The sequence below is a fragment of the Mesorhizobium sp. M0051 genome (assembly GCF_040323235.1).
In the GTDB taxonomy this organism is placed as follows: domain Bacteria; phylum Pseudomonadota; class Alphaproteobacteria; order Rhizobiales; family Rhizobiaceae; genus Mesorhizobium.
The window spans coordinates 1-52,765 of record NZ_JAMYUT010000039.1; the positions used below are offsets into that span (position 1 = coordinate 1).

Below are 52,765 nucleotides of genomic sequence, written 5' to 3' on the forward strand. Positions count from 1 at the left end.
TCACCAGCGTGCCATGGCCGCTTTCGCCTCAGCGCGACGACCGTTCTCTCTCCAAAACTTTTTGCAGAACCTTCAGGACACTATCGTTTTGGCCTCAGCCGAAGAGGCAAGGATTACAGCGCAAAGCACGGCCAGGAAACGTCGCATGCAAACCTCCCTTTGGGTGGAAAAGGTCCACATGCGCCGTCTCTGGTCAAGCTCTCCGTGCCGCTTTTTGTGCGACACCCAAAGCTGGCGGCCGCAGCCTACTGATTGATCTCGGGTTCGACGAGCTTTGCCAGGTTCCTGAGCGATTCCTGCCAGCCGAGATAGCAGGCCTCGACCGGAATCGCATCCGGAATGCCGGCCTGGGTGATGTCGATCTCGGTGCCGACCGACACTTTTTTCAAGATTACGGTCACCTGGATCTCGCCGGGCAGGTTGGGGTCGTCGAATCGGTCGGTATAGCGCAGGCGTTCTCCTGGAACGAGTTCGAGATACTCGCCGCCGAAGGAATGGCTGCCGCCGGTCGTGAAGTTGCGGAAGGCCATCTTGAACGTCCCGCCGACCTTCGCCTCAAGGTGATCGACCGTGCAGGTGAAGCCGTTCGGCGGAAGCCATTTCGCCAGCGCATCCGCCTCGGTGAAGGCGCGATAGACCTTCTGCGGGCTGGTCGTCAGAACGCGGTGCAGACGTACGGTGCCGGGCATATTCCAGATCCTTTCGTGATTGTTTGTTCAATGGCCAAAGGACGAACGAGAGGCGGCCAGTCCGACATAGCTCCCGGATTTCTTTTTTAAAGGCCTCGCTGCCTGTTCGACTGCGCACGCATGGCGTGCGCTTGTTCAACCCTGCGCCCCCCCGGCCAATGGTCGGCTATTCGATCTAATTTCTTTGCAAACCGTTAATGCGGCCATGCTGTTAATAAGCATTTGCTAATCAAGCGATCCGCCTGGAGTAGCCATGACCAAGAATCTCGGCAACGCGCGTTATATGCCGCCAAAGGACGCCAGGATCTCCGTGTTCAGCAAGGCCGCACCGGCACTGTTCCCGCTGGTCGTGGCGGCGCTGGGCTACATGATCGGCAAGCACTTCTTCGGCTTCTAGGCTCGAATGCCGTCTTCCGGCGGAGTGTAGATCAAGCGCCAACCTCGGTAACCTCCTTTCTGGCCTCCGCGGAGCGGATGCGTTCGCTGGCCAGAAGCACCACCGGGCAGGTGACGGCGGCAAGCACCGCCGTCGCGGTATCGCCGAAGAACAGCTCTTCGCCCGGCCTTTGCGTTACACCCATCACCACCAGGGCAGCCCCCTTGGCGACCTCCCTGGCGATCGCCTTGTCAGGGGTGGCGCGGGTGCGGATTGCGGTGTCGACCTGTACGCCATACCGAACGGCCAGATCGGCAATATCCTTCAGCATGGCTTCTTCGCGCCGGTGCGAGACGGACGTGATCCTCCCGCCTTGCCGCGCCGCCTTCGAGACGTAGAGAACCTTCACGCGCGCCCGATTCGGGCGTGCCAGCGCCAGGGCCAGATCGGCGGCGCGGCGCGACACTTCGGTGCCGTTGACGGGAACCAGTATGGTGGTTCCGGTCCGCAATACCGGCATCTTGCCGGTGGATCCGGCGCCTTTCAGCACCAGGCATAGCGGGCCGTCGAACCCTTCGGTGATGTCGTTCAGCGCCGGTGTGAACGACCCCTTCACCGTGAAAGCGTCTTCCAGGCCGAGCAGCAGCAGGCCGTAGCCTTTGCGGGCCTCCTCGGCGATCGTCGCGGCTGTCGCCCCGGATTCAGTGCGGGTGGTCAGATGGACTTTCGCGACCAAGGTGTCCTCGGCCTTGCTGACGGCCTTTGCGCTCTTCCGCGCACCCTTCTTCACTTCCTTGACTGACTGTTCCGGGCCCTTGTCGCGGGTCGGGCCGGCGAGCTTGCCATCCTTGAGATGGAGCAAAGTGGTCGGCATGCCGCTGCCGCCGCCAACCAGTCCGGCGAGGTAGGCGGTGAACTTGCCGATCGGGCTGTCGTCGACCAGCAGCAGCAACCGCTCAAGCTTCGAGATGAAGCCGCGCTCGTCGAGCAATTCGCGGTCGACGCGCTGCTTCTCGACATCGTCGACAGGCAAGCGGCCGAGCGCCCAGCGCAACATTGGTGGCATGGCGAGCGTGGTGAGGGCGGCCATGGTGACGATCATGGTGAAGAGGTTGTGGGAGAGGATGTTCATCGACAGGCCGATGCTGGCGACGATAACCTCGGTCGAGCCGCGTGCGTTCATGGCGCTGCCGACGGCGATTGCCTCCTTCAGCGACATGCCGGCAATCCTGCCGCCGAGGAAGGCGCCGCCGAACTTGCCGATACTGGCAATGACCAGCAGCGCCAGCGTCAGCAGCGCCAGCGTCGGGTCGGCAAGCACGGTGAGGTCGGCTGACAGGCCGGCCATGCCGAAGAAGATTGGCATGAACAGCGCTGTGATGACGCCGCGCAATTGGCCCTCGATGTGGGCGGACAGGATCGGCGATTCGCCAACAAGGATGCCCGCGACGAAGGCACCGAGGACGGTGTGCACACCGATCAGATTGGTGATCAGCGCCATCACGCCCATGATGAGGAGGATGACGGTGATGACGGCGTATTCGCTGCGGAAAGAGTCGTTGCTCCAGCGGATCAGCATGAACACCAGCCGGCGGCCTATGGTGAAGGAGAACACCATGAACAGCGCCACCTCGGCGACCGTGGTGAGCAGCGGCAGCAGCTGCAGGCTGCCGTTGGTGGCGATGCCGAAGGTGACGGCGATGATGAGCCAGCCGATCGTATCCTCGATGATCGCCGATGAGATGATGACCTGGCCGAGATTGCGGCGCATGAAGTTCATTTCGCGCACCACCATGGCGACGATCTTGACTGAGGAGATCGATAGCGCCGTGCCCAGGAACAGCCCGGCGACGACGCGCTGCGTCGGGTTGGGCAGCAATGTGTCGGGCAGGAACTGCGCCAGTGCGAAACCGCAGACGAAGGGCACGATGACGCCGGTGATCGAGATCGAAAAGCAGGCCGCGCCCACCCGACGCACGAGGCGCAGGTCTGTCTCCATGCCGGTCAAGAGCAGAAGCAGCAGAATGCCGAGCTGCGAGACCGCGTCGATCATGCTTTTCTGCGCCGGATCGGTCGAGAAGATCAGGTGCTGCGCGTCGGGCCACAGCCAGCCGAACAATGAGGGCCCGAGCAGGATGCCGCCGATGAGCTGGCCCATGACCGCCGGCTGACCGTGGCGCTGGAAGATCTCTCCGACACCCCGGCCGACCAGAAGCAGCAAGACGATCTCGGCGACGAACACCCCCTCCGCCGAGCCACCCATGCCCGAAGCGTGGCCTGCCGGCTGCGCGGCGAAGGTCGTGCCTGCCGACGCCAAACCGAATACGGCCAGCAAAAGGGCCGGCGCAATGCTGCGTGACGTCGTTGCCGATCGACAGGTCATGAATTCCCTCAAAACGCCTCGGCAGACTGACCATCACAACGCGCAGGCCATCATTTGCGTTGCAGCCGCGTGTCGCCAGACATCGACGTCAAACATGGACGTCGCCGAAGGAAAGTTCGCCGTCGTCGCCGGCCACGAAAAAGACGATGGCGAACAGCCCGGCATAGAATGCCGCCACAACGACCACGATCGCCACACCGGGAATGGGGCCAAGGGCGGCGCTGTCGACGGCCTCGCGAAGCGAACCGACAAACCCGGTCCTGAGGCCCACGGCCTGAAGACTGGGGGTCGATATCTTGACCATCCAGGCCAGCAGTAGGATCAGGAACAGGTAGATGTAGTTTCGCCGCAGGCGGCGCGCCAGCGCAGCGCGCTGCGACAGCAGAAACTTCGGCGCGCGCAGGCCTTCGCCGACGATGAGCAGCCAATCAGAGGCAAAGTCGGGTTGCGGGGAGAAGATCTGCGCGAAATAGTGACGCTCGAACTGGCGCACGCGAGCCCGATAGAAATCGAAGAAGCGATAGCGGCGCGCCTCGATCCACAGCAGCAGGAGGATCAGCAGCATGGCGAACAGCAGCACGCCGTGATGCGCACTGGCCGTGGACAGCGACACCGAAAGCAGCGCCGCCACCACCGTGATCGCCCAGTTCGTCGTCCGGTCGAGCCGATCTCGCCACCCCGCCATGCGCGCGATCTCAGCGCGATGAAAATGCGATAGCGTGTTGACCCGTTCGGCCGATGTAAGCACCGGCCCGATGGGCTTCGCCGACGCATCGTTCATAACGCCCTCCAACTGAGTAAAACGCCTCAGACTTGGTCTCGTTCCGCGGTGTCCGGATTTCGCACCGGCCGGCGGCCTCCGCCGTGACCGCCACGCGCGCCGGCGCCACCGCAGTTCTACGATCACATTGCATTATCGGATCTTGACCCCACCGCGGCAAACCCCAAATCAATCATACCGGTGCCGACGCGGGCGCCGGCTTCATGGCGGCGCCGCGGAGAGTGGTGGTTTTGTGGCCGTCAAACTCGGGCACCAGGTAGCCGGAGGCGATGAAGGCCCGCGAGACCTGGTCCAGGGTGTTTCCCAGGTGGAGCGGATCGGAACAGAAGGGAGCGAAAAACAGAAAGCGCAAATGGGGTGTGGGTCGGACGGCACATTGTCCCCCGGAGCATGGCATGTAAACGAACAAAAACCAGGATCAAGAAAGGAGCAATGCAATGACCATTCGTGATCTAATGCCATGGAGCCGCGACGCCAACCAGGCTTCTACCCTGTTTCGCGACCGCGACCAGGACCCGTTCATGAGCCTGCATCGCGAGATGAGCCGCCTTGTCGACGACATGTTTCGCGGCTTCGGCTCACGGCTTCCGTCCATGTTGTCTTCGGCCGGCGGTAGCTGGCCCAGCGTGGAAATCTCCGAAACGGACAAGGAGATCCGTGTGACGGCCGAGATACCCGGCATGGAGGATAAGGACATCGAGGTGTTGCTCGATGACGGCGTCCTGACGTTGCGCGGTGAAAAACAGGCCGAAACCGACGACAAGGAACGTCAGTTCTCCGAGCGGTTCTACGGCCGCTTCGAACGTCGCATTCCGATCGGTTTCGAAGTCGAAGAGGACAAGGTAGCGGCCGATTTCCGCAATGGCGTGCTGTTCGTCACTTTGCCGAAGTCCGAGAAGGCGCAGAGCAGGACAAAGCGCATTCCCATCGGCGGCAAGAGCACCAAACACTAGAATAGACCAGCAGCCGGGCGAGCAAATCGCGCACGCCCGGCATCAGTCACCGGATTTCGCGCCGGTCACATGGACCTTGAGTATCCCTCTGCCTTGGGCAAACATGGCGGAGAGGGCCGGGGGCGCGAAAATGAACAAGCCGATTTCTGCCGTATCGCCGCGCAAGGCGCCGATGGCGCTGACCGAGGAGCTCGTCGCCCGCACCATGCGCGCGGTCGAGGATGCCGGGCCGACGCCGGGCATGGTCTACATGACCGACGCCGACTATGCGCGCGTCCGCGACGAGGTGCTGGCTTCGGCCCCGGTGGGGCCCACAAGGCTGTTCGCCTATGGTTCACTGTTGTGGAATCCGGTTGGCGAATTGCGTGGCGGCGAAAGGGCGGTGGCAACGGGCTGGCATCGGTCCTTCTGTTTCACCGTCAAGCGTTTTCGCGGCACGGTCGAGCGGCCCGGCCTGATGATGGCGCTCGATCGTGGCGGCCAGTGCCAGGGCATGGTGTTCGAGATCGCCGAACCGGTGGCGGCCAATCTCGAAGCGCTGCTGCGCCGCGAGATGACCGTTCTGCCCGCCGTCAACGTGCCGCGCTGGCTGCGGGTCAGGACAGGTGACGGCCTATGCCGCGCGCTTGGCTTCGTCGTCGATCCCGCCAATCCGCGTTATGCCGGCAAGCTCGACAAGCAGGTGATCGCGGCAACGCTGGCCACGGCCGTCGGTCATTGGGGCTCGGGCGCTGAATATCTGTTCGCGACCATCCGTCACCTCGAAACCTGCGGTATCCGCGACCGTAATCTTTGGCGATTGCAGGAACTGGTGGCCGAGGAGATAGGCCGCTTCACCCATCTCTGAGCCAAACCAGCATTTCGCCAGGCTCGCGGTTGTCCCAGGCGAAGTAGGGAATGGCGGTCAGGCGCGTCTCTGTCGTGGCCGGCGGTTCGGGCCTGTAGAGCCCGCTTTGCCATCCGTCTGCGGCATCGGCAAGTGCTGTAGCCGACAGCGTCACCACGCCGCCGAGAAGCTCGGGCCGGTGCTGCGCTTCGAGGCTGGCCGTCCTTGGCAGCGTCAGCCGATGCAGCTGGCTGTCATTGTCGGTCGCCTCGACGCAGTAGATCAGCGGCCCGCGCGACAGCGCGACGCGGCCGGCATCCTGGCGCACCTGCGGGTTGGCGTAAAGCCGCTCGATCGGCATTTCGAGATCGAGCCGCACCTGGTCGCCCTTCTTCCATGTCCGCCGGATCGCCGCGTAGCCGTCGCTGGTGACATCCGCCAACTTGACCGCCTCACCATTGACCTTGAGCGCAGCGTCGGTGCTCCACGCCGGGATGCGCAGGTGCAATGTGAACGCAACCGGCGCCTGCGGCTCGATCGTGATCTCGACGGCACCGTCCCAGGGATAGCGGCTTGCCTGCGTCAGGCTCACCGGCACGCCTGATATATCGAAGCGGGCGGTCGAGTCGCCATAGAGATGGACGGCCAGCGCGTCGTCGGCCAGGCTGTAGAAATAGCTGCCGATCGAGGCGACCATGCGCCCGATATTGGGCGGGCAGCAGGGGCAGCGGTGCCATTTCCACCTATTGTGCTTGCCTCGGCTTTCCAGCGGGTTTTCATAGAAGAACAGCGAGCCGTCGAGCGACAGGCCCGAGATCGAGCCATTGTAGAGGGCGCGTTCCATCATGTCGGCATAGCGGGCATTCGGCCCCATGCCGAGCATGCGGTTCGCCCAGAACACCAGTCCGACCGCGGCACAGGTCTCGGCATAGGCGCTTTCGTTGGGCAGATCGTAGTCGCTGGTGAAACCTTCATTGTGAGCCGACGGCCCGAGCCCGCCGGTGATGTAGAGGCTCTTGGTGGTGAGATCGTCCCACAGATGGTCGAGTGCCACTCGCAAGCTGTCGTCGCCATATTCGGTGGCGATGTCGGCCATGCCCGAATAGAGGTACATCGCCCTGACCGCATGGCCGACCACCTTGTCCTGCTCGCGCACTGGAATGTGCGACTGGCTGTATTCATAGGTCTTGAAATGGTAGGCCTTCGGGTCGGCGCCGCGGGCGCGGGCCTCCTCGTCGAAATAATGCGGCTGCTGGCCGCGCTGGTCGATGAAGTATTTGGCGAGATCCATGTATTTTCGCTCGCCGGTCACCCGCGCCAGCTTGACCAGCGCCAGCTCGATCTCCTCGTGGCCGCAATAGCCCTTCTTCTTGCCGGGTTCGGGGCCGAGCACCGACGCGATATGGTCGGCATAGCGGCACATGATGTCGAGCAGCTTGCGTTTTCCCGTCGCCTGGTAATAGGCGACCGCACCCTCGATGAGGTGGCCGGCGCAATAGAGTTCATGGCAGTCGCGCAGATTGGTCCAGCGCTTGCCGGGCTGGATGCGCTGGTACCAGCTCGAGAGATAGCCGTCCTCCTGCTGCAGTTTGCCGTACATGTCGATGACGGCATCGATCTTCTTCTCCAGTTCTGGATTCTTGCGCCGGTAGAGCGAATAGGCCGCGGTCTCGATCGTCTTGCCGAGATCGGAATCCCAGAACATCTGCGTGGTCACCGTCGACCCGGTGAATTCCGCGCCCTGGCGGTCGGCTTCGTCGGGCGAGGGCGAGTGGAAAGGAATGACGACGCCGGGCGAGGGCCGGTCCGGGTCGATCTGCTCCAGCATGCGGGCCTCGACGCAGCGGTCGTAGAGGATATCGGCGGTGCGTGTGGCTACCGCGTCGGCGCGGTCGCCCCAGAAGCCGTGCACGTCGACCTGCGGCACCGGCAGCGGGCGGAAGGCGAGCTTTGGTTTTCCGGTTTTTGCGGATGGCGATGCGGTCATGTACTCACTCCATTCGGTCTGTCTATTTGATGGCCCCGGCCATCAGGCCGCGGATGTAGAAGCGCTGCAGGACCAGGAACAGGATGAGGCAAGGCACCATCATGACTGTGACGCCCGCCTGCACCGCACCCCAGTCGATGGCGCCGAAGCGGCCCGACTGCAGTGCGGTCATCATCACCGGCAGCGTGAACTTGGACTGGTCGGTCATCAGCACGAGGGCTGCGAGGAATTCGTTCCAGGCGCCGAGGAAGGCAAATAGCGCGATGGTGACGACGCCCGGCCAGACCAGCGGCAGCATCACCTTCAAAAGCATGGTGAGATTGCCGGCACCGTCCATGCGGGCGGCTTCCTCGATCTCGCGCGGCACCGCGTCGAATGCATTGCGCATCATGAAGATGGAGAACGGCAGCTGCAGCGTCACATAGACGCCGACCAGGCCGGTCAGCGTGTTGTGCAGGCCAAGCTTGGTCAGCACCAGGAAGATGGGCGTCAGGATCGACTGGAACGGGATCATGATCGTCGATAGGATGAGGATGAAGAACAGGTCCTTGAACGGAAACCGGAATCGCGAAAAACCGTAACCGGCCAGCACGCTGACGGCGACAGATAGCAGCACGGTCATCACCGAGACGTAGATGCTGTTTTGCGCCGAGACCCAGAGCCCGTCGCCGAAGCTGTTGAGCGTGGCATAGTTCTCCAGCGAAAAGCCTGATGTCGGCCAGGGCGGCAGCGGCGGCAGGCGTGCCTCGGCCGCTGGCTTGAACGCCGACAGCACCGCCCACACGATCGGCGCCGCAAACAGCACCGAGGCGATGATGCCGGTCGAATGCTCGCCGATGCTAGCGAGGAGCCGGCGGTTGGGGGAAGCGGCCTGCGCCATCAGTCGAGCCCCTCCGGCTTGCGCAGCAGCCACAGCTGGACGAGGCTGAGCGCCACCAGGACGACGAGCAGGACCATCGAGAGCGCGGCCCCGTAACCGAGCTTGAACGAGACGAAAGACTGGTTGAAGATCCAGTAGACGGCCGTCAGCGTCTGGTTGCGCGGACCGCCACGCAGGATGATGTAGAACTGGTCGAAAGCGAGGATCGAGCCGGCGACCGACAGGATCAGCGCGAGCGCCAGTGTGCGGCGCATCAGCGGCAGGGTGATCGCGCGGAACCTGGCGAACGGCCCGGCGCCGTCAATGACTGCGGCCTCCTGCAGGTCCTGCGGGATCGACTGCAGGCCGGCCATCAGGATGATCATGGTGAAGCCGGCGACCTTCCAGACGACCATGGCGATGATCGACCAGAAGGCCGGCTGGAAGGTGGCCAGCAGGTTGAATTTCTTGTCGATCAGGCCGAGATCGTAGGCGGCCGGGCTGAACAGGCCGGAATCGACATTCAAGAGCCATGACCAGAGCAGGCTGGCCGAGGCGAAACCGACCACCGCCGGCATGAAGAACATGGTCCGGTAGAGATTGGTCAGGGGCCGTGGGCGTTCGACGAACAGCGCCAGCGGGAACGCCACCACGAAGATCGCGATGGTGACGATCACGGTGTAGTAGGCGGTGAAGCGCAGCGCGTTCCAGAACCTTGTGTCGCGCAGGATAGCGACATAGTTGCCGAGGCCGACATAGCTGTGCTCGCCCATCAAGGGCCAGTTGTGCAGCGACATCCATGCCGTCATGCCGAGCGGGATGAGAAAGAAGACGACGACCAGCGCGATGGCCGGCGCTACATAGAGCAGGCCGATCCATTGCCGTCCGGCGCCGACGAGTCTTCGGGCGCGGGGCGGCGCGGTGATGGTTGCGAGGGAGGTCATGGCTGCTCTGCTCTTGCTTTCCGTTCCCCTTGTGAGGAGGGAATTCCAGCTTGGGTTCCTCGCCCCCGCCAGAGGCGGGGGAGAGGTGGCCGCGAAGCGGCCGGAGAGGGGGCCTTCGTAGGGCGCAGTCCCCCTCTCTGTCTCGGCTTCGCCGAGCCACCTCTCCCCCACTCACGTGGGGGTGAGGAACCCAAGCTGGATAGGCCGAGCGGATGTCTCAAAGCTTCCATGTCGAATAGCCTGCATTGACGGATGCGATGTCATCCTCCCCTCAAGGGGGAGCTGGGGCGGCCACCCGCCCAGGGAGACGAGCGGGCGGCCGGCAGACGCCGCTATTTCTGCGGCGCCTGGTCGATGATCGACTGCATCGTCTCCTGCGCATTGGCGATCGCGCCGTCGACGTCGTCGCCGAAGAAGACCTCGTTGATCATCTGCGTCCACGGCCCGTTGGCGGAGTTGATCAGGTCGTTGAACACCACCGAATAGGGCGTGCGGCCCTTGGCCATGGCCTCGGCGGCGATCTGGTAGCGCGGATCGAGATCCTTCAGCGCTTCCTTGGCGATGTCGCCGCGCACCGGCAGGCTGCCGTATTTGGCGAGGATGGTCTGGCCCTCGAGCGAATAGGCGAAATCGAGGAATTCCTTCACCACGGGCAGTTTCGTGGTGCCCTTGGTGACGACGAAATTGTCGCCGCCGGCAAAGGACGACCAGCCGCTATCCTTGCCCGGCAGGAAGGTGACGCCGTAGTCGATATCGGGATACTGGGTGTTGAGCGCGCCGATGGCGAAGGCGCCGGAGGGTGAGATACCGATATTGCCGGCGGCGAAGGCGGCGAAGAAGTTGGCGCCGGTGTCGGTCTGCGCGCCTGCCGGCACCAGGTCCTTCTTGACCATCGAGCGGTAGAGATCGATGGCGCCGCGCAATTGCGGGCTATCCAGCGTCGCCTTGGACCCGTCCTCCGAGAGGATGTCGCCGCCAGACGCCCAGATCAGCGGCGTGAAGGTGAAGATGTTGCAGCCGCCGCAATTGCCCGAGAAGTAAAAGCCCTTGATGTTGCCGCCGAGTGCGTTGACCTTCTCGGCGTCGGCCGCGATCTCGGCCCAGTTGGTCGGCCCCTTCTCAGGGTCGAGGCCGGCCTGCTTGAACAGCTTCTTGTTCCAGATCAGCACCGAGGCGTCGGCGGAGAACGGCAGGCCGTAAATGTGGTCCTTGTAGGTGCCGGTCTTCACATGCGCCGGCGACAGGCTGGCGAAATAGGGCAGCGACTTGGCCCAGTCGGTGATATCCTCCAACTGGCCGGCAGCGGCGAAGGACGGCGTGTAGATCAGGTCGAGCGACAGCGCGTCGGGCGCCGTGCCGCCGGCGGCCGCTGCACCATATTTCGGGATGATCTCGGCATTGGGGATGATGTCCAGCTTGACCTGGTTGGTGTGCGCCTTGTTGTAGGCGTCGACGATCCTCGGCATGAAATTCGAGCCGTCGGCGCGCACCCAGATGTTGGCCGTCTCGGCGGCGGCAGTGCCGAGACCGCTACCCAGAACGGCAGCAGCCAGGGCCAGTTTGGCAATCAGGTTCCTCATGTTCTCCTCCTCCAGGTTTGACCGCGCTCCGCGGCTTGGCGCCGATTGCGCGGCGCTTGGTTTTCAGCCATCCAGCGGATGGCCGCATGACTGCCGCACCACCAGCCGGCACGGCAGTTTTCGAATGCCCGGCGCGGCGGGCTTGCCGCCGACCAGCGAAAGCAGGGTCAGCCCGGCCTCGCGCCCGAGTGCGACCAGGTTCATGTCGATGGAGGTCAGCGGCGGGCGCGTTGCCTCGGCCACGATCTCCCAATTGTCGAAACCGATGACGCCGACATCGCGCGGAACGTTCAGGCCGCGCTCGCGCAAGGCATCGATAACGCCGCGCGCGATCTGGTCGTTGCCGCAGAAGACGGCGTCCGGCCTCTCGCTCTTGCCGTCGAATAGCTGCGCCACCGCCGCGTGGCCCCAGGCTTCCGACCAGGAGCCGAGCAGCGGCTCGGTGACCGGCAGGCCGTTTTCGATCAGCACGTCGCGGTAAGCCTGGGCGCGGGCGTGCACCACGGCAAAGCTCGCTGGGCCGGTGACATGGGCGATGCGCTTCCAGCCCAGCCGGCAAAGGTGCTCGACAGCAAGCCGGGCGCCGTCGGAATCGTCCGAAACGAAGGCGATGGCGTCGGGATCGGGCTGCGTGAAGGCATAGATCACCGGGACGCGCAGATTGCTGAGGTCGACGGGCAGATGGCGGTCGATGCGCTTGCCGGTGGCGATGATGCCGTCGACGCGCTTGTCGAGCATGGCATCGACATGCATCTGACCCAGCCGCGGATCCTCCTCGACATTGCACAGGAACACCGACACGCCATTGTCGACCAGCGCGTCCGAGATGCCCGACATCAGCGGCAGCGAGAAGCGGCCATAGGTATCATTGGTGAGCAGGCCGACAGTGAAGCTGCGCCGCCGGAGCAGGCTCTGCGCCAGGCTGTTGGGCCGGAAGCCGAGGCGCCGCGCCGTCTCGCGGATGCGTTCGCGCGTTTCGCCGGTCATTCGCCCCTGGTTGTTGAGCGCCTTCGAGGCGGTAGCGACGCTGACACCGGCCTGCGCGGCCACGTCACGCAAGGTGACTGGCTTGGAAAAGACCGGAACAGGCAGATCGTCCGATGGCATCGCGCCGAGAATCCTTAGCTGGGAAAAGGTTTTCTCTTACTGGTCCGAGCGAGGCCCGGCACATGGCCAAGCCCGATCGGAAATGTTTGGAAAAACCTTTTCTCAAACCAAGGCTAAGCCAGATCTGATGGTCGTTCAAGCGGAAAAATGGTTCTGGACAGGGCAATGACTTCAGGTTTGGAATGGTCGAGGAGATGGATCTCGGCTGATCGGCCGGAACCGGCTGCCGTCAGGCCGCACCATTGAGTCCGCGACCTCATCGCCTGAGTTGCCGTTGAGCGCGAGCCAGATGATCCAGGGAATTGAACCACGATGGAACCGGCACTGCTTTCGACAACAGCGTTCGCCAAGCGACCGCCGCGGTCATACAGGCTGATTCGGCCTGGACCAGTTTTCATTGACATCGCGAGGATAAGTGTGTATTCATACACACATGAAGAGCGCCGATATGATTGCAAGATTGGTTGGCGATGGATGGTTCGAAGTTGCTCGAAAAGGCAGTCATGCTCAGTTCAAGCATAACGACAAACCGGGACGGGTCACTGTTCCGCACCCCAAGCGAGACATACCCATCGGCACCCTGCGCAGTATCGAAAAGCAGTCCGGATTGAGACTGAGGTGAGAGACATGAAGCAGTATATTGGGCTTATCCATAAGGATGGCGAAAGCGACTTCGGCGTGTCTTTTCCTGATTTTCCTGGCGTGATTACGGCAGGAAAGGACTTGGATGACGCGCGAGTTATGGCCGAAGAGGCCCTTGCCTTTCATGTGGAAGGGCTTGTCGAAGATGGGGAGGCTATTCCAGAACCCTCGTCTCTAACCGAGGTTATGGCGTCGTCTGTCAACCGCGATGGTGTCGCCATTCTAGTTGGCCTGAAAACCGAAGCAAAAAAGGCGGTGCGGGTAAACGTCACTCTACCAGATGACGTTCTTCAGCGAATAGATGCCTTCGCCGAGGCTCATGGTTACACCCGTTCTGGATTTCTCGCCAAAGCGGCAGTGAAGGTAATGGAACTCGAGGCTACCTAACCCACCTTTCGTGACGAAAGGTGGGCGGAACGAGGCCAGCAGCGCTTTCACTTGGAAGCGTCTTGGCCTCGACGATCATGACCCTGCGTTGCGTGACCATCGATACCCAAGACTGCGGTGTGGAGCCGTGAGCGCCACGGACCCGGCGTTAGGACGCGCGGAGGGCAGGGCGGAGGCCCTGATCGCCGTCGCCGCCATTCGGTCCTCAGCCGAAATCGGCTGCCGTCAGCACATACATGCTCCTGTGGGTGCGGTCGTAAGCCCTCGACGCCACTTCGCGGATGGCGCTGCCCTCGGTGTCGAATGTGGCGAGGTAACCGGCCTCATTGGCTGCGGCTGCTGGCTGCATCTTCGCCATCGCGTCGGCGGCGACCGAAAAGGAGATCTGGAACATGCCATCATAGCCGACGAAACGGATGCGCTGGCCGGCCTCGTCATAGCTGCGGCTACGGTTGGGGAAGGTGAGACTCATGTCTTGGCCTCCGTGGCTTTCTTGGTCACCCGCTTCTTCTTCGGCGTAGGATTGAGAGCCTCGGCGACGCGGTCAGCCTCTTCCTTGGCCAGCCGCAGTTCCCTGAGCCTTGCCGTCTTGATCTCCCGGGCCCTCGCTTCGGACATATATTCGGCGGTTGCCTTGTTTTTCTCCGCTGTCTTCTTCTGCTTGTCGACAAAGCGGGCTTCAGCTTTTTCCATGATCGTCTGATTGCCTTCGGCCATCGAAGAAATCTCCCTTGTACCTGAAATCGTGAAAGTGAACTCGTCCGACAAATAGGCACTCGATCGGCAAAATTCAATCTTTTGAATTATTTGACGATCTGCGGATATCACGAAACCGGCCGCCGAAATAATACTTTTGAATATTTAATTCGGGCGCGAATAATTTTTGGCACTCCTATCTATCGAGTGCCAATGCGTCTATAGAAAGGGGGCGTGGCCGCCTGTGCCGGCCCCAGAAAGAATGTTCCCATGAAATTTCGGCCACTCCACGACCGCGTCGTCATTCGTCGCGCCGAAGGCGATATCAAATCCAAGGGCGGTATCATCATCCCGGACAATGCCAAGGAAAAGCCCGCGGAAGGCGAAGTCATCGCCGTTGGGCCTGGCGCCCGTGACGAAAACGGCGCGCTTGTTCCACTCGAAGTCAAGGCAGGCGACTTCATCCTGTTCGGCAAATGGTCGGGCACCGAGGTCAAGATCGATGGCGAGGACCTTCTGATCATGAAGGAAGCTGACATCATGGGCGTCATCGACAAGAGCGAGACTGGCGTGATCGACAAGAGCGAGACGGGCGTCATCGACAAGAGCGCGGCCGCCAAGAAAGCTGCCTGATCTCATTTTCTCCGACCAAACTGGATAAAAATCATGTCTGCCAAGGAAATCAAATTCTCCACCGATGCGCGCGACCGCATGCTGCGCGGCGTCGAGATCCTCAACAATGCTGTGAAGGTCACGCTCGGTCCCAAGGGCCGCAACGTCATCCTCGACAAGGCCTATGGCGCTCCGCGCATCACCAAGGACGGCGTCACCGTCGCCAAGGAAATCGAGCTTGCCGACAAGTTCGAGAACATGGGCGCGCAGATGGTGCGCGAAGTCGCCTCGAAGACCAACGATCTGGCCGGTGACGGCACCACCACCGCTACGGTGCTGGCCGCCTCGATCCTGCGCGAAGGCGCCAAGCTGGTCGCCGCCGGCATGAACCCGATGGATCTCAAGCGCGGCATCGACCAGGCAGTTTCCGCCGTGGTCAAGGAAATCCAGGCCCGCGCCAAGAAGGTCAAGTCGTCGGCCGAAATCGCCCAGGTCGGCACCATCGCCGCCAATGGCGATGCCAGCGTCGGCGAGATGATCGCCAAGGCGATGGACAAGGTCGGCAATGACGGCGTCATCACCGTCGAGGAGGCCAAGACCGCCGACACCGAGCTCGACGTCGTCGAAGGCATGCAGTTCGACCGCGGTTACCTCTCGCCCTACTTCGTCACCAATGCCGACAAGATGCGAGCCGAGCTGGAAGACCCCTACATCCTCATCCACGAGAAGAAGCTCGGCAATCTGCAGGCGATGCTGCCGATCCTCGAAGCGGTGGTGCAAAGCGGCAAACCGCTGCTGATCATCTCCGAGGACGTCGAAGGCGAGGCACTCGCCACGCTTGTCGTCAACAAATTGCGCGGTGGCCTGAAGGTCGCGGCCGTCAAGGCGCCGGGTTTCGGCGACCGCCGCAAGGCGATGCTGGAAGACATCGCCGTGCTGACATCGGGCCAGATGATCTCCGAGGATCTCGGCATCAAGCTCGAAAACGTCACTGTCGAGATGCTGGGCCGTGCCAAGCGCGTGCTGATCGAGAAGGACACCACCACGATCATCGACGGCGCCGGCACCAAGGCGACCATCCAGGCGCGCGTCGCCCAGATCAAGGGCCAGATCGAGGAGACGACCTCCGACTACGATAAGGAAAAGCTGCAGGAGCGGCTGGCCAAACTCTCCGGCGGTGTTGCCGTCATCCGCGTCGGCGGCGCCACCGAGTCGGAAGTCAAGGAAAAGAAGGACCGCATCGACGATGCTCTGAACGCAACGCGCGCCGCGGTTGAAGAAGGCATCGTGCCCGGCGGAGGCGTGGCACTCCTGCGTGCCAGGTCGGCACTGGCCGGCTTGAATGGCGCCAATGCCGATGTCACCGCGGGCATCTCGATCGTGCTTCGGGCGCTCGAAGCGCCGATCCGCCAGATCGCCGAGAATTCCGGCGTCGAAGGCTCGATCGTCGTCGGCAAGCTGATCGACAGCAAGGACCACAATCAGGGCTTCGACGCCCAGAACGAGGTCTATGTCGACATGATCAAGGCGGGCATCGTCGACCCGGCGAAAGTGGTGCGCACCGCGCTGCAGGATGCCGGCTCGATCGCAGCCCTTCTGATCACCGCCGAAGCGATGATCACCGACATTCCGGCCAAGGATGCCGCACCTGCGGGTGGCGGTGGCGGCGGCATGGGCGGCTACTAAGATTCGGCCGGCCTGCGAAAGGTGATTTCATAAAAGCCACCTTTCAGACCTGTCCTGAATTCAGCCACCCCGGCTCTTCAATGGAGCCTGGATAACTACCGCCGGGGGTATTTTCTCCCGGCGTGCAGGCCTCTAGCCCAGGAGACGGATCCATGATCACGTTCGTGCGGAAGCCAGAGACGGTCGTGACGACCGAAAAAACCGAGGAAAGCCGCTTCGACCGCATCCGCAGGATTGCCGCCGACAAGCACAAGAAATCCGATTTCAACACGCCGAAGCCATCAAAGAGCGAACCCAAACGCCCGATGTGAATCTGCGGCGCCGCCGCCACTTTTCGGCCCGAGCTCGATGCCATTGGCCGAGCCGAGATCCAGCCAGATCACTTCCGCAATCCGGTGGCTGCTAACGGCCTGTCTGGTATTGTCATTATATTAGCCAAGGCGCATATTTCTCAGGCAGCGGGCCCTCGGCCGCCAACGCGTCCAAGGGCGCCTGCGATTGTTACCGAAAAATCACTCCGTGCCGCTCGAATTATGGAGCAGCCACGAGACAGTGACATTTGGAGGAAATACCCATGAAAGTGACTATTTTGGCAAACTATGCGCCTCATGCCGCCAAAGGATTGATGCAAGGCTCGGACAGGCAAGCTGCGGTCAAGGCGCTTTTTGAAAGCGTTGGCGGCAAGATGACCAGCATGATGTTCACGCGCGGCATCTATGACGTCGTCGTCAATGGCGAGGTGCCGGACCAGTCAGCGGGGATTGGCATGTCCCTTGCGGTGCGAGCGAGCGGCTCGCTGACCGAGATGGTTGTTCTGGAAGAACTCGACATGAAGGCAGTGCTCGCAGCCGCCAAAAAGGCAGCCGGCGCGTACAAACCCGCCGGCTGATGGACTTGCCTTCTTGATCAAGGCAGCACGGTTCGATGGACGTGCCGTGCTGCCGAGTGTCGGACAGGCATCTTCTTCCGACTTTCGCTGCGACTGGAGTTCAAGCTAGTATCGTCCGGTGGTCGTTTGGTGCAGAGAGCTTGCGGAAACGCAACCGCGATTCTGACTACGGAGACAAGCCATGCTTGCGGCCAAAGCCATCGACACCTCAGACAAGGCCGCGTTCTATCGCGACCTCGCCACGCAACTGAAGGCGCTGCTCGACGGCGAGCGCGATTCGATCGCCAACGCCGCCAACACCGCGGCGCTGATCTTCCAGATGGTGCCGGATCTCAACTGGGCGGGGTTCTATTTCCTGCAATCGGACGAGGAAATGGTGCTCGGGCCGTTCCAGGGCAAGCCGGCTTGCGTGCGCATCGCCGTCGGCAAGGGTGTGTGCGGAACGGCGGTCGAACTCGGCACCTCGATGCTGATCACGGACGTGCATGATTTCCCAGGCCACATCGCCTGCGACGCCGATTCGCGTTCAGAACTGGTGGTGCTGCTGGAGGACGATGAGGGCGTCTTCGGCGTGCTCGACCTCGACAGCCCGCTGCCGGCCCGCTTCGACAAGGCCGACCAGGCCGGCATAGAGACGCTGGCGGCGATCTACGCCGCGGCGAGTTCGTTCGAGGATTAGGGCATGCTGATATTCAGGTGAGGCCGGGCTGCGAACGGCGGCTTCCTGCGCTTCCGGTGCTCACGTACTTAAGTACGCTCCGCTCCGGTTCTCGGAAGCCATCGTTCTCGCTCCGGCCTGACCTGAATCTCAACATGCCCTGGCCGGGTCTGGACTAGGCGAACTTCACCAGCATCAGGCTGAAGCAGCCGATGAACAGGAAGGCCGAGAAGGCGAGCGCCAGCGGGCGCAGGCCGCGCGAGCGCAGCTGCGAAATGTCTGCCTGCAGGCCCATGGCGGCCAGCCCCATGGTCAGCATGATGGTGGTGGCGAGCGCCATTGCCGACTTCATCTCGGCCGGCACGGTGACCAAGCTGTTCAGCGCGACGACGGCGACAAAGGCGGCGACGAACCAAGGCATGGGCGGCTGTGCGGCCGACTGACCGCTGCTTTTGCGGCGGGCCATCAGGCCGAGCGTGATGACCATCGGCGCCAGCATGGCGACGCGGGTCAGCTTGGCGACGGTGGCGATCTCGCCGGACTGGGTGCCGTTCTGGAAGCCGGCGCCGATGACTTGCGCCACCTCATGGATCGAAGCGCCGGCCCACAGGCCGAAAGCGTGCTGGTCGAGGCCGAGCATAGGCGCCATGAGCGGGAAGCCGAGCATGGCGACGGTGCCGAACAACGTGATCGAGGCGACGGCGTAGGTGACGTCCTCGTCGCGCGCATCGGTGACGATGTTGGTGGCGACGATGGCCGAGGCGCCGCAGACCGAAGTGCCGGCGGCGATCAGCTGCGCCAGCTTGGCGTCGACGCCGATCAGCCGGCCGAGCGTGATGGTGAAGACGAAGGTGGCGCCGAGCGTAGCCGCCACGATCCCGACACCGCTGGCGCCGATCGACACCATCTGGCCAAGCGTCAGCTGAAAGCCGAGCAGCACGATGGCAAAGCGCAGCAGCCGGCGCTGCGAAAACGCGATGCCGGCCTTGGCGTGGGCGGGCGTGCCGAGCACGTTGGAATAGATCATGCCGGCGACGACGGCGGTTATCATCGGGCTGAACAAAGCGAAGCCGGAGACATTGCGGGCCGAGAAGGCGACCCCGGTGATCATCGCGACCAAGACGATGCCTGGCACGATGCCGCTCCATTTGAGAGATTTTTGTCCCCGGGGAAGATCGGCAGAAATCAGGCTTTTCGGAATATCGTTCGCAATGTGGGTAAAGGAAGACAATGCAATGCTCCGGGCTGGTATCGCCGAGGAATGCCATTCCAGAACCAATCTTTCCAACGAATTATTTTCGTTAGAACGATCGATTTTTACGAACGATTGTCAGACTAAAGCTGCGCTTCGATGGCCGCCTTGTCGATCACCGACCAGACGTGCCTGATCCTGTCGTCGAGAAATTCGTAGAAGACGTTCTCGCTGAAGGAGACCTTCCTGCCGTTGACGGGCAGGCCGAGGAAGTCTCCGATCGGCGTGCAGTTGAATTGGAGCCGGCTGGCTATGAAGGGCGTATCCGAAATCAGCAGCTGGATGTCGAAATAGAGGTCCGGAATCTCGGATAAATCCCGCTCCAGCTTTTTGCGGTAACCCGCCAGCCCGACCCGGTCGCCATTATAGTGCACCTCGTCATGGACGAACCGATGCAGGTTGCGCCAATCCTGATTGTTGAGGCAAGCGATGTAGCCTCGATAGATATCGGCAAGATCGGTATCGGTCACAGCGATTGCTCCGGTGCTGGTGCCAGGTCTCGAACCTTCGGTTCGCGCGAACAGGAAGATAGAACGACCGAGGATTCAATCCAGATGGATTGCGCTCTATCGGCAGCAACCACAGGGGGCGGCCGGCAGTCGCCAGCCGCCCCCTGTGCGTGACGCCTTCCTAGAACACGCCGCGATCGTTGCTCCGCTGGTCGTCTTCCACCAGGTGCGGTTGGTAGATTCCCGTCCGCGCCGTTCGCCGCCAGGGCCGGGCCGGGTCTCCCGGATTGTTGTCGATATTGACGACGGCAATCGCGGGGGTTCCATCGGCAGGGCATTGCGCGGCCCAGCGGCCACCGGGCGCAACGATTCCCGAAGGCGCGGTCAGGCTGTGTTGCGCGGGGATGGAGAAACTCGCCCAGTAATTGTTGCTTGCCGCGTGTCCCTGCATCTCGACGGCGAAAACTGGGCCATCGGCGGCAGTGATTGTCGAGAACAGGACGCAGTCGACGTCGAGCCTCTCATAGTCGATGAAAATCTCGGAAAAGTGCGCTTCCATGCCGAGCGTGCAGCCGAAGCGGAGCCCGTCGACCTCGAATGTCACCGGCATCGAGCCCGGCGTGTACATGAAGGAGATCTTGGTGTTCGACAGCATGCGCTCGTCATAGCGCGTCACCAGCTTGCCGCGATCGGAGACGACATAGAGGCTGTTGTGCGGCCGGCGCGGCTGGCTGAGCCGATGCACCGAACCGAAGACCGTCCACAGGCCAAGCTCGCGCGCAAGCATCCGCGTCGCCTCCAGTTCGTCGCGCAGGACCGCCCATTCGAACCGGCTCCAATCGGCCGGCCCGATTGTTTCGCGACCGCTGGCCGACATGATGCGCTTGTTGGGGGAGCAGGTCGCGCCTTCGGGAAAGTGCAGCAGTCTTGCGCCTGCTTGCCGCGCCTCTCGCATCAAGCATCGCATCTCCAACCCGCTGTCGCGCAGCGCGCCGATGTCGCGAGGGTCGTCATGGACGGTGCTTTGCGCGACTGCCAATCGCATCGATCTGGTTTCGGGCGCCGGATCGTCCGGCGGGCGGCGGTAAAAATGCCTGAGAGCGGCTGTGTAGGACTCACCTGTCTTGGCAGCGCGAGCCCGCACACGACGTTTGAAATTTGCGTTTTGGGTCATTGTCATGGCCTTTCACGTTCCGGATGAAGTTCCCCAGCAACCACACTCGAAACGATCGGACCAAGACAGCGGCCTGAGACTGGAAAGCCCCTTTGCCTCCGTTCAAGACCGTGCTGGGGGGGACGATCCCTGGAGGTTCGGCGCAGGCCACGCCGTGGAGAATGATGCCGATGCCGTCCTGCTTCGTCAATCAGGCAGGCAACAGATTCTGCCCGTCGAGCTCATCTTGTCCTTGTAGCGCAAGGTATTGACCAGGTGCGAGAAGGCTGGCGTGGCTTGCCGGCGGCGGGGTAGTAGTGTGGTAGCCGGGGATGGGCACCAGTTGGCGAGCGCCCGCACCAGCCTGCTGTCCGCCGCATGGGCCGTCACCTGATCCTGCGGCGGTAGGCAAGACCGAGGCCCGCCTCATGACATGAGACTTTACCGATTGAGCAGCCGTCTTGACAGCGCCACGCTTCATGCCCCGGCGTGACGGCATGTTCGTCTTTTCGCCCATCAACACCAAGCGACGCCGCCCCTGCGCAGTGCGGAGCGGCAAGCTGATTGCGCGACGACGAAGGCCGGTACGATAGCCCGGTTCGTTCGTTTCCAGCCCCGTTCGCCTCAAGCAGGCCGACGGGGTTTTCATATTCTGGAGCATTTTCATGACCATCGTCTCTTCCATCCGGCTTCGGCCGGCCGTGCCGGCGGACGCCGCCGCGATCAGGGATATCGTTCGGGCCGCCTATGCCAAATGGGTGCCGGTGATCGGCCGCGAGCCGCTGCCGATGCGCACCGACTACGACAAGGCCGTTGCCGAGCATTCGTTCGATCTTGCCGTCGAGGGTGGCCGTATCGTCGGGATAATCGAAACCATCCTGGCCGACGATCATCTCTGGATCGAGAACGTCTGCGTCGCACCGGATGCGCAGGACAGGGGGATCGGCCGGTTGTTGCTGGAGCGGGTCGAGCAAAAGGCGATCGAAGCGGGTCGCCTCGAGCTTCGCCTGCTGACCAATGGCGCCTTCGAGGCCAATGTGTCGCTCTACAGGAGGCACGGCTATGTCGTGGACCGGGAAGAGCCGTTCATGAATGGCGTGACGGTCTATATGAGCAAGAGACTGACGGGCTGATATGGGCGGCCGGGTAACATCCTGGGCCGTTGCGCCTTTTCGGTACGAAGTGGCGGAATAGATCCGGCCCGACGAGCGCCGTCTTGCCAATTGGCAGATGTGTGCTATATATCTGCCAATAGCGAGGAGCAAAATGCAGCTTCAGTCCATAGTCACCACACCGGCCGCAGCGGGAAGTGTCATATCAGACGACGAGGCGGGCGCGCTCGCGCGCACCACGGTCAATTTGTTCAAGGCCTGGAATCTGACCGACCTGGAGGCCTGCATCCTGCTCGGTGGCATATCGGCGCGCACTTGGGCACGTTGGAAGGAAGGCGGCATCGGCAGGATCGACCGTGACCTGCGCACCCGCATGGCGCATCTGATGGGCATCCACAAGGGCCTGCGCTACCTGTTCACGGAGCCGGCACGCGGCTATGCCTGGATCCGCAAGCCCAATGCCGCCTTCGGCGGCCAGTCGGCTCTCGACCTTATGCTGCGTGGCGAAATTTCCGATCTTGCCGCGATGCGCGAATGGCTCGACGCGGAGCGTGGTGCATGGTGAGTGGACTTGCGGTCCGTCGCCGTGTCCACTGGCGGCAGACCTTCCGCATCATCCGCTCCATCCATCCGCCGACCGACCTCTTCGAGGACATTGCCGATCCGCGCGACTGGGAGGCGCTGGCCTCGGTCGAGGCGAAGACCAACCCGCGCATAAGGTTCGAGATCGGCGATCTCGGCAAGGTGGCTGCCGCAAGGCGGGTTTCCGGACCCGGCTCCAGCTTCGTGATGGCGCCCTTCGTGCACTGCTCGACGCTGCGGCCGGGGCGCTTCTCGGATGGCAGCTATGGCATCTACTATGCCGGCGACAGCGAGGAGGTGGCGCTGGCCGAGACCGTCCACCACCACCAGAAATTTATGCGCGCCACCAACGAGGATCCGGGCTGGACTGCGGATTTCCGCGTGCTGATCGGCAGCGTCGACCGCGATCTCGATGACGTCAACGCGGTGCCCGGCGTGCTCGACCCGGACGACTATTCCGCCTCGCAGGCGGAAGGGCGTGCGCTGCGGGCGGCAGGCAGCGACGGGCTGGTGTGGAACAGCGTGCGCATGCCGGGCGGCGGCTGCATCGGCATCTTCTGGCCAGACGTCATCACCATTCCGGTGCAGGGCCGACATTACAGCTATCACTGGGACGGTGCCCGCGTGGACTTCGTGCGCCAGCACGATACAGGAAAGGTGCTGGCGGTCACCTGACGGCGTGCAAACACGCTTTACAGATCGCGGCGAACCCGATATCCGGAAGTCCATAAATCCAAGGATTCGGATATATGGATAAGAAAGGCACTTTGAACGCGCTGGCCGCACTTGGCCAGGAGACGCGGCTGGATGTCTTCCGGCTGCTCGTGCCCGCCGGGCCGCAAGGCATTCCGGCGGGCGAGATCGCGGCAAGGCTGGACACGGTCCAGAACACCATGTCGGCGCACCTGAAGGTGCTCGCCCATGCCGGGCTGATCCGTCCCGAACGCAACGGCCGGATCGTGCGCTACGTCGCCGACATGACCGGCTTGCGCGACCTTCTGGCCTATCTGATGGAAGATTGCTGCAACGGCGCGCCGGAACTCTGTCGACCTGTCATCAATGCCGTGACCTGTGACTGCTAGGGGGCAACCACCGATGAGCGATCCAGAAGCGCGTGGACGAGTTCGGCCGCAACCTGCCGAAGGTGACTTGCCACGCCGCATCGTCGCGGAAGCCTTGGGAACCGCGCTGCTCGTCGCGACTGTGGTCGGCTCCGGCATCATGGCCGCCCGGCTGACCCACGACGTCGCCGTTTCACTGCTGGGCAACACCTTGCCGACGGGAGCGATCCTCGTCGTGCTGATCACGATACTGGGACCGATCTCGGGGGCGCACTTCAATCCCGTCGTCACGCTGGTATTCGCGCTTCGCCGCGAGATCGAGGCGAACGCAGCGCTTGCCTATATCATCGCCCAGGTCGCGGGCGGCATCGCCGGGACGTTTCTGGCCCACGCCATGTTCGAACTGCCGATCCTGCAGGCCTCGGCTACGGTGCGGACCGGAACCGGGCAATGGCTCGCGGAGGCAGTCGCCGCCTTCGGCCTTGTCTTCACCATCCTGGCAGGCCTGCGCTTCCGCTCCGACGCGATCCCCTGGCTGGTCGGGCTCTACATAACGGCTGCCTACTGGTTCACCGCTTCGACCTCCTTCGCCAACCCGGCCGTCGCTATCGCCCGCGCTTTTTCCGATACTTTTTCTGGCATCCGTCCGGTCGACCTACCAGGCTTCATAGCCGCCGAATTGCTGGGGGCGCTGCTGGCCATGACCCTGGCGGGCTGGCTGCTCGCCGAACCGAAACCGATCAAACAGATGAAGGCCGCGCAATGACCGTCACCATCTATCACAATCCCGATTGCGGGACGTCGCGCAACACGCTGGCCATCATCCGGCAGTCGGGCGAGAAGCCGGAGGTGATCGACTATCTGAAGACGCCGCCGTCGCGTGAAAGGCTGGTCGAAATGATCGCCGCGATGGGCATGACAGTGCGCGACCTGCTGCGCGAGAAAGACACGCCCTATGCCGAACTCGGCCTTGCCGACCCGAAATGGACCGACGAGGAGATCCTCGATCTCATGCTCGAGCATCCGATCCTGATCAACCGGCCGATCGTGGTCAGCCCGCTCGGCGTCGTCCTGGCGCGGCCGTCGGAAAAGGTGCTGGACATCCTGCCCAACCCGGAGATCGGCGCGTTCACCAAGGAGGACGGCGAGGTGGTCATCGACGCCTTGGGCAAGCGTGTCGTCTGACGTTATTTCCATATTTTTCGAAATTTGATTGACGTCGCGAAAAGTGTCGCATAGCTTATTTCCATGAAACTCGAAAAAGCAGCCGCGCAGCTCGAAGCGCTCGGCAACCCGACGCGGCTTCAGCTCTATCGCATCCTGATGCGCGCCGGAGAGGAGGGGCTTGCCGTCGGCGCCGTCCAGGGCAAGCTCGACATTCCGTCCTCGACGCTGTCGCACCACCTCAAGCGGCTGGTCGACACAGGCCTTGTCACGCAGGAGCGGCAGGCGACGACGCTGATCTGCCGCGCCAACTATCCCGGCATGAACGCACTGATCGGCTATCTCGCCGACGAGTGCTGCGCCGACGCCACCTGCGCGCCTGCCGCCAGCAAAGCGCCGGCCTGATTTTTTTGGACGTATAATTCGAAGATACCGGAAGGATCGAACCGATGGACATGATGGCAGATCTTCCCGTCGCGGTGATCGGCGCCGGCCCGGTCGGCCTCGCTGCCGCGGCGCACCTGGTCGAGCGCGGCATCCGCCCGCTGATCCTGGAGCTCGGCGAGAGTGTCGGTGCTGCACTGCTCGAATGGGGTCACGTGCGGGTTTTTTCGCCGTGGAAATACAACATCGACGCGGCGGCGCGGGCGCTGCTCGACCGCTCCGGCTGGACGGCGCCGGACAGCCAAGGCCTGCCGACCGGCGGCGAGATCGTGCGCGATTATCTGGCGCCGCTTGGCCGGCTTCCCGCGATCGCCGCCAATCTGAAGCTCGGCGCCGAGGTCACCGCGATCACCCGCCAGGGACATGACAAGGTCGCCAATGAAGGCCGCAAGCAAGCTCCCTTCGTCATCCGCTACCGCGATGCCCGCGGCGAGCACCGCGCCCACGCGCGCGCCGTCATCGACGCGTCCGGAACCTGGTGGCGGCCGAACCCGATCGGTGTCGACGGGCTGCCGGTTCCCGGCGAGGGCGAGGCTCGCGGGCGCATCGCCTATGGCATTCCCGACGTGGTCGGCAAAGTGAGGAGCAGCTATGCGGGCAAGCGCGTCCTCGTCATCGGTGGCGGGCACTCGGCCATCAACGTCGCCCTGGCGCTGATGGAGTTGCAGGACGCTGCACCCGGCACCGAGATTTTCTGGGCGCTGCGCCACGCCAGCGTCGAAAGATTGCTCGGCGGCGGGCTGAACGACCAGTTGCCGGAACGCGGCGCACTCGGTCTGGCCGCCAAGCAGGCGATGGCGGATGGCCGGCTGAACATGCTGGCGCCTTTCGCCGTCAACCGCATCGAGGTGCAAGGCGAGGGGCTCGTCATCGACGCCAGCCTGGCCGGCAAGCCGTTCAATCTGGCAGTCGACCGCATCATCGTCACCACCGGCTTCCGGCCCGATCTGTCGTTCCTTAGTGAGATTCGAATCGCACTCGATCCCGCCGTCGAGGCGCCGCCGGCGCTGGCGCCGCTGATCGATCCGAATTTCCACTCATGCGGCACGGTTCCCGCGCATGGCATCAGGGAACTCGCGCATCCCGAACCGGGCTTCACCATCGTCGGCTCGAAATCCTATGGCCGCGCGCCGACCTTCCTGATGGCGACCGGCTACGAACAGGTCCGCTCGGTGGTCGCCGATATTGCCGGCGACTATGCCGCGGCTCGCGAGGTGCGGCTGGTGCTGCCGGAAACCGGCGTGTGCAGCGCCGTCGGCGTCGTGACGGTGTCGGAGAGTGCTGGCTGCTGCGGCGGACCCGCGCCCGCCAATGTCGATGCCTGCTGCGTCAGGGATGCGGACGCCAAGGCAAACGGCGCGTCGGGCTGCGGCTGTGCAACCACGCCGGCCGGCATCGAGGCGCGAGAGACGATGGCAGCCAGCGATGCCTGACCGATCTGTCCTGCGCAAGGCGATCTGGGCGCTCGGGCTGACCCAGATCATCGGTTACGGCACGCTCTACTACAGCTTCTCGATCCTGGCGCCGGCAATCGCCAGCGAGTTCAGCCTCAGCGAAGGCTGGGTGTTCGGCGCGCTATCCGCCTCGTTGTTCGCCGGCAGCCTGTTCGCGCCGACGGCCGGGCGCTGGGCCGACCGCTTCGGCGCTGGGCGCATCATGACCATGGGCTCGGTCGCGGCAGCCTTGGCGCTGGCGCTGTGCGCCGTCTCGCCCGGCCGCGTGAGTTTCGTTCTGGCGCTGCTGGCGATGGAGCTGGCCTCCAGCTTCGTCCTCTATAGCGCCGCCTTCGTGGCGATCGTGCAGATCGGGGTTCCGAGTCCGCAACGCAGCATAACCCACCTCACGCTGATCGCCGGGTTCGCTTCGACGCTGTTCTGGCCGCTGACCTCGGCGCTGCATGCGCAACTGACCTGGCGCGAGGTCTATCTTTTGTTCGCGGCACTCAATCTCGGGCTCTGCCTGCCGATCCACGCCTGGCTGATGCGCCTGTCGCGCCATCACGCGACGGCCGCGAGCCAAGAGCGCGGGCCGACCCCGGAAGCGGGCGCGCCGCTCGATTCGCGGCGCGGCCGGGCTGCGTTTCTGTTGATGCTGGCGGGCTTCGCGACCGAAGGGTTCGTGCTGTCGGCGATCCTGATCCACATGGTGCCGCTGACAGCGGCTCTTGGGCTCGGCACCGCCGGCCTCTTCGTCTCGACCCTGTTCGGCCCGTCACAGGTCGCCAGCCGGCTGATCAACATGCTGTTTGGCGGGCGATTGCCGCAAACGCACCTTGCCGTCATCGCAGCTTCGCTGCTCACGGCCGGGCTGTGCGCGTTGCTGTTGACCACACCGTGGCTGCCCGGCGCCTTCCTGTTCGTGTTCCTGTTTGGCCTCGGGTCCGGCCTCACCAGCATCGTCGGCGGCACCTTGCCGCTCGAACTCTTCGGCCGCGAGGGCTATGGCGCGCGGCTCGGATGGGCGAGCGCCGCCCGTCAGTTCACCTCGTCCTTCGCGCCGTTCGCGCTCGCCTTCATGATGGCGCGGACTTCGGTCGCCAATTCGCTGTGGGTGCTGGTGGCCGTCGCCGCGAGCGGCGTCATCGCCTTCCTTGCCATCGCGCTGCTGAGGCGGCGTGGCGGCCGGGTTGCGTTTGTGATGGGCGGGAGTCCGGAAGAGGCGGCTTGAATCACGACATGCGCGATGGCAGGGCGACTTGGCATCTTGCCCCTGAGGTCACAATTGTGGACATATACCAATTTTTGGTATATGTTGACATCGCAACCTTAGGATGGAGCTCATGCCCCGAAATACCTCTGTTTCCCTTGGCGACCATTTCGCTGGCTTCATCGATACGCAGGTTCAGACAGGCCGTTACGGTTCGGCAAGTGATGTCGTGCGTGCAGGGCTGCGGTTGCTCGAGGAGCATGAGGCCAAGGTCCGTGCTTTGCAAAACGCGCTCATCGCTGGCGAGGAATCTGGCGCGCCCGTTGCCTTCGATAGCACTGCGTTCCTGAGCAAGATGCGCGCCAAGCATGCCAAATGAGTGCCGCCAATATCGACTCTCACCTCTCGCCGAAACTGATCTGGAAGATATCTGGCTCTACACGTTCAAGCACTGGTCGCTTGAACAAGCGGATCGGTATCACCACGATTTGATCGGCGCTATCGAGGCCTTGGCCAGCGGGCTCAAAACCGGCCGCCGCACCGAAGTGCGCGAGTACTATTTCAAGTATCCCGTCGGGCAACACTTCGTTTTCTTCCGTCAATCCGAAACGACCTTAGATGTCATCCGCATCCTACATCAACGAATGGACATTGAACGACACCTATGACGGGTGAAGTGTGCTCGCTGCCAAGGAACGCGTAAATTGACCGGCGTGTCAGTGCGCCGTTAGTGCCTGAGAATTTTGCCGAGGAAAGCCCGGCTGCGGTCGGTCTTGGGGTGGGAGAAGAATTCGTCGGGCGTGCCGCTTTCGACTATGGCGCCGGCGTCCATGAAAACCACGCGCTGGGCGACCTTGCGGGCAAAGCCCATTTCGTGCGTCACCACCATCATCGTCATGCCTTCCTCGGCGACCGCCACCATGACGTCGAGCACTTCCGAAATCATCTCGGGGTCGAGCGCCGAGGTCGGCTCGTCGAACAGCATGATCTTGGGCCGCATGCCGAGGCAACGCGCGATCGCCACGCGCTGCTGCTGGCCGCCGGAGAGCTGCGCGGGATAGGCATTGACCTTGTCGGCCAACCCGACCTTGGCCAGCAATTCGCGCCCGGCCTTTTCGGCCTCGGCGCGCGGGATCTTGCGGACATGGATGGGGGCGAGCGTCACGTTTTCGAGCGCGGTCTTGTGCGGGTAGAGGTTGAACGACTGGAAGACGAAGCCGATCTCGGTGCGTAGCTGCGTCATGTTGGTGGCGGGGTCACCGAGACGCTGGCCGTCGACGGTGAGGTCGCCGTCCTTGATCGCCTCCAGGCCGTTGACGCAGCGGATCAGCGTGCTCTTGCCGGAGCCGCTCGGGCCACAGACGACGACCACTTCGCGCGGCTCGACGCTGAGCGTGATATCCCTGAGCACGTTGAGCGAGCCGAACCATTTGTTGACGCCGCGAAAGTCGATCATGCCCGTTTTGGTCATATCTTTTGGGCCCTTCGGGTTCGATGTCACAGCTGCACCTCGCCATGCGCCGCACCCATGCGGCGCTCGAGCCGGCGGGCGAGCATGATCAGGGGATAGCAGACGATGAAATAGCCGACGCCGACGAGGAAGAAGACCAGAAGGCCGTTCGGCACACGCTGCACCACCAACCAGCCGACGCGGGTGAGATCGGTCAGTCCGATGGCGGAGACGACGGAAGAATCCTTGATCAACAGCACATACTGCCCGACCAGCGGAGGGAGCACGATGCGCATCGCCTGCGGCAGCACCACCTGGCGCATGCGCTGCCAGCGCGACAGGCCGGACGCGAGTGCCGCCTCGACCTGGCCTGTCGGCACCGAGCGGATGCCGGCGGCGACGATCTCGCAGATGAAGCATGCGGCCAGATTGGTCAGCGCGATGATGCCGGCAGTGAAGGCGTCGAGTTCGATGCCCAACTCCGGCAGGATAAAGAAGATCAGGAAGATCTGCACCAGGAAGGGCGTGCCGCGGATCAGGTCGACCCAGGCGCCGATGATGGCTGATATCAGCCGATTGCCACCGGTGCGCAGGAGGCCGAGACCGAAGCCGAGCGAGGTGCCGAGCACCAGGCTGATCAGCGACAGCACCACGGTCATGCCGAGGCCGCGCAGGGCCAGCGGATAGGAGCCGGCGAGGCTTTGCAGCTGTTGCCAGATCATGTGCGGGCCCCGGCTGCGCCGAGCCAGCGGCTGGACAGGCCAGCCAGTCCCTTCAGTCCGTAATAGAGCAGCAGATAGAAGGCGGCGATGGTGAGGAAGCCTTCGGCTGGCATGAAGCGGTCGGAGGCGAGCAACTGGCCGGCGCGCGTCAGTTCGGAAACCGAGATCAGCGACAGCAGTGCGGAATCCTTGACCAGCACGATCGCCTGGCCGAGCAGCGGCGGGATAGTCACCTTGAAGGCTTGCGGCAGGACGACAAGGCGCATGCGCTGGACATAGGTCATGCCAGAGGCGACGCTGGCTTCGACCTGGCCGCGCGGGATCGACAGGATGCCGGCGCGAATGATTTCAGCGATATAGGCGCCGCTGTTGAGCGATAGCGCGAGGATGCCGACGACCAGCTCCGGCAGGACGAAGCCGAGCCTGGGCAAGCCGAAATAGAGGAAATAAAGCTGCGCCAGCAGGGGCGTGGCGCGCACGGCGTCGATATAGGCCTTGGCCGGTGTGCGGAATAGCCAGCCGCGCTGCAGGTTCGCCGCGCACAGCACTATGCCGACGACGAGCGCACCGACAAAGGACAGCGCCGACAGCCAGACGGTCGTGATCAGGCCCTGCCCGAACAGGGGCAGATATTCGACGATTGTGCGGAAACTGAAATTCTCGAGCATGGGCGCGTGGCGGTGAAGAGGGAAGGGTGATTAGCGAATAGCGAGTAGCGAATAGCGAATAGCGAGTAGCGAGTAGCGAGTAGGGAAGTGGGGAGCAGCAAAGCGTGGCCGGAACAGCCGTTCACCACTCGCTACTCGCTACTCGCTACTCCCTATTCGCTACTCCCTAATTCCTCAGTGGTCTTTCTTCCAGGCGTCGGAATTGACCCAGTAGTCGAGGTTCTTCTGCAGGCGGCCGTCTATGCTGACCTGGTTGAGGAACAGGTTCATCCAGACCAGCAGGTCCGGCTCGTCATAGCGGGTGGCGAAGGCAAGCGGTTCCTTCGACAAAAGGTCCGGCATGATGGTGAAGGAGCCGGCCGGATACGCCGTCGACTGACCCTTGACCGCCGAGACGTCGTTGACGCCGCAATCGGCCTGGCCGTTGTTGACGGCATCGAGCAGCAGTGGACCACCGCCCTTGTAGCTCTTGACGTCGGCATCGGGGAACGCGGTCTTGGCTTCCTTCTCGCCGGTGGCGCCCAGCAGCACGGCGATCTTGGTGCCCTTGGCCTTGCAATCCTCGGTCGTCTTGAACTTGCCGTCGGCCTTGGTGAAGACGGTGCTGCCCGTGTACATGTAAGGCGTGGTGAAGGCGACCTTCATGCCGCGCGCCAATGTCGGCGTCATGTCGGCGACCAGCAGATCGGCCTTGCCCGAGAGCAGCGCCGGGATCAGGCCGTCCCAGTCGAAGTCGAGGAAGGTGATTTTCACGCCCATTTCCTTGGCCATCAGTTCGGCCAGTTCAACCGAACTGCCGGTGCGTTCGCCATTGGCGCCGACCAGCGAGAAGGGGGGACCCTGGGTCTGCACGGCGACGCGAAGTTCGCCGCGCTTGGTGATGTCGTCCAGTGTTCCGGCCGTGGCCGCAGTGGCGAGCCCGGCGAACGCAAGTCCGGCGATGAAAAGTCTGGCAATCTTCATTTCGGTAGTCCTCCCTGTTGTCGTTGGTATCTGCCCGCGGATTTCCTCGGGCCCTTTTTTGAGCGGCGGCACCGTTGCCGGCGGCAGCCACCGTTCGAAAATCCTCAGCCCCAGGCCACCGTTTCGGTGACATTGATGCCGCGTCTGGCTAGCGAGTCGAAGAAGGGCTCGTCAGGCACATCGAGCAGCGGGTTGAGCAGGCCGGGCTTGGTGATGTCGTCGCGTGCCAGCATCTGCGCCACGATGCTGGCGGGGTAGCCGACGCCGAGGCTCATGCCGAACAGGCCGGAGACGAGGTCCCGCTCGATGATCAGGTCCGATGTCACCGTCTTGGCGCGGCCGCCTTCGAGGCCGGAAAAGACATTGCGCATCACGCAAAGATCCTTTTCGCCGGGGCCATATTGCAATTGGGGCCCGAGCAGCCGGCCGAGGAATTCGCGCGGGCTGTTGGAGGTGCCGGGCACCTTGTCTTCGGAGAGGAAGCCGAGCTCCTTCAGCGGCGCCCAGAAGGCCGACCATCCCGGCCAACGCAGCGTGTAGCGGCCGGAGCGGCACAGCCCCTTGGCGGCGTCCAGCATCTCGACATAACGCAGCGCATCGCCATTGGGGAAGGCTTCGAGCTTGCCCAAGCCTGCGACCTCGATCTCATGGATGAAAGGGTTGGCGTGCTGCTGACCGGCTGGCACAGCGACGCGTTTTCCGTCCTCGATCATCACGCTGTCGCGGTTCTGGCTGACCAGGACCATGTCGAAATTCCAGCTCACCTTGTAGCAAAGCGGCTTGGCCATCGCCTTCGGCTCGGGGATGCCGCCGCAGTAGGAATCGATTGCCGTGATGGAGTCGAACTGCTTTGCGGCACGGGCGTAGAGCACGAGGTCGATGCCGGGGTCGAGCCCGCATTCGGTCATGATCGGAACGCCGGCCTGTTCGGCCGCCGGCGCCAGGTCGGCGATCGACTTGGCGTAATTGGTGGTGACCAGCGGCGTCCGCGTGGCGATGGCGGCCTGCACCGCCTCGCGCATCAGCGGCTGCGGCAACAGATCTATGACGGCGTCGACATCATCGAGCACTTTGGCCAGCGCCGGGCCGATGGCGCCATCGGGCACGACGAAGCGCACGCGAGCAAGGTCGGTCAGGCCGGCAATCCGGGCAGGACCGTCCGCTGCGGTGTCGACGCAGACAATTTCCTCAACGCCGTCGCTGACGACGAGGTCGGCGATGGCCGCGCGGCCTTGCAGGCCGAGGCCACCGAGAACCGCGATCTTCATGCCGGCTCCTTGCGGTCGTCCGACCAGCAGCCTTCGGGCAGGCTGACCCATTTGTTGCAGGACGCCATGACGACGAAGGTCTCGCTGCGCACCACTTCGCCCGGCTCGCCGGCGCCCGGGATCAACTCGCTGGTGACGCGGTAGAGATCGGCGACATCACCGGCCACCGTCACGTCGACGATGATGTCGAAGCGCCCGGTTACCACCGAAGCCGAGTTGACGAAGGGCAGTTCGGAAATGCGCTGCGCCAGCTCGCGGGCCCGGCCGCGCCCTTGGGCGTTGATGCCGACGATCGCCGAGATCAGCTCGGGCCGCTCGGTCAGGTTCAGCAGCCCGACGATCTTGAGCAGGTTGCGGTCGAGCAGGTTGCGCAGCCGCGAGCGCACCGTCGGAACCGAAACCGCCAAGATCTCGGCGATGCGGTTGATGCCCGGTTGGGCGTCCTGCGACAGCTGTTTGACCAGCCGCCGATCGGTCAGATCGAGATGTTCCCGCAAAGTCCCCGTCTTTCACAAAAGGAAAAAACTTCGGCAATTTCTTTGCCAATGTGCAAACAAGCTATGTCACGGATTTTTGAAATGCAAGGCGTTGTTTTCGCATTGACGGGGACAATGGTCGCCGGCGCGGATGCAGCCGCTTGCTGTTCGGCTGTGGAATTCAGACCAGCGCGGCGGCCAGCAACTTTGCCTGCGGCGTCAAATCGTCGAAGCGGCGGGCGCAGAGGTTGAGCTGGCGCGTCGCCCAGTCATCGGCCAGCCGCAGGCTACGCACTGAGCGTGCCGAGCGGCGCGCCACACTTTCCGGCACGACGGCGAGGCCGCCGCCTTGTGCGACCAGCCGGCAGACATTGTCGAGGCCAGGCACGCGGATGCGAAAATTCAGATGGCCGCCAAGGCGGGCGGCCTGGCGACTGATGTGCTCCTGCAGCGCATGGCCGGTGCTGAGGCCAACGAAGGGTTCGCCGATCACGTCGCTGAGACTGGCTGTACGCAAGCCTGGAAGGCCGGGCCAGTTTCGCGCGGCGATCACCACCAGCCGGTCGGTGAAGAACGGTTTCTGCTCGAGATGCGACAGGCCGGCCCAGGTCGCGGCGATGCCGAGATCGGCAGCGCCGCTGGCCATGGCTTCCGCGATCTCATGGCTCGGCCGCTCGTCTAGATCGATGTCGATCCGGGGTTGCGCGACCAGGAAGGCCGGCAGGATGCCGCGCAGCAGCTCGCCGGTGGCGGCGGTGTTGGCCATCAACCGGACACGGGCGCGCAAACCGCTGGCATAGGCGGCGAGATCGCCGGCCAACGCCTCGATCTGGTTCTGCACGGCCCTTGCGTGATGCAGCAACGCCTGTCCGGCCGCCGTCGGCACCACGCCTCGCCGGCGGCGCTCCAAGAGCGGCGCGCCGAGCCGCTCCTCCATGCCCTTGATGCGGGCACTGGCCGAGGCAAGGGCCAGTCCAGCAAGCTCGGCGCCGTGGGTGATGCTGCCGCGCTCGGCCACCAGCAGGAACAGCCTGAGATCGACCAGATCGAAGCGCATTCTCTTGCTCCCTGCACACAGCCCGGCGGCCTGGGGGAAGGCGGTCGGCTTTGCCCCAGCCTTCGGTCTGGCCGAAGGCTGGCAGCGCGATTTCCACATTGTGATCGGCCGAGATCTTCGTCAACAGTTTCGAAGGAGCAGTGTCATGAACGAACGAACATCAAGCCGGTTCGGCATTCTTGAAAGCGCGGCGATTGTGTTGGCCATCGTCGTGGCTGGCCTTGCCATGGCGCGAGCGGAGCCAGGCCTGCGGGAATGTGCAGCGACGGTCGCTTCCGTCAGCCGCGATGCTGCGCCGACAAAGGCTGCCAGCGCGGATGCCGACGCAACCGACATGCTGCTGCATGACTGATCCGGCGGCGAAAGTGCGATCATGCTGAGCGCTGGCATTATCGCCTGGATCGGCGCTGTCTTCCTCACTGCGGGCTTCGTCAAGGGCGTCGTCGGCATGGGGCTGCCGACCGTGGCGATGGGACTGCTGGCGGTGACGATGCGGCCGCCACAGGCAGCCGCTTTGCTGTTGATTCCGTCGCTGGTCACCAATCTCTGGCAATTGCTGACCGGGCCATCCTTCGGCGGCCTGTGCAAGCGGTTGTGGCCGATGATGGCCGGAATCGTACTCGGCACCGTAGCCGGCGCCGGTCTGCTGACCGGCGCACATACGGGCGTGGCCTCGGCGGGGCTGGGCGCGGCGCTGGTGCTCTATGCCCTTGTCGGTCTCGCCAAGGCAGGCTTCATCACGCTGGCGCGCCAGGAAGTGTGGGCGTCGCCGCTGGTCGGCGTGGCGACCGGGTTGGTCACCGGCGCCACCGGCGTCTTCGTCATTCCGGCGGTGCCCTATCTGCAATCGCTGCGGCTGGAGAAAGAAGACCTGATCCAGGCGCTTGGCCTTTCCTTCACCGTGTCGACGGCAGCGCTCGCTATCGGGCTGTTCAGGACCGGTGCTCTCGCGTCGCAGACGGCGCAAATGGCGGGGTCGGTCCTGGCCCTGGCGCCGGCTCTCGCCGGCATGTTCGCCGGCCTGGCGCTACGCCAGAAGATGAGCGTCGAGACCTTCCGCAAAGTGTTCTTCGCCGGGCTGCTGGCGCTGGGGGTGTATCTTGTGGGCGAGGCCCTGCGCTAGCGCAGGCTTTGCAGCCCGCAATCGTCAGCTGAGACTCTGGTTGAGATCGGCGAGCGTCACCATCAGCGTCAATGGCTCGACCGGAGAAGGCTCGAATCCGACAGCCAGATAGAAGGCTCGGGCGTCCTCGGATATCGCATGGACCAGTAAGCCTCGGATTCCCAGTATGTCAGCAGCCTGGAGTATTCGCAGACCAGCATCCCTCATCAGCGCACGACCGATGCCTCGCCCATGATGTGCCTGGTCGACCGCTAACCTGCCCAGCACCGCAACCGGGATCGGATCGGGCATATTGCGCCGGAAGCGACCAGGAGCTTCGACCATCTTCACGCCGCCGCTGGCAATGGCGTAGTAGCCAACGACACGGTTACCGTCGCAGGTCACATAGGTACGGGATGCACCGCCCGCCTGATTGGTCAGGGCACGTTTTTTCAACCAATCGTCGAGTGAGGGTATGCCCGATAAAAATTCGCTGAGTTCGTGATGGTCGGCGAGCGGAACTGGAGCCGACAGCCTCACGAAGCGTCCCACGGAGTCTTTGCCGTCATGGTGCGGCGCAATCGATCGTTCTGTTGCGGCGGCGCGTCGAGACGTGCCAGAAAAGCAGCGTAGACATCCGGCTCGACGGTAAACACGAGACGGTTGAGCAACGCGTCCTCAGCGGCGCGTTGCGACGCTTCAAGCATGAAGTCGGTGCGATTCTTGCCGAGCAGTTCCGCTGCACGGTCAATCAGATTGCGAACTTCCGGCTTGACGCGGATGTTGAGCGGAACACTCTTCGGGAGCGGATGATGTGATGTTGGCATAAATAGCTCCCTTCTTCATCAGACCATAGCAGACTGTAATGACATTGTCATTACGGTCTGCCGGAGATTTGCGGAGGCGCTTACCGCACCACCAGCACCGGGATTTCGGTGTAGGACAGCACTTCCGCCGTCTGGCTTCCCAGAAGCAGCTTGCCCAGTCCGCGACGCCCGTGCGAGGCCATCACGATCAAGTCGCAGCCTTGAGCCTGCGACAGCTCCAGGATTGCCTCGGCCGGTCTTTTGTCCTCGACATGGACGACCTCCGCGGAGACGCCGGCCGCATTCGCCGATGCCTTGCACTTGTCGAGAACCTTCTTGCCATATTTGCGCGCTTCTTCCTGGTAGGCGGCCAGTTCATCGCCAGCGGCAAAGCCCGCCATGGCGCCGCCCCAGGCGAAGATCGGGAATTGTTCGGAGACGGTGATGAAAGTGACGGCGGCACCAATGCCGCTGGCCAGCGCCAGACCGTGGGCAACGCCCCTGTCGGCCAGTTCCGATCCGTCCGTGGCAATGAGCAGATGTTTGTACATGATGATCTCGACCTATTGTGCAAGGGCCGCTGCCCTTGTGGTGGCGGGAGCCTTGGGAGGCTATCCTTGATATAGTCGCGCCATCGGGCTGATCACAGGGCCAACTCGATGCGGATCAGGGCCAAGCTGCACACACGTTTGCGTCAGCAGGATTCCCCTTTGCGGCATCGTTCCCTAAGGTGCGGGCGACATCGAAAGGCATCCAATGAGCAGCGCGTTTCCGCAGATACATCTGGTCCGGCATGGCCAGACGGCGTGGAGCCTTTCGGGGCAGCACACCGGCCGCACCGACATGCCGTTGACGCTGGCCGGCGAGGCCGCGGCGCGGGGTGTCGCGGACCGACTCAAAGGGCTGTCGTTCTCTGCGGTGTGGTCGAGCCCTTCGCAGCGTGCCTACAACACCAGCGTGCTGGCTGGCTTCGGTGCCGAAAGCGTCAAGAAGGACGATCTGCAGGAATGGGACTACGGCGCCTATGAGGGGCTGACGACAAGACAGATCCAGGCCGAGCGGCCCGGCTGGACCGTGTTTCGCGATGGTTGCCCGAAGGGCGAGACTGCGGCCGATGTCGGCGCGCGAGCGGACAGGATCATCGCCGAATTGCGCAAGGCCAATGCCGACATATTGGTGTTTTCCAGCGCGCATTTTTTGCGCGTGCTGGGGGCGCGCTGGCTCGGCTTGCCGCCCGAAGATGGTGCGCTGTTCGTGCTCGATACGGCCAGTATCAGCGTGCTCGGCTACGAGCATGATTTGAGCGAGCCGGTCGTGCGCAAGTGGAACCAGAAGTAGGGCGCAAGAGTCCTATCTGTCGAACTTCCTGATCGCCTCGGCGGTCACCGGCGTGAAGAAGTTCACCAGATTGCCGTCCGGGTCGCGGAACAGCATAGACCGGTTGCCCCAGGGCATGGTGGTCGGCTTCTGTACCGTGACGTCCCTTAAGGTGTCCGAGAGCCTGGCGAATTCCGCGTCGACGTCGCCGACGCGGAACTCGAGGATTGCCGTGTGGTTGTCGGCCGGGCGGGCGATGTCGCCGCCGAACAGCATCAAAGTGCGCGTGCTGCCGATCGCCAGCGTGCAGGAAGGTGTTGCGAGTTCGGCGAAGTCTTCCGTGTACATGGTCACCGGCATGCCGGTGATTTCGCCGTAGAAGCGCACGAGGCGCTGGACATCTGACGTGATGATGCGGACAGAGACGAAATTCATCGCATGGCTCCTGGATTGCTGGAGCCGCTGCCGCCCCATGGGCAGATATAGACCAAGTCTCCTGACAGCCCTCCGTCAGGAGAGCGCCGACGCGGTGCGCCGACACCGGCGACACGCCTCACTCAATCCACCAGCAGAGCCAGTTCTTCCGGTGTCAGATGCCGCGCGGTGCCCTTGGCGAGGTCGCCAAGCTGCAGGCGGCCGATGGCGATGCGGATCAGGCGCAGCACTTCGATGCCTTGCGCCGCGAGCAGGCGGCGGATGTGGCGGTTGCGGCCTTCGTCGAGCACGATCTCCAGCCAGGCTGTGCGGCCGCCGCTGCGCAAGAGGTGGATCGAGCTGGCGGTCAGGGTCTCGCCGTCGACGGTGACGCCCGCGCGGAATTTGTCCAGCATCGTCTCATCCGGCACCGTGCCGATCTGCACGTGGTAGGTCTTGGGCAAATGCGAGGCGGGGTCCATCAGCCGGTTGGCAAAGCGGGTGTCGTTGGTCATCAACAGCAGGCCTTCGCTCGCCTTGTCGAGGCGGCCGACCGGCGAGACGAAGGGCAAATCGAGCCCCTCGAGGCAGGCATAGACGGTGTCGCGCTGTTGCGGGTCGTCGCGGGTGGTGACCAGCCCGCGCGGCTTGTTGAGCATGACATAGACCTTGCGCTCGGCAACGACCTGATCACCGTCAACGACGATGCGGTCGCGGTTGAGGTCGACGCGCAGCGAGGCATTGCGCACCACCTTGCCGCCGACACGCACGCGGCCTTCCGCGATCAGCACCTCGGCCTGCGTGCGCGAGCACAGGCCAAGCTTCGACAGCGCCCGGTTCAGGCTGACGCCGGGCGCCGCCTGCCTGCCGCTTTGTCGTGTCTGCCGTGGTGTCATAGTGCCATTTGTGTTGGTGAAGCCGACAGATGCCATGGGCCGCGATGGCTTCGCAAGCCGTGCTGCTGCCTTGTATGCAGGGCATGGGGCAATGGCGGCATCCGCGCCGTCCGCCGTCGCCGCAGATATCAGCCCTGGTCCAACCCTTGCCCTGAGGGGCGCCGGGCGAGGGCGCGGATACGGTCGGCGACCGTGCTGTCGATCGGGTTGTAGACGATCATGCTCAAGTCCGGGCGTCCATCGACCGAGAATGCCGAGTATTCCAGCTCGATGTCGCCGAGCTGCGGGTGCTTCAGGCGCTTTGTCCCGTCACCGTGGCTGAGCACGTCGTTTTCCTGCCACAAGGCGGCAAACTCGGGGCTGACGCTGCAAAGTTCGTCGACCAGTTGGGCGACCTCCGACACCGCGCCGGCGCGTGCCGCATCGGCCCGGAACGTTCCCACCACGAAACGGGCGAGGCTTTCCCAATCGTGCTGCTTGGCGCGGATGACAGGGCTGCGGAACATGAAGCGCAGGATATTGCGCTGGCCGGCGGGCAGGGCGCTGTAGTCGGTCAGCACGATTTGCGCGGCGCGGTTCCAGGCAACGACGTCCCAGGTGGCGGTCTTGATCAGGGCTGGGCTGGCATCGAGTGTGTCGAGCAGTCGCTGGAGCCGCGGATTGACCCCCTCGACGCCCTTGTAGCGAACTTCGGGCGGTCGACCCAGCCCGAGCATGAAAAGATGTTCGCGCTCCGGCTCGGTCAGCATCAGCCCCTTGGCGATGCGGTTCAGCACGTCAGCCGAGGGCGCGCCGCCGCGGCCCTGTTCCAGCCAGGTGTACCAGGTCGGGCTTATGTTGGCGCGCTGGGCGACTTCTTCGCGGCGCAATCCCGGAGTCCGCCTGCGCCCCGAGAAGCCGAAGGAAGCCGGATCGAGGCGGGTGCGCCGGTCCTTGAGGAAGGCTGCCAGTGAGCCGGCTGAATTGATGGGCATCCTGTTAGGCATTATACCATGATAAGATCACTACTTTAATGGAATAATAGACCAGCAATATTACGCAGGCAACTGTGCAGGAGATTTTGCATGCGTATCTTTCTCACCGGCGCGACCGGTTTCATTGGTTCGGCGCTGGTTACCGAACTGATCAAGGCGGGCCACCAGGTGGTCGGCGTCACCCGCTCCGACGCCGGCGCCGAGGCGCTTGCCGCCGCTGGCGCCGAAGTACATCGGGGAACGCTTGAAGAGCCCGACGGCCTGCGCGATGGCGCGGCCAGGGCGGAAGCCGTGATCCACACTGCGTTCGACCATGACTTCTCTCGATTTGTCGAGAATTGCGAAAAGGACAAGCGTGTCATCGCGGCCCTCGGCCAGGCATTGGCGGGGTCCGAGCGGCCGCTGGTGATCACCTCCGGCGTCGGCGCGGGCAGCCCCGGCTATGGCCAACCGGCAGTCGAGGACATCTTCAACCCCAGCCATCCCAATCCGCGCATTGCGTCGGAACTGGCCGGCAATGCGTTGCTGGAGGCCGGCATCAACCTGTCGGTGGTGCGCCTGCCGCAGGTTCACAATCCGGTCAAGCAGGGGCTCATCACGCTCTTCATCGAAATCGCGCGCCAGAAAGGCGTCTCGGCCTATATCGGCGAAGGCCGCAACCGCTTCTCCGCGGGCCATCTCCTCGACGCGGCGCGCCTTTACCGGCTCGCCGTGGAAAAGCGGCAGCCGGGCGCGCGCTATCACGCGGTCGCCGAGGAGGGTGTCGAAGCGCGCGCAATCGCCGAGGCGCTTGGCCGGAGTTTGAAATTGCCGGTCGTTTCGATACCGCCGGAAAAGGCGGAGGAGCATTTCGGCAGGATGGCGATGTTCGCGCCGATGGATCTGCCGGCCTCCAGCGCGCTGACCCAGGCACGGCTGGGCTGGCATCCGACCGGCCCGACGCTGATCGCCGATCTTGATGCCATGCCATACGCCGACTGACGGCTGAAGCCTCGGCGCCAGAGTGGACAAGATGGGGCCGGTAATCTCAGTCAGATTACCGGCCCTCTTGTACGAGAGCGCATCCATTCAGGGCGCGACGGCGTAGCGCAGATGAACGAGCCCATGCGCGAGCGCTTCGCAGCTCGTCAGGGACAACTGCATCTTGCCCGCCAGGCCGCTCTCGCCGAACTCGACGAAACCCTGGTTTGCCGCCCGCCCGTCGAGCGCCGGCGCGACGAGAAGGCTCAGCTCATCGACGAGCCCTGCCGCGAGGAAAGAACCGTTGATGCCGGCGCCGCCCTCGAGCAGTAGCCTGCGTATGCCGAATTCGCGGCAGAGTACCTCGACCATCGACGCGAGATCGATGTCGGCGGTTTCCGCGACGATATAGGACACGCCGTCGGCGGCAAGTTCGGCGAGATGGCTGTCGGCAACGTCACGCCCAAGCAGCACCACGACATGATCGCCGCCGATGTCGGGTTTGGAAAAGTGAAGCCTGCCCGAGGGATCGAGCGCCACGGCATAAATGCCCGCACCGGCCTGCGCGAAATGATAGGGCCGGTCGACCTTGCCGGCATTGGCCGGCGGATGCGCGACGGCTTTGCTCATCTCGGCCATGGTGACGCGGCCGACGATCCAGGCATCGCCCGCGAGGTCATTGTGGATATGCTCATAGAGGCTGGACCATTCGGCCAGGGTGCCGTCGGGGCTCTTGGTGTAGCGGCTCGGGTGGAGGCCGCCGTCAAGGGATGCCAGCATATGGCAGATGATTTGCGGCTTCATGCAATTCTCCAAATCGTGGGCTTCGAAAATTCAGGTCTTGTTGTCGTGCATATCGTTCTCCCAAAACCGGTGCCACTTTTGACGATCTGCATTGTCCCAAAGTAGTGCCGGACCAAGGGAATGGAAGTCAGGCGCCCCGACCACGCGAGACGGCCGCACGTGTCGGAGCAGCGCTTTCGCTTCCTGGCCCAGAAAAAGAACGGACTGCAAGGCCCGGCCGACCCGAGCCGATCGCCAAAGGGCAGGAAGCCGCAATCCAAAAATCCGACAATTCCGATAAGTTGCCCGGTAGCTCCGTTATATCGATGTTGCACAAATGGTTGACCCCGGGCTAGCATCCCCGCGCAGGCGTCGATGGGAGGCTCTTTTTTACAGCGGCGGCCGGCTGGAGCGGCATGCGTTTTCGGGCGCAGGGAGGATGCTCCAACACTTTGAACCGACGCACGATACTTCCTGAAACCGATCCCGGTTTCTCGGGGTCGTGCGTCCTTGTGGAGGAGGATCTCATGAACAGACGCGAATTCCTGCTGTCGTCCGCGGCCTTTGGCGCCATGATGCTTGCCGCACCCTCGGCCTTTGCGCAGAACAAGCTCACCATCCTGGGCTCCGTGCCCAATCTCGGCTTTCCGTTCTTCGTGCACATGCTGAACGAGATCAAGGCGGAAGCCGCCGCGCAGGGCGTCAATCTGACGGAAAGCGACGGCCAGAACTCGGCCACCAAACAGACCGCCGACATCGAGGCGGCCCTGGTGCAGAAGGTCAACGCCATCGTCATCTCGCCGCTCGACGTCAACGCGCTGGCGCCGGCTATCGAGGAAGCGGTCAAGGCCGGCGTTCCCGTGGTGACGATCGACCGCCGCGTCGACGGCGTCGAGGGTATTCTGGCCCATGTCGGCGCCGACAACGTCAAGGGCGGCGAGGCCGAAGCCCAGGCGATGGTTGCGGCGTTCCCCAACGGCGCCAAGCTCTTCCATCTGCAGGGCCAGCCAGGCGCCGGCCCGGCGATCGACCGCAACAAGGGCGTGCACAATGTGCTCGATCCCCTGAAGGACAAGTACCAGATCGTCTTCGAGCAGACCGCCAACTTCGCCCGCGCCGAGGCGCTGTCGGTGACCGAAGCCGGCCTTGCCGCCAACGGCAAGCCGGACGCCATCGTCTGCGCCAATGACGACATGGCACTCGGCGCCATGGAAGCCTGTGCCGCGCGCAACTTCACCGACGTCAAGATCTACGGCTTCGACGCGCTTCCCGAAGCGCTGGTCGCGGTGCGCGACGGCAAGCTTGCCGGCACCGTCGAGCAGTTCCCCGGCGAGCAGTCGCGCACGGCGGTCCGCATCGCGGTCGCCTTTGCCAAGGACAAGACCGAGCCGAAGGAGAAGCTGGTGCTGCTCACACCGATTGTCATCGGCAAGGACAATCTCGACAAGGCGGAGCGGATTGGCGAGACGAAGTAGGGGCGATTGGTAAGCCGGCGGGACAGCACCCCCCTCTGTCCTGCCGGACATCCGGCAGGACAGAGGGGGTGCTCAAGCGCTGATGGAGCCGTGATGAACTGCATCGAGGAAGCAACCATTGTCGCCTGCTGAAGCCGCATCGCCCGAACCTATCCTGCTTGCCGTCGAGGGCATTACCAAGCATTTCTCCGGCGTCACCGCGCTCAGCGATGTCTCGCTCGACATCCGCCCTGGCGAAATCCTCGGCCTGCTTGGCGAAAACGGCGCCGGCAAGTCGACACTGCTGAAAATCCTGTCGGGCGTCATGCCGCCGTCGGGCGGCCGCATCATTTTCGACGGCGCCGACTATCAGCCATCGAGCCCCCAGGATGCCAAGCGGCTCGGCATCGTCACCATCTATCAGGAGCTCAGCCTGATCCCGACGCTGACGGTGGCGGAGAATATTTTTATCGGCCGCGCGCCAGTTGGTCCGCTCGGGCTGGTCAGCTGGCGGCGCATGGAGCAGGACTCCCGTGACATCATCGCCCGCGTCGGCCTCTCCATCGATCCGACGACGCCGGTGTCGGCTCTGTCGGTGGCCGAACAGCAGCTGGTCGAGATAGCGCGCGCGCTGTCGCTGAAAAGCCGGCTGATCATCATGGACGAACCGACCTCGGCGCTGACCGAGACCGAGGTGCAGCGGCTGCTGTCGATCATGGACCGGCTGCGCAAGGACAACGTCGCCATCATGTTCGTAACCCACCGGCTGGAGGAGGCGTCGGCCATCTGCGACCGCATGACGGTGCTGCGCGACGGCAGGCTGGCCGGGCATCTCGACCGCGAAGGCGGACCGATCGCGCTGCCCAGGATCATCGAGAAGATGGTCGGCCGGGCGGCGTCGGAACTTTATGCGCGGCCGGCGCAGCGCGCGGTTGCCGGCGATGTCGTGCTGTCGGTGCGCGGACTGCGCACCGTGCGCGATCCCGAGGCGCCGCACGCCATCGTGCTCGACGGCGTCGACATCGATCTCAAGGCCGGCGAGATCCTCGGCGTCGCCGGTCTCGTCGGCTCGGGCCGCACCGAACTGGCGCGCGCCATTTTCGGCGCCGACCGCATCGCGGCCGGCACCATCACACTCGATGGCAAGCAAATCACCCCGGCGTCACCGGCCGATGCGATTGCGCTCGGCATCGGCCTGGTGCCGGAGGACCGCAAGCACCAGGCGATCTTTGCTGCGCTCGGCATCCTGCCGAATTTCTCCGTCGCATCGCTGGGCAGCTTCAGCAACGGCTTCGGCTTCATGGCAGAGCGGCGCGAGCGCGATGCGCTTGCCGGCTTCAGGAAGATGCTGTCGATCCGCATGGCCTCGCCCGAGCAGGCTATCGAGGGCCTGTCAGGCGGCAACCAGCAGAAGGTGGTCCTGGCGCGCTGGCTGGCGCGCGATCCGAAGGTGCTGATCGTCGACGAACCGACGCGCGGCGTCGATGTCGGCGCCAAGACGGAAGTGCACCAGATCCTGGTGCAGCTTGCGGCGCGCGGCATCGCGGTGATGATGATCTCGTCCGAATTGCCCGAGGTGCTGGCCGTGTCGGACCGCATCGTCACCATGCGCCGGGGACGCATCACCGGCGAGATGCCGGGCGTCGAGGCAAACGAGGAAAGACTGATGGAACTGATGGCTCTCGACTGCAAGGAGACACCATGAGCGTGGCGGAGGAACAGCGCGGCGGCATCAATTTCGCGCGCCTGCTGATGAGCTTCGGGCCGCTGCTGTTCCTGTTGGCGCTGATCGTGGTCTTCACAATGCTGAAGCCTAGCTTCATGGACCCGATCAACCTGTTCAACATCACGCGGCAGATCTCGATCACCGGGCTGATCGCGCTCGGCATGACCTTCGTCATCCTCACCGCCGGCATCGACCTGTCGGTCGGCTCGCTGCTCGCCTTCTGCGGCATGGTCGCCGCGGTGGTCGCCAAGGGCGGCACCGCCAACACGCTGTCGCTGTCGACCTCCGGCACGCAAGGTTTTGGGTGGTTCGCCGCTCTGCTCGCCGCCGTAGTTGTGGGGGCGGCGGCCGGTGGTGTGCAGGGGCTTGTCATCACGCGGCTGAAAGTGCCGCCCTTCGTCGTCACGCTGGGCGGGCTGACGGTGTTTCGCGGGCTGACGCTGACCATCTCCAGCGGCGGCCCGATCTCGGGCTTCGACGCCTCGATGCGCTGGTTCGGCACCGGGCTGATCGGCCCCGTGCCGGTGCCAGCGCTCATCTTCGCTGCCGCCGCCATCCTGTGCCACATCGTGCTGCGCTACACGCGCTATGGCCGCGCCGTCTATGCCGTCGGCGGCAATGCCGAGGCGGCAAGGCTCTCCGGCCTGCGCGTCGACCGCATCCTGGTCTCGGTCTATGTCATCGTCGGCTTCTTCGCCGGGCTCGCCGCCTTCGTGCTGTCGGCGCGGTTGAATTCATCGGAGGCGGTGGCTGGCATCGGCTACGAGTTGACTGTCATCTCGGCCGTCGTCATCGGCGGCACCTCGCTGTTCGGCGGCATCGGCTCGGTCGGCGGTACGGTGGTCGGCGCGGCCCTGATCGGCGTGCTGCAGAACGGGCTGCAGTTCAACAACGTGTCGTCCTACACGCAAAGCATCGTCATCGGCCTGATCCTGATCCTGGCGGTGGCGTTCGACCGGTGGCTGAAGTCGCGGGTGCGAAGGTGAGGCAACGAGGAGCGCTTAGCGCCGGTCCACCCCCTCTGTCCTGCCGGACATCTCCCCCGCGCTATGCGAACCGCTTCTCAGCCTCGCATGCCCACAGAAGATGGCTGTAACGGCGGAAGTAGCGCGCCACCAGACGCTGCTGTTTGGCTCGGATGAGGTCAGGCAGGCGCTGCTCCTGGCGCCAGCGCGGCAAGTTGCGCCAGCAGGCGATGAGGCGAACGGCATCCGTGATGGCTTCTTCAGCCGACAGTGCCGGGCCGAGCGCGGCCAGGAACAAGGTCTCCGAGTATTTCAGCTCGTCGATGACAGCCTTGCGCCTGATGTGATCCTGGCGGGCGTACGCGATGCCATTGCGGCGGATCGCCTCGAAAGCTTCGAGCAGAGCTGGGCTGTCGCCGGCATAACCGCAGGCGCGGGCGAAATCGGCGGCGTCCATTGTCACTCCCAGGACTAATGTGGCGGTGGGTTCGTGGCCCGACTCACATTTGCAAAGAGACATAAGCATAACTCAAAAAATTATAGAAGAAAAACTTTTATGGCTGTTTGAAAACTGCGACTCGACTCCCGGCGCAAAACACAGGAATATGCGAACAAATCAGGAACAAAAAAGGTGAGGAGGGGCGATGGCATTGCCTGGCAGGGAACCAGTGATCGCGCATGTCGCCTCGATCTCGGTCGAGTGCGCCGATTGCGGCCGCAACAGATGGTGGCGGCCCGATCAGTTGAAGCGGTTCGGGGTGACGGGAAATACACCGCTGGCCGCATTGTCGGGCCGCATCGTCTGCTCGGCCTGCCGTGCCGACGGGCTGCCGGGGGCAACCGTCACGATCCAAGCGGCGTTCATCGACGAGCGTCAGCGGGTGCGCAGCGAAGCGCGGATGCTGAATGAGCGCGAGGTGCCGCTGGAGGGGTCGAGACGGGCTTGATGAGGTGGCCGTCAGAAGGCGTCGTCTTCGTCGGAGAGGATGACGTCTCGCCCGCCGTGAAAGATTCGAACGATCGTCACGGTCTTGTCTTTGATGGTGAATGCGATCGTCGCCCGCCTGCGATAGCCCACGGTGCGGAGGCCTGGCCTGACATCATCATGGCGCGTCCCGCGTTCGGGAAAAGTATCAAAGTCCGAACAGTAATCGATGAGGCGATCGACATAGGCTCGCGCAATTCGTTCGCCAGCCTGTGGAACCAGATAGATCAGCAAATCCAGCAGGTCTTTTTCTGCGGCCTCACTGAAGACGACCCTGTGCGTCACGCTTGGCGTGAACGCTTGCCCGCCAGTGCATCAATGCGGTTGTGAAGTCGCTTGCGTACTTCCTCGAGAGGTGAGACGAGCGAAGGATCCTTCTGAAGCGCATCCATTGTTGGCGCAACCTCTTCCCGCAGCCAGCGATCGACCGCTGCGTCGCGTGCGGCAAGCGTTCTCAAGCCATCGCGGATGACTTCGCTTTCGGTGGCGTACTCGCCGGATGAAACCTTGTCCTTCACCATCTGCGCCATCTCAAGCGGCAAGGTAATGGTCAGTGGCTGGGTGGTGCGCATTGTCATTCCCCTGGGCAAATGGGATGCGTATGACTTAATCATACGCTGTTGCGCAAGCCGCGGCCAGTGGAATGATGGCACTTGGGCGCGATGAATCCTCAATACCCCAGCAATTCCTTCAGCGGAATCACGCGCCAGACATGTTTTATGGCGTAGCGGTCGAAGGTTAGCGTCTTCGGCGGATTGTATTGCTCGACGACCAGCTCGGCTGCGGTGCGCTTGACCAGCTTCTTGATGAAGGCCTTGCCGTTGCGCTCGTTTTCTTCTGGAAACGTCTCGATCACGACGTGGTCGCCCGGCACGGCGTCGCGGCCGCCGCAATAGATCAGGTCGCCGGGCTCGTAGCGCGGCACCATGGAATCGCTCAGCACGTGCAGCGCGAATACTTTTGGCACGTTGCGGACGCCCGGCGGGCGCTGGACATAGCCCGCCGGCTCGCCGTTGAAGGTGAAATCGCCATCGTCGCCGCCGACGGCCGCGCCCAGCACCTCGATATCCATCGACCCGGCAGGCAGGGGGGCGGCATCGGTGACGATCTCGGCGTCGGCGACCGGGCCGGCATCGTCGAGGAAGACGACCTGCCCTTGGCCCAGTGCCACCGGGTCGACGCGCAGGAAGGCGGCGGTCTTCAAGAGGTTCTCGGTCTTGGGCAGGTTGCGGCCGGTTTCCCAGTTGCCGACGGCGGCGACATCGGTGTCGTTGTGCTCGGCGATGTGGCGCATGACCAGGCCGCGCTGCTTGCGCGCCTTGCGGATAGCCGCCCCGACCTTGATCGACAATTCCGTTTTAGCCATGACACCCATGTGAGCGATGAAAGCGGCTCTCGTCTATGAAAGAATGGCTTGCATTATGTTTTGAGTTATGCTTATATCTGGTGATGCAAAACCTGTCCAGCTTTCATGGCGCCGAGGCGCCTGACTCCCATGGGGCGCATCCGGCGACTGTCGCCGGCACCCTTCCGTTCCGGCCGTCCTCCTCCCCGGCCGGGGCGAAGCCCGAGGTCCGGTGCTCCAAGGCACCAGCCCCGGGTCCGGTCGGCCCGTCAACGGCGACCGGAACGGCCGGAGCCGCCGCTCCCCGCGGCTCCGGCCCCCAATTCGACCGGCATGGCGCCGGCCCGATGTCTTCGGGTCCATCTGGCCGATCCTACATCCGCACCGAAGACGGCACCGTCATCCTTTGCGACAGGGCGATCGGCAGGGCGGTTTCGGCCCCCGACAGAAAGACGGCGGAGGCCCGGCTTTCGCGCCTCGTCGAAGCGGCCGGACAGCGAACCCGGTCCGGCTGAGCCGGCGGCGCAAGCCGGGCGTCGAACCACACAACCCTGAGTGCGGCCCAATGGGCCCAAACCCTGACGCTTGCCTGGCGGCGCGTGGCCGAAGGCAGAACTTTGGATGGAGTCTGGAAATGGCAAGTTACACCGAGGCGGAATTGCAGGAGATTGCCCGCTGGCTGGAGGCCGGGCTTTCCGCTTCGAGGATCGCCGCCGCTTTCAGCGCGCTGCGGCAGTGCGGTATCGCGCGATGCCATTGTCGGCATCGTGCACCGCAACGCCATGCTGGGCGCGATCGGCTTTGGCAATGGCAAAGGGCTGCCGGTCGGAGCCAAGCAGGCCGTGGGCAAGCACGCTGGAAGCAAGCTGGCGAGCACAATGCCGACGCACGGCAAAGAGAGCTCCAGGCCGGTCGCCGGCACGGTCGACGCCGCGAACGCCGCCAATGGGACCGGCATGCGTAAGGCGGCCGCCACGCGCGACACTTCGCCTGGCTGGCTGCCGCCGCGCCTGGTGGTGCCCGAGGCGGATGTGCTGATCGCCGACGGCCAGACCTATCGTTTCACCGTGCCGGTGCCGCCGCCTGCACCCGTGGGCCGCCAGCCGCATGGCGTGGCGATGCGCTTCATCGACTGCCTGTTCTCCCGCTGCCGCGCGCCGCTGGACCTGACGGTGGAAGAGGATACCGACATTTCCATTGCTGAAGAGGGGGATGCGCCCGGCGACCGGCCAGGCGCCGACATGCTGTGCTGCGGCATGCGGACCAGTGCGCTGAAGAGCTACTGCACCTATCACCAGACGCGCTTCCGCCGCAGGGTTTTCGCGGTGGAGGCGGGGTGAGAGAAAGCGTCCCTTCTTCCCGTTCGCGGGGCGAAGGTGCCGGCAGGCGGATGAGGGTCAGCACTCAAGTGGAAAGCAGATATGAACTTCAAGCATCCGACCGAAGCGCCGCCCCTCATTGCCCTGCCGGGCACTTCTCCTCGTAAACGGGGAGAAAGAAGCCTCTTCGCTCTATTTCGGCGCCTGCCGGCCCTGCTTGGGCATGTGGCTTTGCATGGTTTTGGCCTCGGGCGTCATGGTCGAGCCGCCATCGGCCACCAGAATATTGGCCACCCGGGCAAAGCCGGTGAACACTTTCATGGCATTGGCTTCAGAAATCTGCGCGGCGATTGCAGCACTGCAGGCGTTAAGCGCGCTGCGGTAGACATGGCCGCGCCGCTCAAGCGGCCAGCGCTGCAGAAAATCGGCGGCTTCGCTGACGCTGTCGATCTCTTCGATATCTCCGTTCATTCGCACCTTAAGCGGCACTCCGGTCTTCATGGTACCCACGGCGTTCACCTTCGCTTTGCGCGCGGCTTCACTTACCGCTCCACTAAACGCGCCGTGCGGGCGGGCGGTTGCATCAATTCTCCGGTCAGCGCGCGCCTTTCAGGGACTGACCACCGCGTCCAGCCAGTCGCGGGCGCGGCTTTTCGGCTTGGCCACCAATATGTTCTGTTGCCTGGCTGCCTTGGTCAGAGCCTCGAAGGCGATGCGCTGGCTGCAGGTACCATCGACGGCGAGCGCAACCAGCCGGGCCGCCTCGACATAGACCGGCGAAGTCTTGTCGGGCCATTGCTGCTTGAGCGCCCCGGCTGCCTCGGCCACCGACCCGACCAGCATGGTTCTGTTGTCGCAAAAGCGCAGGGTTATCGGCACGAAAGCTGTCATCGACATGTCTCCCGTAGACGCCGCATAACGTCGAAAATTCGCGCTGGTTCCATCACACCGAATGCCGGCACAGCTGGGCAGGTGCTGCGATGAGTCGAACGTTTCTCGGATCTCGCCAATCGTCAGCGTCGTGGGAAAGGCGGCGAGGACGAAGCTGCCAGTCCCCTTCCGCGTGGGGAGAGATGGCCGGCACGCCAGAGGAGGCGCGAAGGATCGCCACCATGCCAGCTCCCGCACACCCACACCCAAGCGAGGACCCTACCCATGCCCAGGAAAACCAAACCCGCCAAACCCCAAGCGCCCAAACTGCCGAAGGGCGAGGCCGAGCAGGTGCGCATCCGGCGCGAGATCGGCCATGATTTCGCACTGAAGGACGACGCCTTCGGCCGCAAGCGGCTGACCGCCGGCACGCGGGAGGCTGCCCGCGTCTACGAGGTGTCGAACGACGGCTTCACCGCCACCGGCGGCATCGTGCGGGTGGGCACTATCGATCCGCTGCTGGGCATCACCTCGCTGTCGAGCCAGCAGCGCGAAGCCGGCCTGCGCTACCGTCAGGATTTTCGCTGCAGCCAGCAGGCCAGCGTCAAGCCGATGCGCTGGAGCGAGCGCGTCGACGGCGGCCGCCACGGCGGCGGAATCGTCGATAGCGTGCTGGACGCAGGCCGCGCCCACGCCGCCGCTACCAGGGCGCTGGGCCATTGGGAAGTGGCCGCCGTGGTGCGACGAGTCTGCTGCGCGGGCGGGTCGATCAAGGGCGTGGCCGAGCAGACGGGGGAGGATAGGGATGTGGTGACAAAGATGTTGAAGGTGGGGCTGGATTTACTGGCGGTGCATTATGGAATGATGATCGGGAGGCGGATGGGCTGAGAGACGGCGCACTGATCCGGCCGGCAATGCCGGTCGGATCTGTCAACATCAGGGTTATCGGCAGATGCGAATCTCTTCGATGATCCTGTGATGGTGGCGCCAGTGCCTCACCACTTCGATGTGGCAACGGTGGAAATAACGGTGGTGCCGGTGGAAATAAAGCGGCCTGTAGCCGTTGTCGTAGTCGTCATAGGGGCTGTAGACGTAGCGCGGGCTGTAGACGTAGCGGCCGCCATAGGCCCCATAACCATCGTAATAGTCGTTGCCGTAATAGTCGTTGTAGCCGGCGCCAATGCCGATAAAGACATGACTGCGGGCATCAGCGGGGGCGATCATCGCCGCCGCGGAAGCAATGGCGATAACCGAAACAAGCAGGAGCTTCTTCATAGCTGCCTCCTCTTCAAGGTTGACCTAATATAACCCCCGAGACGCGGCAGCGTTCCATGGATTCGTCTCACCCCCTAGAACAGCGCCCCCTCCAACGGCCCTTCCAGCGTCTCGGCAAACGCCGTTGCCAGGTGATGCCTGTCACGAAAGGCGAGTTGGCCTGATATGACGACATGGCAGGCGGTCGGGTCGCAGAAGCGGTCGGTGAGGTCGATGTAGCGTGTGTCGGGCACGCTGTACACCACGGCGCGCTCGGCGGCCGCGGTGCTGTCGTTGGCGGCCTCTGTCCTGGGCGTGTCGCAGTGCGGCGATGGTGCTTCGCGCCACCATAAAGCGCGCGCCACGCAGGAGTCGGCGAAGCTGGCGTTGATCGGCGTGTCGCGAATGACAGCCGTCTCGACCCCTGCCTGGCTGAACGCCTGTAAGGTCGAGCGCAGGCCGGCCTGCCAGCGCGCGATTTCGGCCGCGCGGCCGGCGGCGGGCATGTCGCGGATCAAATTGCCGATCGAGAATTCGGAGATCACGACCAGGCGCGGCTTGCGGCGGATGATGTCCGATATAGCCTGCTCGCGCCAAGCGTCGCATTCGGTGTAGTCGCGCTTCAGCACGGCATTGAAGGTGGAGAGCCGCGAGGCGCGGCACGAGGATTTGAGATAGGTGATCACTTTGGTGTCGTTGCGCTTCGCCGCTTCGACCAGAGGCGTCGACCAGTGATCGGCATGCGAATCGCCGAACAGCACGATGGTGTGGGCGGCGTTCGCCGCGCCGAACACGCAAGGTTTTGGCGTCACCGTGTGGAAGTCCAGCAGGCAGCTCTTGTCGGTGGCGCGCACGATGGAAGGTTTTTCGGCGGCCTGCTCGATGCCGCGCTGCGCAGTGTCGATGTTGCGCGCGGCCAGATGCGCATTGGCATAGGCGACCGCCACGCCGGCACCGGTCAGGGCAGCGGCCGGGATCAGCGCCCGGGCGCCCGCCGCCAGCCAAGCGCCACGCCGGGCCGGGTTCTCGATCAGGTGATAGGTGAACACCGACAGCGACAGCGCCAGCACGCC

66 protein-coding genes and 1 pseudogene (1 of these 67 cut by a window edge) are annotated in these 52,765 nt (G+C 63.6%); 32 read left to right on the plus strand and 35 right to left on the minus strand.

The annotated features are described in order from the left end of the window. Positions 1-252: hypothetical protein (locus NKJ90_RS29115; protein WP_352487442.1), on the plus strand; the 252-nt coding region annotated here is incomplete at its 5' end. Here the strand turns inward: NKJ90_RS29115 and NKJ90_RS29120 are convergent. Further along, positions 246-689 carry an SRPBCC family protein gene (locus NKJ90_RS29120; RefSeq protein ID WP_023760001.1) on the minus strand — a complete coding sequence of 148 codons (444 nt, stop codon included), beginning with the start codon at positions 687-689 and terminating at the stop codon, positions 246-248. The two genes, NKJ90_RS29115 and NKJ90_RS29120, sit on opposite strands and share 7 nt — an antisense overlap. Before the next feature lie 253 nt (positions 690-942). On the opposite strand from NKJ90_RS29120, the gene NKJ90_RS29125 reads away from it, so the two are divergent. Next, positions 943-1,086 carry a hypothetical protein gene (locus NKJ90_RS29125; RefSeq protein WP_023760002.1) on the plus strand — a complete coding sequence of 48 codons (144 nt, stop codon included), beginning with the start codon at positions 943-945 and terminating at the stop codon, positions 1,084-1,086. 31 nt (positions 1,087-1,117) lie between these two features. Here NKJ90_RS29125 and NKJ90_RS29130 read toward each other — a convergent pair whose 3' ends face one another. After that, positions 1,118-3,448, minus strand: a complete 2,331-nt coding sequence (locus NKJ90_RS29130) for a cation:proton antiporter domain-containing protein (protein WP_352487444.1) — start codon at positions 3,446-3,448, stop codon at positions 1,118-1,120. Between the two features lie 88 nt (positions 3,449-3,536). After that, entirely contained in the window at positions 3,537-4,229 is a 693-nt protein-coding gene (locus tag NKJ90_RS29135) for a DUF2270 domain-containing protein (RefSeq protein ID WP_023760004.1), read from the minus strand. A gap of 437 nt (positions 4,230-4,666) precedes the next feature. On the opposite strand from NKJ90_RS29135, the gene NKJ90_RS29140 reads away from it, so the two are divergent. Both NKJ90_RS29140 and NKJ90_RS29145 read left to right on the plus strand, forming a co-directional pair. Continuing rightward, positions 4,667-5,182 (plus strand): Hsp20/alpha crystallin family protein, encoded by a 516-nt coding sequence (locus NKJ90_RS29140; RefSeq protein ID WP_031260414.1) that lies wholly within the window; start codon positions 4,667-4,669, stop codon positions 5,180-5,182. A gap of 130 nt (positions 5,183-5,312) precedes the next feature. Further along, positions 5,313-6,029, plus strand: a complete 717-nt coding sequence (locus NKJ90_RS29145; protein WP_023760007.1) for a gamma-glutamylcyclotransferase — start codon at positions 5,313-5,315, stop codon at positions 6,027-6,029. On the opposite strand, the gene NKJ90_RS29150 is transcribed toward NKJ90_RS29145, so the two are convergent. From NKJ90_RS29150 to NKJ90_RS29170, 5 genes are all read right to left on the minus strand, one after another. After that, positions 6,016-7,995 carry a glycoside hydrolase family 127 protein gene (locus tag NKJ90_RS29150; protein WP_023760008.1) on the minus strand — a complete coding sequence of 660 codons (1,980 nt, stop codon included), beginning with the start codon at positions 7,993-7,995 and terminating at the stop codon, positions 6,016-6,018. The genes NKJ90_RS29145 and NKJ90_RS29150 overlap by 14 nt on opposite strands. A gap of 22 nt (positions 7,996-8,017) precedes the next feature. Continuing rightward, entirely contained in the window at positions 8,018-8,875 is an 858-nt protein-coding gene (locus NKJ90_RS29155; protein ID WP_023760009.1) for a carbohydrate ABC transporter permease, read from the minus strand. Next, positions 8,875-9,798 carry a carbohydrate ABC transporter permease gene (locus NKJ90_RS29160; protein WP_023760010.1) on the minus strand — a complete coding sequence of 308 codons (924 nt, stop codon included), beginning with the start codon at positions 9,796-9,798 and terminating at the stop codon, positions 8,875-8,877. Before NKJ90_RS29160 ends, NKJ90_RS29155 begins: the two co-directional genes overlap by 1 nt. Positions 9,799-10,130: 332 nt before the next feature. Beyond that, positions 10,131-11,378 carry an ABC transporter substrate-binding protein gene (locus tag NKJ90_RS29165; protein WP_023760011.1) on the minus strand — a complete coding sequence of 416 codons (1,248 nt, stop codon included), beginning with the start codon at positions 11,376-11,378 and terminating at the stop codon, positions 10,131-10,133. Between the two features lie 63 nt (positions 11,379-11,441). Further along, on the minus strand, positions 11,442-12,485 hold the full coding sequence (locus NKJ90_RS29170) for a LacI family DNA-binding transcriptional regulator (protein ID WP_023760012.1): 1,044 nt from the start codon (positions 12,483-12,485) through the stop codon (positions 11,442-11,444). 433 nt (positions 12,486-12,918) lie between these two features. Here NKJ90_RS29170 and NKJ90_RS29175 point away from each other — a divergent pair, with 433 nt between their 5' ends. Beyond that, positions 12,919-13,107 carry a type II toxin-antitoxin system HicA family toxin gene (locus NKJ90_RS29175; RefSeq protein ID WP_084025473.1) on the plus strand — a complete coding sequence of 63 codons (189 nt, stop codon included), beginning with the start codon at positions 12,919-12,921 and terminating at the stop codon, positions 13,105-13,107. 5 nt (positions 13,108-13,112) lie between these two features. After that, on the plus strand, positions 13,113-13,514 hold the full coding sequence (locus tag NKJ90_RS29180) for a type II toxin-antitoxin system HicB family antitoxin (RefSeq protein WP_023760013.1): 402 nt from the start codon (positions 13,113-13,115) through the stop codon (positions 13,512-13,514). A 205-nt stretch (positions 13,515-13,719) separates the two neighbouring features. On the opposite strand, the gene NKJ90_RS29185 is transcribed toward NKJ90_RS29180, so the two are convergent. Together NKJ90_RS29185 and NKJ90_RS29190 are read right to left on the minus strand one after the other, a co-directional pair. After that, positions 13,720-13,986 carry a DUF1488 family protein gene (locus NKJ90_RS29185; protein WP_023760014.1) on the minus strand — a complete coding sequence of 89 codons (267 nt, stop codon included), beginning with the start codon at positions 13,984-13,986 and terminating at the stop codon, positions 13,720-13,722. After that, a complete protein-coding gene (locus NKJ90_RS29190; RefSeq protein ID WP_023760015.1) occupies positions 13,983-14,231 on the minus strand; it encodes a hypothetical protein in 249 nt (82 codons plus the stop codon). Before NKJ90_RS29190 ends, NKJ90_RS29185 begins: the two co-directional genes overlap by 4 nt. 249 nt (positions 14,232-14,480) lie before the next feature. Here NKJ90_RS29190 and NKJ90_RS29195 point away from each other — a divergent pair, with 249 nt between their 5' ends. The 5 genes from NKJ90_RS29195 to msrC all read left to right on the plus strand — a co-directional run bounded on the left by NKJ90_RS29195 (position 14,481) and on the right by msrC (position 18,076). Further along, on the plus strand, positions 14,481-14,843 hold the full coding sequence (locus NKJ90_RS29195) for a co-chaperone GroES (RefSeq protein ID WP_023760016.1): 363 nt from the start codon (positions 14,481-14,483) through the stop codon (positions 14,841-14,843). Positions 14,844-14,876: 33 nt separating this feature from the next. Continuing rightward, positions 14,877-16,508: a chaperonin GroEL gene (gene groL, locus NKJ90_RS29200; RefSeq protein ID WP_023760017.1), complete on the plus strand. Its 1,632-nt coding sequence runs from the start codon at positions 14,877-14,879 to the stop codon at positions 16,506-16,508. Between the two features lie 152 nt (positions 16,509-16,660). Then, positions 16,661-16,819: a hypothetical protein gene (locus tag NKJ90_RS29205; RefSeq protein ID WP_023760018.1), complete on the plus strand. Its 159-nt coding sequence runs from the start codon at positions 16,661-16,663 to the stop codon at positions 16,817-16,819. 263 nt (positions 16,820-17,082) lie between these two features. Beyond that, a complete protein-coding gene (locus tag NKJ90_RS29210) occupies positions 17,083-17,397 on the plus strand; it encodes a GYD domain-containing protein (RefSeq protein ID WP_023760019.1) in 315 nt (104 codons plus the stop codon). 181 nt (positions 17,398-17,578) lie between these two features. Further along, the gene (gene msrC, locus NKJ90_RS29215; RefSeq protein WP_023760020.1) at positions 17,579-18,076 is read left to right on the plus strand and encodes a free L-methionine (R)-S-oxide reductase MsrC; all 498 of its coding nucleotides are present in this window, start codon (positions 17,579-17,581) and stop codon (positions 18,074-18,076) included. Between the two features lie 154 nt (positions 18,077-18,230). Here the strand turns inward: msrC and NKJ90_RS29220 are convergent, their stop codons facing one another. The 3 genes from NKJ90_RS29220 to NKJ90_RS29230 all read right to left on the minus strand — a co-directional run bounded on the left by NKJ90_RS29220 (position 18,231) and on the right by NKJ90_RS29230 (position 20,930). Further along, on the minus strand, positions 18,231-19,286 hold the full coding sequence (locus NKJ90_RS29220; protein ID WP_023760021.1) for a YeiH family protein: 1,056 nt from the start codon (positions 19,284-19,286) through the stop codon (positions 18,231-18,233). A gap of 104 nt (positions 19,287-19,390) precedes the next feature. Then, complete coding sequence (locus tag NKJ90_RS29225) at positions 19,391-19,777, minus strand: ester cyclase (RefSeq protein WP_023760022.1); 387 nt, start codon at positions 19,775-19,777, stop codon at positions 19,391-19,393. A 160-nt stretch (positions 19,778-19,937) separates the two neighbouring features. Then, the gene (locus NKJ90_RS29230; protein WP_031260418.1) at positions 19,938-20,930 is read right to left on the minus strand and encodes a carbon-nitrogen hydrolase family protein; all 993 of its coding nucleotides are present in this window, start codon (positions 20,928-20,930) and stop codon (positions 19,938-19,940) included. Positions 20,931-21,574: 644 nt separating this feature from the next. Here NKJ90_RS29230 and NKJ90_RS29235 point away from each other — a divergent pair. The 11 genes from NKJ90_RS29235 (at position 21,575) to NKJ90_RS29285 (ending at position 28,586) form a co-directional block, all read left to right on the plus strand. Continuing rightward, complete coding sequence (locus tag NKJ90_RS29235) at positions 21,575-22,042, plus strand: GNAT family N-acetyltransferase (RefSeq protein ID WP_023760025.1); 468 nt, start codon at positions 21,575-21,577, stop codon at positions 22,040-22,042. Positions 22,043-22,175: 133 nt separating this feature from the next. Continuing rightward, a complete protein-coding gene (locus NKJ90_RS29240; protein WP_023760026.1) occupies positions 22,176-22,586 on the plus strand; it encodes an MbcA/ParS/Xre antitoxin family protein in 411 nt (136 codons plus the stop codon). Beyond that, a complete protein-coding gene (locus tag NKJ90_RS29245; protein WP_023760027.1) occupies positions 22,580-23,278 on the plus strand; it encodes an RES family NAD+ phosphorylase in 699 nt (232 codons plus the stop codon). The genes NKJ90_RS29240 and NKJ90_RS29245 overlap by 7 nt, the downstream gene beginning before the upstream one ends. A 74-nt stretch (positions 23,279-23,352) precedes the next feature. Then, positions 23,353-23,685, plus strand: a complete 333-nt coding sequence (locus tag NKJ90_RS29250) for an ArsR/SmtB family transcription factor (RefSeq protein WP_023760028.1) — start codon at positions 23,353-23,355, stop codon at positions 23,683-23,685. 13 nt (positions 23,686-23,698) lie between these two features. Beyond that, the gene (locus NKJ90_RS29255; protein WP_050589544.1) at positions 23,699-24,430 is read left to right on the plus strand and encodes an aquaporin; all 732 of its coding nucleotides are present in this window, start codon (positions 23,699-23,701) and stop codon (positions 24,428-24,430) included. Next, positions 24,427-24,849: an arsenate reductase (glutaredoxin) gene (gene arsC, locus NKJ90_RS29260; protein WP_023760030.1), complete on the plus strand. Its 423-nt coding sequence runs from the start codon at positions 24,427-24,429 to the stop codon at positions 24,847-24,849. The genes NKJ90_RS29255 and arsC overlap by 4 nt, the downstream gene beginning before the upstream one ends. A 63-nt stretch (positions 24,850-24,912) precedes the next feature. Next, positions 24,913-25,233, plus strand: a complete 321-nt coding sequence (locus tag NKJ90_RS29265) for an ArsR/SmtB family transcription factor (RefSeq protein ID WP_023760031.1) — start codon at positions 24,913-24,915, stop codon at positions 25,231-25,233. Between the two features lie 44 nt (positions 25,234-25,277). After that, positions 25,278-26,705 carry an NAD(P)-binding domain-containing protein gene (locus tag NKJ90_RS29270; RefSeq protein ID WP_352487453.1) on the plus strand — a complete coding sequence of 476 codons (1,428 nt, stop codon included), beginning with the start codon at positions 25,278-25,280 and terminating at the stop codon, positions 26,703-26,705. Then, a complete protein-coding gene (gene arsK, locus NKJ90_RS29275; protein WP_023760034.1) occupies positions 26,698-27,939 on the plus strand; it encodes an arsenite efflux MFS transporter ArsK in 1,242 nt (413 codons plus the stop codon). Before NKJ90_RS29270 ends, arsK begins: the two co-directional genes overlap by 8 nt. Positions 27,940-28,051: 112 nt before the next feature. Beyond that, entirely contained in the window at positions 28,052-28,297 is a 246-nt protein-coding gene (locus NKJ90_RS29280; RefSeq protein WP_031260421.1) for a type II toxin-antitoxin system ParD family antitoxin, read from the plus strand. Further along, entirely contained in the window at positions 28,287-28,586 is a 300-nt protein-coding gene (locus tag NKJ90_RS29285) for a type II toxin-antitoxin system RelE/ParE family toxin (protein WP_023760036.1), read from the plus strand. The genes NKJ90_RS29280 and NKJ90_RS29285 overlap by 11 nt, the downstream gene beginning before the upstream one ends. Positions 28,587-28,645: 59 nt before the next feature. Here NKJ90_RS29285 and NKJ90_RS29290 read toward each other — a convergent pair whose 3' ends face one another. The 7 genes from NKJ90_RS29290 to NKJ90_RS29320 form a co-directional block, all read right to left on the minus strand. Then, a complete protein-coding gene (locus tag NKJ90_RS29290; protein ID WP_023760037.1) occupies positions 28,646-29,389 on the minus strand; it encodes an amino acid ABC transporter ATP-binding protein in 744 nt (247 codons plus the stop codon). Between the two features lie 26 nt (positions 29,390-29,415). Continuing rightward, complete coding sequence (locus tag NKJ90_RS29295; RefSeq protein WP_352487454.1) at positions 29,416-30,090, minus strand: amino acid ABC transporter permease; 675 nt, start codon at positions 30,088-30,090, stop codon at positions 29,416-29,418. Next, positions 30,087-30,758 carry an amino acid ABC transporter permease gene (locus NKJ90_RS29300; protein ID WP_023760040.1) on the minus strand — a complete coding sequence of 224 codons (672 nt, stop codon included), beginning with the start codon at positions 30,756-30,758 and terminating at the stop codon, positions 30,087-30,089. Before NKJ90_RS29300 ends, NKJ90_RS29295 begins: the two co-directional genes overlap by 4 nt. Before the next feature lie 174 nt (positions 30,759-30,932). After that, positions 30,933-31,721, minus strand: a complete 789-nt coding sequence (locus NKJ90_RS29305; protein WP_023760041.1) for an ABC transporter substrate-binding protein — start codon at positions 31,719-31,721, stop codon at positions 30,933-30,935. A 104-nt stretch (positions 31,722-31,825) separates the two neighbouring features. Then, the gene (locus NKJ90_RS29310) at positions 31,826-32,989 is read right to left on the minus strand and encodes a saccharopine dehydrogenase family protein (protein WP_023760042.1); all 1,164 of its coding nucleotides are present in this window, start codon (positions 32,987-32,989) and stop codon (positions 31,826-31,828) included. Further along, positions 32,986-33,486 carry an Lrp/AsnC family transcriptional regulator gene (locus NKJ90_RS29315; protein ID WP_023760043.1) on the minus strand — a complete coding sequence of 167 codons (501 nt, stop codon included), beginning with the start codon at positions 33,484-33,486 and terminating at the stop codon, positions 32,986-32,988. The genes NKJ90_RS29310 and NKJ90_RS29315 overlap by 4 nt, the downstream gene beginning before the upstream one ends. A 160-nt stretch (positions 33,487-33,646) precedes the next feature. Continuing rightward, a complete protein-coding gene (locus tag NKJ90_RS29320; protein ID WP_023760044.1) occupies positions 33,647-34,522 on the minus strand; it encodes a LysR substrate-binding domain-containing protein in 876 nt (291 codons plus the stop codon). A gap of 145 nt (positions 34,523-34,667) precedes the next feature. Here NKJ90_RS29320 and NKJ90_RS29325 point away from each other — a divergent pair, with 145 nt between their 5' ends. Both NKJ90_RS29325 and NKJ90_RS29330 read left to right on the plus strand, forming a co-directional pair. Then, positions 34,668-34,874 carry a hypothetical protein gene (locus tag NKJ90_RS29325; protein ID WP_352487455.1) on the plus strand — a complete coding sequence of 69 codons (207 nt, stop codon included), beginning with the start codon at positions 34,668-34,670 and terminating at the stop codon, positions 34,872-34,874. 21 nt (positions 34,875-34,895) lie between these two features. Continuing rightward, positions 34,896-35,645, plus strand: a complete 750-nt coding sequence (locus tag NKJ90_RS29330; protein WP_023760046.1) for a sulfite exporter TauE/SafE family protein — start codon at positions 34,896-34,898, stop codon at positions 35,643-35,645. Positions 35,646-35,669: 24 nt separating this feature from the next. Here NKJ90_RS29330 and NKJ90_RS29335 read toward each other — a convergent pair whose 3' ends face one another. From NKJ90_RS29335 to NKJ90_RS29345, 3 genes are all read right to left on the minus strand, one after another. Further along, a complete protein-coding gene (locus tag NKJ90_RS29335; protein WP_031260423.1) occupies positions 35,670-36,164 on the minus strand; it encodes a GNAT family N-acetyltransferase in 495 nt (164 codons plus the stop codon). Next, a complete protein-coding gene (locus NKJ90_RS29340; protein ID WP_023760048.1) occupies positions 36,161-36,451 on the minus strand; it encodes a type II toxin-antitoxin system TacA family antitoxin in 291 nt (96 codons plus the stop codon). The genes NKJ90_RS29335 and NKJ90_RS29340 overlap by 4 nt, the downstream gene beginning before the upstream one ends. A gap of 80 nt (positions 36,452-36,531) precedes the next feature. Then, positions 36,532-36,981, minus strand: a complete 450-nt coding sequence (locus NKJ90_RS29345) for a universal stress protein (protein ID WP_023760049.1) — start codon at positions 36,979-36,981, stop codon at positions 36,532-36,534. Positions 36,982-37,186: 205 nt separating this feature from the next. Here NKJ90_RS29345 and NKJ90_RS29350 point away from each other — a divergent pair, with 205 nt between their 5' ends. Then, on the plus strand, positions 37,187-37,768 hold the full coding sequence (locus NKJ90_RS29350) for a histidine phosphatase family protein (protein ID WP_023760050.1): 582 nt from the start codon (positions 37,187-37,189) through the stop codon (positions 37,766-37,768). A 12-nt stretch (positions 37,769-37,780) separates the two neighbouring features. Here NKJ90_RS29350 and NKJ90_RS29355 read toward each other — a convergent pair whose 3' ends face one another. The 3 genes from NKJ90_RS29355 to NKJ90_RS29365 all read right to left on the minus strand — a co-directional run bounded on the left by NKJ90_RS29355 (position 37,781) and on the right by NKJ90_RS29365 (position 40,031). Further along, entirely contained in the window at positions 37,781-38,182 is a 402-nt protein-coding gene (locus NKJ90_RS29355) for a VOC family protein (protein ID WP_023760051.1), read from the minus strand. A gap of 122 nt (positions 38,183-38,304) precedes the next feature. Next, positions 38,305-39,057, minus strand: a complete 753-nt coding sequence (locus tag NKJ90_RS29360; protein WP_031260426.1) for a pseudouridine synthase — start codon at positions 39,055-39,057, stop codon at positions 38,305-38,307. Between the two features lie 128 nt (positions 39,058-39,185). After that, positions 39,186-40,031, minus strand: coding sequence for a helix-turn-helix transcriptional regulator (locus NKJ90_RS29365; protein WP_352487456.1), 846 nt, complete (start codon positions 40,029-40,031; stop codon positions 39,186-39,188). A gap of 90 nt (positions 40,032-40,121) precedes the next feature. Between NKJ90_RS29365 and NKJ90_RS29370 the strand changes: the two genes are divergently transcribed. Beyond that, positions 40,122-41,012 (plus strand): SDR family oxidoreductase, encoded by an 891-nt coding sequence (locus tag NKJ90_RS29370; protein ID WP_023760054.1) that lies wholly within the window; start codon positions 40,122-40,124, stop codon positions 41,010-41,012. A gap of 87 nt (positions 41,013-41,099) precedes the next feature. On the opposite strand, the gene NKJ90_RS29375 is transcribed toward NKJ90_RS29370, so the two are convergent. Then, the gene (locus tag NKJ90_RS29375) at positions 41,100-41,795 is read right to left on the minus strand and encodes a RibD family protein (protein ID WP_023760055.1); all 696 of its coding nucleotides are present in this window, start codon (positions 41,793-41,795) and stop codon (positions 41,100-41,102) included. Positions 41,796-42,301: 506 nt separating this feature from the next. On the opposite strand from NKJ90_RS29375, the gene NKJ90_RS29380 reads away from it, so the two are divergent. From NKJ90_RS29380 to NKJ90_RS29390, 3 genes are all read left to right on the plus strand, one after another. Next, on the plus strand, positions 42,302-43,249 hold the full coding sequence (locus tag NKJ90_RS29380; RefSeq protein ID WP_023760056.1) for a substrate-binding domain-containing protein: 948 nt from the start codon (positions 42,302-42,304) through the stop codon (positions 43,247-43,249). 118 nt (positions 43,250-43,367) lie between these two features. Beyond that, on the plus strand, positions 43,368-44,933 hold the full coding sequence (locus NKJ90_RS29385; RefSeq protein WP_023760057.1) for a sugar ABC transporter ATP-binding protein: 1,566 nt from the start codon (positions 43,368-43,370) through the stop codon (positions 44,931-44,933). Next, positions 44,930-45,940, plus strand: coding sequence for an ABC transporter permease (locus NKJ90_RS29390; RefSeq protein ID WP_352487457.1), 1,011 nt, complete (start codon positions 44,930-44,932; stop codon positions 45,938-45,940). The genes NKJ90_RS29385 and NKJ90_RS29390 overlap by 4 nt, the downstream gene beginning before the upstream one ends. Before the next feature lie 61 nt (positions 45,941-46,001). Here the strand turns inward: NKJ90_RS29390 and NKJ90_RS29395 are convergent, their stop codons facing one another. After that, positions 46,002-46,376: a hypothetical protein gene (locus tag NKJ90_RS29395; RefSeq protein WP_023760059.1), complete on the minus strand. Its 375-nt coding sequence runs from the start codon at positions 46,374-46,376 to the stop codon at positions 46,002-46,004. A 187-nt stretch (positions 46,377-46,563) separates the two neighbouring features. Between NKJ90_RS29395 and NKJ90_RS29400 the strand changes: the two genes are divergently transcribed. Next, the gene (locus tag NKJ90_RS29400) at positions 46,564-46,866 is read left to right on the plus strand and encodes a hypothetical protein (protein WP_031260430.1); all 303 of its coding nucleotides are present in this window, start codon (positions 46,564-46,566) and stop codon (positions 46,864-46,866) included. Positions 46,867-46,877: 11 nt separating this feature from the next. Here the strand turns inward: NKJ90_RS29400 and NKJ90_RS29405 are convergent, their stop codons facing one another. The 3 genes from NKJ90_RS29405 to NKJ90_RS29415 form a co-directional block, all read right to left on the minus strand. Next, entirely contained in the window at positions 46,878-47,189 is a 312-nt protein-coding gene (locus NKJ90_RS29405) for a type II toxin-antitoxin system RelE/ParE family toxin (protein WP_023760061.1), read from the minus strand. Continuing rightward, a complete protein-coding gene (locus NKJ90_RS29410; protein WP_023760062.1) occupies positions 47,186-47,476 on the minus strand; it encodes a ribbon-helix-helix domain-containing protein in 291 nt (96 codons plus the stop codon). Before NKJ90_RS29410 ends, NKJ90_RS29405 begins: the two co-directional genes overlap by 4 nt. Before the next feature lie 98 nt (positions 47,477-47,574). Further along, positions 47,575-48,279, minus strand: coding sequence for an XRE family transcriptional regulator (locus tag NKJ90_RS29415; protein ID WP_023760063.1), 705 nt, complete (start codon positions 48,277-48,279; stop codon positions 47,575-47,577). A 638-nt stretch (positions 48,280-48,917) separates the two neighbouring features. Here NKJ90_RS29415 and NKJ90_RS29420 point away from each other — a divergent pair. Continuing rightward, positions 48,918-49,589: a GcrA cell cycle regulator gene (locus tag NKJ90_RS29420; RefSeq protein ID WP_352487458.1), complete on the plus strand. Its 672-nt coding sequence runs from the start codon at positions 48,918-48,920 to the stop codon at positions 49,587-49,589. A 171-nt stretch (positions 49,590-49,760) separates the two neighbouring features. On the opposite strand, the gene NKJ90_RS29425 is transcribed toward NKJ90_RS29420, so the two are convergent. Both NKJ90_RS29425 and NKJ90_RS29430 read right to left on the minus strand, forming a co-directional pair. After that, positions 49,761-50,069 carry a DUF982 domain-containing protein gene (locus NKJ90_RS29425; RefSeq protein ID WP_352487459.1) on the minus strand — a complete coding sequence of 103 codons (309 nt, stop codon included), beginning with the start codon at positions 50,067-50,069 and terminating at the stop codon, positions 49,761-49,763. A gap of 108 nt (positions 50,070-50,177) precedes the next feature. Then, on the minus strand, positions 50,178-50,459 hold the full coding sequence (locus NKJ90_RS29430; protein WP_031260436.1) for a DUF982 domain-containing protein: 282 nt from the start codon (positions 50,457-50,459) through the stop codon (positions 50,178-50,180). A 264-nt stretch (positions 50,460-50,723) separates the two neighbouring features. On the opposite strand from NKJ90_RS29430, the gene NKJ90_RS29435 reads away from it, so the two are divergent. Further along, on the plus strand, positions 50,724-51,326 hold the full coding sequence (locus NKJ90_RS29435) for a DUF6456 domain-containing protein (RefSeq protein ID WP_023760068.1): 603 nt from the start codon (positions 50,724-50,726) through the stop codon (positions 51,324-51,326). A gap of 54 nt (positions 51,327-51,380) precedes the next feature. Here NKJ90_RS29435 and NKJ90_RS29440 read toward each other — a convergent pair whose 3' ends face one another. Then, positions 51,381-51,713, minus strand: a complete 333-nt coding sequence (locus NKJ90_RS29440; protein ID WP_023760069.1) for a hypothetical protein — start codon at positions 51,711-51,713, stop codon at positions 51,381-51,383. 74 nt (positions 51,714-51,787) lie between these two features. Beyond that, positions 51,788-52,765 (minus strand): annotated as a pseudogene (locus NKJ90_RS29445) (acyltransferase family protein) (it continues 1,003 nt past the right edge of the window).

Coding starts and splice junctions, on each gene's coding strand:
- NKJ90_RS29120 (WP_023760001.1), bottom strand. CDS start 689: ATGCCCGGCACCGTACGTCTGCACCGCGTTCTGACGACCAGCCCGCAG.
- NKJ90_RS29125 (WP_023760002.1), top strand. CDS start 943: ATGACCAAGAATCTCGGCAACGCGCGTTATATGCCGCCAAAGGACGCC.
- NKJ90_RS29130 (WP_352487444.1), bottom strand. CDS start 3,448: ATGACCTGTCGATCGGCAACGACGTCACGCAGCATTGCGCCGGCCCTT.
- NKJ90_RS29135 (WP_023760004.1), bottom strand. CDS start 4,229: ATGAACGATGCGTCGGCGAAGCCCATCGGGCCGGTGCTTACATCGGCC.
- NKJ90_RS29140 (WP_031260414.1), top strand. CDS start 4,667: ATGACCATTCGTGATCTAATGCCATGGAGCCGCGACGCCAACCAGGCT.
- NKJ90_RS29145 (WP_023760007.1), top strand. CDS start 5,313: ATGAACAAGCCGATTTCTGCCGTATCGCCGCGCAAGGCGCCGATGGCG.
- NKJ90_RS29150 (WP_023760008.1), bottom strand. CDS start 7,995: ATGACCGCATCGCCATCCGCAAAAACCGGAAAACCAAAGCTCGCCTTC.
- NKJ90_RS29155 (WP_023760009.1), bottom strand. CDS start 8,875: ATGGCGCAGGCCGCTTCCCCCAACCGCCGGCTCCTCGCTAGCATCGGC.
- NKJ90_RS29160 (WP_023760010.1), bottom strand. CDS start 9,798: ATGACCTCCCTCGCAACCATCACCGCGCCGCCCCGCGCCCGAAGACTC.
- NKJ90_RS29165 (WP_023760011.1), bottom strand. CDS start 11,378: ATGAGGAACCTGATTGCCAAACTGGCCCTGGCTGCTGCCGTTCTGGGT.
- NKJ90_RS29170 (WP_023760012.1), bottom strand. CDS start 12,485: ATGCCATCGGACGATCTGCCTGTTCCGGTCTTTTCCAAGCCAGTCACC.
- NKJ90_RS29175 (WP_084025473.1), top strand. CDS start 12,919: ATGAAGAGCGCCGATATGATTGCAAGATTGGTTGGCGATGGATGGTTC.
- NKJ90_RS29180 (WP_023760013.1), top strand. CDS start 13,113: ATGAAGCAGTATATTGGGCTTATCCATAAGGATGGCGAAAGCGACTTC.
- NKJ90_RS29185 (WP_023760014.1), bottom strand. CDS start 13,986: ATGAGTCTCACCTTCCCCAACCGTAGCCGCAGCTATGACGAGGCCGGC.
- NKJ90_RS29190 (WP_023760015.1), bottom strand. CDS start 14,231: ATGGCCGAAGGCAATCAGACGATCATGGAAAAAGCTGAAGCCCGCTTT.
- NKJ90_RS29195 (WP_023760016.1), top strand. CDS start 14,481: ATGAAATTTCGGCCACTCCACGACCGCGTCGTCATTCGTCGCGCCGAA.
- groL (WP_023760017.1), top strand. CDS start 14,877: ATGTCTGCCAAGGAAATCAAATTCTCCACCGATGCGCGCGACCGCATG.
- NKJ90_RS29205 (WP_023760018.1), top strand. CDS start 16,661: ATGATCACGTTCGTGCGGAAGCCAGAGACGGTCGTGACGACCGAAAAA.
- NKJ90_RS29210 (WP_023760019.1), top strand. CDS start 17,083: ATGAAAGTGACTATTTTGGCAAACTATGCGCCTCATGCCGCCAAAGGA.
- msrC (WP_023760020.1), top strand. CDS start 17,579: ATGCTTGCGGCCAAAGCCATCGACACCTCAGACAAGGCCGCGTTCTAT.
- NKJ90_RS29230 (WP_031260418.1), bottom strand. CDS start 20,930: ATGACCCAAAACGCAAATTTCAAACGTCGTGTGCGGGCTCGCGCTGCC.
- NKJ90_RS29235 (WP_023760025.1), top strand. CDS start 21,575: ATGACCATCGTCTCTTCCATCCGGCTTCGGCCGGCCGTGCCGGCGGAC.
- NKJ90_RS29240 (WP_023760026.1), top strand. CDS start 22,176: ATGCAGCTTCAGTCCATAGTCACCACACCGGCCGCAGCGGGAAGTGTC.
- NKJ90_RS29245 (WP_023760027.1), top strand. CDS start 22,580: ATGGTGAGTGGACTTGCGGTCCGTCGCCGTGTCCACTGGCGGCAGACC.
- NKJ90_RS29250 (WP_023760028.1), top strand. CDS start 23,353: ATGGATAAGAAAGGCACTTTGAACGCGCTGGCCGCACTTGGCCAGGAG.
- NKJ90_RS29255 (WP_050589544.1), top strand. CDS start 23,699: ATGAGCGATCCAGAAGCGCGTGGACGAGTTCGGCCGCAACCTGCCGAA.
- arsC (WP_023760030.1), top strand. CDS start 24,427: ATGACCGTCACCATCTATCACAATCCCGATTGCGGGACGTCGCGCAAC.
- NKJ90_RS29265 (WP_023760031.1), top strand. CDS start 24,913: ATGAAACTCGAAAAAGCAGCCGCGCAGCTCGAAGCGCTCGGCAACCCG.
- NKJ90_RS29270 (WP_352487453.1), top strand. CDS start 25,278: ATGGACATGATGGCAGATCTTCCCGTCGCGGTGATCGGCGCCGGCCCG.
- arsK (WP_023760034.1), top strand. CDS start 26,698: ATGCCTGACCGATCTGTCCTGCGCAAGGCGATCTGGGCGCTCGGGCTG.
- NKJ90_RS29280 (WP_031260421.1), top strand. CDS start 28,052: ATGCCCCGAAATACCTCTGTTTCCCTTGGCGACCATTTCGCTGGCTTC.
- NKJ90_RS29285 (WP_023760036.1), top strand. CDS start 28,287: ATGCCAAATGAGTGCCGCCAATATCGACTCTCACCTCTCGCCGAAACT.
- NKJ90_RS29290 (WP_023760037.1), bottom strand. CDS start 29,389: ATGACCAAAACGGGCATGATCGACTTTCGCGGCGTCAACAAATGGTTC.
- NKJ90_RS29295 (WP_352487454.1), bottom strand. CDS start 30,090: ATGATCTGGCAACAGCTGCAAAGCCTCGCCGGCTCCTATCCGCTGGCC.
- NKJ90_RS29300 (WP_023760040.1), bottom strand. CDS start 30,758: ATGCTCGAGAATTTCAGTTTCCGCACAATCGTCGAATATCTGCCCCTG.
- NKJ90_RS29305 (WP_023760041.1), bottom strand. CDS start 31,721: ATGAAGATTGCCAGACTTTTCATCGCCGGACTTGCGTTCGCCGGGCTC.
- NKJ90_RS29310 (WP_023760042.1), bottom strand. CDS start 32,989: ATGAAGATCGCGGTTCTCGGTGGCCTCGGCCTGCAAGGCCGCGCGGCC.
- NKJ90_RS29320 (WP_023760044.1), bottom strand. CDS start 34,522: ATGCGCTTCGATCTGGTCGATCTCAGGCTGTTCCTGCTGGTGGCCGAG.
- NKJ90_RS29325 (WP_352487455.1), top strand. CDS start 34,668: ATGAACGAACGAACATCAAGCCGGTTCGGCATTCTTGAAAGCGCGGCG.
- NKJ90_RS29330 (WP_023760046.1), top strand. CDS start 34,896: ATGCTGAGCGCTGGCATTATCGCCTGGATCGGCGCTGTCTTCCTCACT.
- NKJ90_RS29340 (WP_023760048.1), bottom strand. CDS start 36,451: ATGCCAACATCACATCATCCGCTCCCGAAGAGTGTTCCGCTCAACATC.
- NKJ90_RS29345 (WP_023760049.1), bottom strand. CDS start 36,981: ATGTACAAACATCTGCTCATTGCCACGGACGGATCGGAACTGGCCGAC.
- NKJ90_RS29350 (WP_023760050.1), top strand. CDS start 37,187: ATGAGCAGCGCGTTTCCGCAGATACATCTGGTCCGGCATGGCCAGACG.
- NKJ90_RS29355 (WP_023760051.1), bottom strand. CDS start 38,182: ATGAATTTCGTCTCTGTCCGCATCATCACGTCAGATGTCCAGCGCCTC.
- NKJ90_RS29360 (WP_031260426.1), bottom strand. CDS start 39,057: ATGACACCACGGCAGACACGACAAAGCGGCAGGCAGGCGGCGCCCGGC.
- NKJ90_RS29365 (WP_352487456.1), bottom strand. CDS start 40,031: ATGCCCATCAATTCAGCCGGCTCACTGGCAGCCTTCCTCAAGGACCGG.
- NKJ90_RS29370 (WP_023760054.1), top strand. CDS start 40,122: ATGCGTATCTTTCTCACCGGCGCGACCGGTTTCATTGGTTCGGCGCTG.
- NKJ90_RS29375 (WP_023760055.1), bottom strand. CDS start 41,795: ATGAAGCCGCAAATCATCTGCCATATGCTGGCATCCCTTGACGGCGGC.
- NKJ90_RS29380 (WP_023760056.1), top strand. CDS start 42,302: ATGAACAGACGCGAATTCCTGCTGTCGTCCGCGGCCTTTGGCGCCATG.
- NKJ90_RS29390 (WP_352487457.1), top strand. CDS start 44,930: ATGAGCGTGGCGGAGGAACAGCGCGGCGGCATCAATTTCGCGCGCCTG.
- NKJ90_RS29395 (WP_023760059.1), bottom strand. CDS start 46,376: ATGGACGCCGCCGATTTCGCCCGCGCCTGCGGTTATGCCGGCGACAGC.
- NKJ90_RS29400 (WP_031260430.1), top strand. CDS start 46,564: ATGGCATTGCCTGGCAGGGAACCAGTGATCGCGCATGTCGCCTCGATC.
- NKJ90_RS29410 (WP_023760062.1), bottom strand. CDS start 47,476: ATGCGCACCACCCAGCCACTGACCATTACCTTGCCGCTTGAGATGGCG.
- NKJ90_RS29415 (WP_023760063.1), bottom strand. CDS start 48,279: ATGGGTGTCATGGCTAAAACGGAATTGTCGATCAAGGTCGGGGCGGCT.
- NKJ90_RS29425 (WP_352487459.1), bottom strand. CDS start 50,069: ATGAAGACCGGAGTGCCGCTTAAGGTGCGAATGAACGGAGATATCGAA.
- NKJ90_RS29430 (WP_031260436.1), bottom strand. CDS start 50,459: ATGACAGCTTTCGTGCCGATAACCCTGCGCTTTTGCGACAACAGAACC.
- NKJ90_RS29435 (WP_023760068.1), top strand. CDS start 50,724: ATGCCCAGGAAAACCAAACCCGCCAAACCCCAAGCGCCCAAACTGCCG.
- NKJ90_RS29440 (WP_023760069.1), bottom strand. CDS start 51,713: ATGAAGAAGCTCCTGCTTGTTTCGGTTATCGCCATTGCTTCCGCGGCG.